We start from the raw sequence: 48,165 nt of genomic DNA, 5'->3' as shown, positions 1-48,165 counted from the left end.
TGCGCTTGGTCGACAAGTTCAATCCAAGGTCAGCTTGTTTCATGCCCGACATGCTCGCTGGCTCGACGATTCATTGCAAGCACATCCGCTAGCTATTTGTGCAGAGCATCCTTAGGGCAAACAAACGCGCTTTTTGGTTCCTTTTTGTCGCTCGGACAAAAAGGGACTCGCCGGCTACGCCGGCGAAACAGCGGCGCCCGCCAAGCACGCCAACCCAATCCTCCCCACAGCCCCCGCAATTCGGCGAACCAAAAAAAACGGCGGCCGCCCGAGCGCGCCGCCGTTTTGCTCTCCGCCAGGCAGATCAGCCAATCCGCATGCCAGGCACCGCACCACTGTGCGGCTCCAGGATATACAGCCCCGGATTGGTCTTTTCATCGGCCGCAGAAGCCGCCAGCACCATCCCTTCGGACACGCCGAACTTCATCTTGCGTGGCGCCAGGTTGGCGACCACCACGGTCAGCTTGCCCACCAGCTGTTCCGGCGTGTAGGCCGACTGGATGCCCGAGAACACATTGCGCGTGCGGCCTTCGCCAAGGTCGAGGGTGAGTTGCAGCAGCTTGCTGGAGCCTTCCACTTTCTGGCATTCGACGATCTTCGCCACACGCAGGTCGATCTTGGCAAAGTCGTCGATGGTGATGGTGTCGGCGATCGGCTCGATCGAGGCGGCCGATGCCGCTGCGGCCGGCGCCGAGGCCTGCAGCGACTCCCGGTTGGCGGCCAGCAGCGCGTCGATCTGCTTCGCATCGACGCGGGTCATCAGGTGCTGGTACGGCTGCACCGGGCTGGAAGCCGACAATTGCTTGTCGATGGCGCGCCAGTCCAGCGGCTCGACGTTGAGGAAGCGCTCGACGCCGGCAGCCATCGAGGGCACCACGGGCTTCAGGTAGACCGTCAGCAGGCGGAAGGCTTCCAGCGACACCGAGCACGCGGCGTGCAGTGCGGCGCGCTTCGCTTCGTCCTTGGCCAGTTCCCACGGCTTTTCGGTATCGACGAACGCGTTGACGGCGTCGGTCAGTTCCATCACCAGGCGCAGCGCCTTGCTGTACTCGCGCGCTTCATACAGCTGGGCGAGCTGCGGGGCGGCCTCGCGCAGCTGCTTGAGCAGCGGGTGGGCCAGCGCGGCCTCATCGACCTTGCCATCGAAGCGCTTGACCAGGAAGCCAGCCGCGCGGCTGGCGATGTTGACGTACTTGCCGATCAGGTCGCTGTTGACCCGGGCGATGAAGTCGTCCAGGTTCAGGTCCAGGTCTTCCATGCTGGCATTCAGCTTGGCCGCGAAGTAGTAGCGCAGCCATTCCGGATTCATGCCGGTGTCGATGTAGCTCTGCGCGGTGATGAAGGTGCCGCGCGACTTGCTCATCTTGGCGCCGTCCACGGTCAGGAAGCCGTGGGCGAACACGTTGGTCGGCGTGCGGTAGCCCGAGAAGCGCAGCATGGCCGGCCAGAACAGCGTGTGGAAATACAGGATGTCCTTGCCGATGAAGTGGTATTGCTCGGCTGTGGAGTGCGGGCCGACCCAGGCGTCGAAGTCGATGCCCTTCTTCGCGGCCAGGTTCCTGAAGCTCGCGTAGTAGCCGATCGGCGCGTCCAGCCACACGTAGAAATATTTGCCTGGGGCGCCCGGAATCTCGAAACCGAAGTATGGCGCGTCGCGCGAGATGTCCCAGTCGGACAGCGTCGAGGCTTCGCCTTCGCTGCCCAGCCATTCCTGCATCTTGTTGGCGGCTTCCGGCTGGGCTAGGTCGGCCACCCACTCGCGCAGGAAGGTTTCGCAGCGCGGGTCGGACAGCTTGAAGAAGAAGTGCGTGGACGACTTGCGCACCGGCGTGGCACCGGAGACCACCGAATACGGGTTCTTCAGGTCGGTCGGCACGTACGTGGTGCCGCAGACTTCACACGAGTCGCCGTACTGGTCCTTGGCGCCGCACTTCGGGCACTCGCCCTTGATGAAGCGGTCCGGCAGGAACATGTTCTTGACCGGGTCGTAGAACTGCTCGACGTCGCGCTCGGCGATCAGGTCGTCGGCCTTCAGGGCCAGGTAGATCTTCTCGCACAACTCGCGGTTTTCTTCTGCGTCGGTGCTGTAGTAGTTGTCGAACGACACCAGGAAGCTGTCGAAGTCGCGCTTGTGTTCGGTCCAGACGCGGTCGATCAGTTCCTTGGGCGTGATGCCTTCCTTTTCGGCGCGCAGCATGACCGGGGTGCCGTGCGTGTCGTCGGCGCCGACGTAGTAGACCTCGTTGCCCATCATGCGCTGGAAGCGCACCCAGATGTCGGTCTGGATGTACTCCACCAGATGGCCGATATGGATCTGGCCGTTGGCGTAAGGCAGGGCAGATGTGACGAGGATACGACGTGCGGTCATGGAAAAGAGCCGGTGGGGGATGACGGGAAAGCAGTCGGGGCGGCAGCCGCGGCGGAGCCGGGCGCTGGCTGCGAAACGGTTATTTTAGCAAGCACGACGCGGGGCGGCCGGAATTGCGCATGACGAAACTACGGCGGACGCGAAAGAGGATTAATCGGCGCATCCTGGATCGGCGCCAAAAAAAAGCGCCGGTCAATGCCGGCGCAGCTTTCCACAACGGAAAAGGAGGAGAAATCAGGCACCGCCCGGGAGGTCAGCCACCTATCGCGAGCCAGCAACGGTGGCAAGCGGTACCTGTTTCTATGACTGGCTCACCCTTGAATTGGTTTCAAAAAAATTTCGACGCGGCGATTTTGTGCCCGGCCGGCCTCGGTGGCGTTGTCCGCCACGGGCTGGGTCTGGCCCCGGCCCTCGGCCGACAGGCGGTTGCGGGCGACGCCGCGGTCACCCAGGTAGCTGGCCACGCTCTGGGCGCGGCGCTGGGAGAGCTGCATGTTGTATTGCGGGTTGCCCGTGCTGTCGGTATGGCCGACGACGTTGGCGCTCACGTCCTGGTGCTGGCCCAGCGTCTGGGCCACCTGGTCCAGCACGGTGCGGAACGACGGCTTGATGGTGGCGCTGTCGGTGTCGAAGGTGACCTGGCTAGGGATATTGACCTTGAGCGAGCCATCCGGCTGCTCGGTGATCTGGGTGCCGGTACCGGCGGTATCCTTGTTCAGCTTGCCGCGGATGGCATTCCAGTTGTAGCCGGTGGCGCCGCCGATGGCACCGCCCACCGCCGCGCCGACCAGCGTGCCGGTGGTATTGCCGCCGATCAGGTTGCCCAGGCCGGCGCCCACAGCAGCGCCCACGCCGGTCCCGACGGCCGTGTGGGTCTGTTGTTCGGTGGCGCAGCCGGCGGCCAGGAGCGTGGCCGCTGCGAGCGAGACGGTGGCGAACTTGAATTTCATGCTTTCTCCTTCTGATGTTCCCGTAGAAGTATTTTTGCTTGTTGCAGCGTGGATGGTAACGCCGATAGTAGCGCCCTGCGCACGTGCCGCACGCCTGCGCCAAGGGGAAGGCGGGCAGGGCGGGGCCTCGTGCAGCACTGGGGCACTACAATATGGATATGGCGGCGCGCGCACAAGTGCAAGCTTGTGAGATTTGTAAATGTCTGTAATCCCACAAAGCAGGCAAGGGCTTGTGCGCCGATTCACGGTTCCGATGGCCGCTGCTTCATACTTTGATACATTGGTCCGTCCCCCACTATCCACGAACAAGCGGAGTTTGTCTTGAGCCTCAGCACTGAACAGGTCACGGAAGTCCTGCGCACGGTTATCGACCCCAACACGGGCAAGGATCTGGTGTCCACCCGTTCGGCCAGGAATATCCGGGTCGACGGCGGCGACGTGTCGCTGGAGGTGGAGCTGGGCTATCCGGGCAAGAGCCAGTTCGATCCGATTCGCAAGCTGGTCGTTGCTGCGGTGCGACAACTTGCCGGCGTGAGCAATGTGAGCGTCAGCGTCAGCATGAAGATCGTCGCCCATGCGGTGCAGCGCGGCGTCAAGCTGCTGCCGGGCGTGAAGAACGTGATTGCCGTGGCCTCGGGCAAGGGCGGTGTCGGCAAGTCCACCACGGCGGTCAACCTGGCGCTGGCGCTGTCCGCGGAAGGTGCGCGCGTGGGCATGCTCGACGCCGACATCTACGGCCCCAGCCTGCCGATGATGCTGGGCATCGACGGCCGCCCCGAATCCTCCGACGGCCAGACCATGGAGCCGCTGGAAGGCCACGGCCTGCAAGCCAACTCGATCGGTTTCCTGATCGAACAGGACAACCCGATGGTATGGCGTGGCCCGATGGTCACGTCGGCCCTGGAACAGCTGCTGCGCCAGACCAACTGGCATGACCTGGATTACCTGATCGTCGACATGCCGCCCGGAACCGGCGACGTCCAGCTCACGCTGTCGCAGAAGGTGCCCGTCACTGGCGCCGTGATTGTGACCACGCCGCAGGATATCGCGCTGCTGGACGCCAAGAAGGGCCTGAAGATGTTCGAGAAAGTGGGCATTCCCATCCTGGGCATCGTCGAGAACATGGCGGTGTACTGCTGCCCGAACTGCGGCCACGTCGAGCATATCTTCGGCCATGGCGGCGGCGAGAAGATGTGCGCCGACTACGGCGTCGAACTGCTGGGCAGCCTGCCGCTGAACCTGTCCATCCGCGAGCAGGCGGATTCCGGCCGCCCCACGGTGGTGTCTGACCCGGACAGCCCGGTGGCGGACCTGTACCGCGGCATCGCGCGCAAGGTGGCCATCAAGGTGGCCGACAAGGCGCGCGACATGACCAGCAAGTTCCCCAGCATCGTCGTGCAGAACACCTGAGGCCATCGCCATGGACACGCCCGCGCCGCAAGCCCGCCCCGCCGTCACGATGGCGGTGGTCATGCGCAAGGTGGCGCTGGCGAACCGCTGGCAGCCCTGGAAATGGGAGCTCGAGGCGGTCTGGCCGGACCTGGGCGAGTTCGGCGCCGGGCCCATGTGCCTGGAACAGGACGAGCATGGCGCGCGCTGGCTCTATCCGGGCTTCGAGGTTGTGCTGTTCCATGACCAAGGCGAAGGCTACTACCTCAATCTCACGTCGACACAGCCTTGCTGGTTCGTGCACTGGCGCATGCAGGAAGACGTTCCTGCGGACGAGGCGCGGCCGGTGCCCGTCACTGTCTCGCTGTCGTACAACGAAGCGGGGCGCTGGCTCGATGCCGGCGAAACCGTGGAGAACGTGCCGCTTGCACCCGACCAGCGCGACTGGCTGCAGGCCTACGTCGACCAGAACTATCGTCCTGAACCCAAGCAGCGCCGCCGGCCCGAGTCGTTCAAGGCGCCGCAGGACCGCGCGCGTTACTGACGGCTGCCGGCCATGAGCGAATCGTCCTTCCTGTCGCGCTGGTCGCGCCGCAAGGCGGCGGTTCGGGAGGGCGTTGCCGTACCGGAAGAGCCACCCGCATCCGAACCGGGGCCGCCCGCACAGTTACCGGCAGATGCCGCGCAACAACCGGAGGCGCGGCTGGCTGCCACGGAGGTGCCAGTCGACCTTCCCACCATGGCTGACGTCGCCCTGCTGCGGCCGGGCGACGACATAGCGCGCTTCGTCGCGCGGGGCGTGGACGAAGGCGTCAAGCGTGCCGCGCTCAAGACCCTGTTTGCCGACCCGCACTTCAATGTGATGGACGGGCTCGATACCTATATCGACGACTACGGCAAGCCCGACCCGATCCCGCCGGACGTGCTGCGCCGCCTGCGGCAGTCCAGGGCGCTGGGATTGTTCGACGCCGAGGAAACGCCCGAAACGACAGCGCCGCCGGAACCAGCGGCGCAGGCCGCCGCCCTGCCGGATGACAGGCGGGACGATGTCGATGGGCCCGAACTGCCCGCGCAGGCGACGGAGCCGAGCCCGGATAAACACGCGTAGCCCGCCACATACGCGAGGCCTACAATAGGACTCCCCCACAAATCCCCGGCCTGCAGACCCTCGCAAGAAGGGCGCCCGGGCCGGTCAGCCGGATTCGCCATGCCGACGCTGATCTGCAATTGCAATGACACCATGCCGCTTGACGGGGCGGCGCTGTCGCAAGCCAGTGGTGGGCCGCTGAAGGTCCACCGCCTGCTGTGCCGAAGGGAGATCGGCGATTTCACCGCCGCGCTCGACGGCACAGACGACGTGATCGTCGCCTGCACGCAGGAGCGGCACCTGTTTGCCGAGGTGGCTGCCGAGGCCGCGCAAGGCACCGGTGGCCGCGCCGTGGTGGTCGCGCCCGTGCGCTTCGTGAATATCCGCGAGACCGGAGGCTGGTCACAGGGCGCGAAGCGCGATCCGCAGACCGCCAACGCGAAGATCGCCGCGCTGCTGGCCGTGGCAGCCCTGCCCGAGCCCGATCCTGTGCCGGTGGTGGACTACTGCTCCGAAGGCGCCGTGCTGGTGATGGGCCCCGCCGACCGCGCCTTGCCCTGGGCCGAGCGGCTCGCCGCCATGTCGCTCGAAGTCACGGTCCTGCTGGCTGCCGGCACGACACCTGGTGCTCGCGTGGGATCAGGTGTCGTTCCCGCGGAGCGGGCCTACCCCGTCCACAGCGGCACGCTGCAAGCGCTGACCGGCTGGCTGGGCGCGTTTGCGGCCACCTGGGAGACCGGCGCGGGCCGCGGCAATCCCATCGATCTCGACCTCTGCACGCGGTGCAATGCCTGCATCGAAGCCTGCCCGGAACAGGCGATCGACTTCAGCTACCAGGTCGACATGGACCGTTGCCGCGCGCACCGCGATTGCGTGCGCGCCTGCGGCGCGGCGGCGGCCATCGATTTCGACCGGCCGCCGGCGACCACCGAGGCCCGCTTCGACCTGGTCTTCGATCTCAACGACGCGCCTGCCTTTACCATGCACCAGCCGCCGCAAGGCTACCTGCACGCAGGCGGGGACCCGCTGCGCCAGCAGCAACAGGCGCTGGCCCTGACGCAGTTCATCGGCGAGTTCGAAAAGCCGAAGTTCTTTCGATACAAGGAAAGCCTCTGTGCCCACGGGCGCAACCAGACCACGGGCTGCACCGCATGTATCGACATCTGCTCGACCCAGGCAATCCACTCGCAGTGGCATGACGGCAAGGGCCGCATCGAGGTCGCGCCCAATCTCTGCATGGGCTGCGGCGCGTGTACCACGGTCTGCCCGAGCGGGGCGATCAGCTACGCGTATCCGGGCCCCGAGATGCTGGGCACGCGCTTGCGCACGCTGCTGTCTGCCTACCGGTCGGCGGGCGGGCGCGACGCCGTACTGCTGCTGCACGGGGAAGCCTCCGGCACGCCGGCCATTCTGGCTCTGGGCCGCGCCGCGCGCGCCGGGCAGGCGCAAGGCGTGCCGCCGAACGTGATGCCGGTACAGGTGTTCCACCCGGCCGCCGCCGGGCTGGAACTCTGGCTTGCGGCGCTATGCTGGGGCGCTGCGCGTGTGGCGGTACTGCTGACGGGCGACGAGGCGCCGCAGTACCGCACCGCATTGGCCGAGCAGATCGATGTGGCCAGGTCGCTGCTGGCCGGGCTCGGCTACGACGGCGAAGCGGTGTCGCTGGTCGAGGCAGGCGATGCTGCGTCGCTGGACTCGGGGCTTGCCGCGCTGCGCCCGGCCCGGCAAGCATTGCCGCCGGCGCCGTTCGGTGCCGTGGCCGCCAAGCGCGAGATGCTCGAGTTCGCGCTCGATCACCTGGCGCGGCATGCGCCTGTTCCGGCGGACATCGTGCCGCTTCCGGCCACCGCGCCGATCGGTGCGGTGGCCGTGGACACGGCACGCTGCACCCTCTGCATGGCCTGCGTGGGCGCCTGCCCGACACAGGCGCTGCGCGACAACCCGGAGCGCCCGGTGCTGGGCTTCCTGGAACGCAACTGCGTCCAGTGCGGCCTGTGCGAAAAGACCTGCCCCGAAAACGCAATCACGCTCATACCGCGCCTGCTGGCCGGCGAAGCGGCGCGGCGCACTGTCACGCTCAACGAGGCGCAGCCGTTCCATTGCGTGCGCTGCGCCAAGCCGTTCGGCACGGCGCAGATGGTGGAGTCGATGCTGGTCCGCCTGGCGGGGCATCCCGCCTTTGCCGGCGCAGCCGCCGAGCGCCTGAAGATGTGCCCCGATTGCCGCGTGATCGACATGATGGAGCGCGATCCTGGTGCGGTCAGTGGTGCCACGCTCCGGTAAGCGCTTCCGGCCAGACAATAACCATCACGACATGACAGATTTCCAGCCTATCCAGCTCACGGCCGCCGCGCCCGCCGACGATGCCGAGGACATTGCCCGCGCCGACCTGTACGGTCTTCTGGCCACGCTGTTCTACCGGGCGCCGGACGCAGCGCTGCTCCATCACATCGCGGCCAACCGTGCGCGGGACGACGATGCGGACACCGTACTGGGGCGTGCATGGAACGCGTTGTGCGATGCGGCATCGAGCACCACGGAGGCCGAGGCTCATGAGGAGTACCGCGAACTGTTTCTGGGCGTGGGACGCCAGGAAGTCTTCCTGTATGGGTCCTACTATCTCACCGGCTTCCTGAACGAGCGCCCGCTGGTGGCCCTGCGTGATGACCTGGCCCGCTACGGGCTGGTGCGGCACGACGATGTCAGCGAGACCGAGGACCACGTGGCCACGCTGTGCGAGGTGATGCGGTTCCTCGTTGCAGGCGATGACATTGCCGTTTCCAACCTGGGCGAACAACAGCGCTTCTACGCGCAGCACCTGCAGCCATGGGTCGGGAAATTGTGCGACGCACTAAGTGGCCATCCGCAAGCGCGCTTCTATCGCAGCGTTGCCGGACTGATGCAGGCCTTTGCGGACGTCGAAGCTGTGGCGCTCGAAATGCATTGACATTAAATACATTGCCCGCGCAAATAGGGATTAACCCGGAATCGGCATAGTTTTTCAGCGAGGTTGCACCTAGAATATGCATAACAACGCATAACGGCTGAATCATCGGCATTCCAGTGCCGAACCGAGGAGTGCCCACATGACAGAGAAGCAACCCAGGGTCGCGCGCCGCACGTTTCTTGCGGGCGCTGGTGTGGTCGCTGCCGCCGCCGGCGCAGCGTCGTTGACCGCGCGTGGTCCGGCCACGCCAGTCCAGAGCGCCGCCATTCCCGAGCCTACCGACGTGCCGTCGGACAACAAGGGCTACCGGGTTTCCGAACACATTCGCAAGTACTACCGCACCACGCTGGTGTGAGCACGCTGGCGGGCCGGCATGTCCGGTTCTGCCAGTCCGGCATTTGCTGCTTTCCTCTGCTGAGGTGAGACATGATCTTGACCCGCAAACGCGCGGCGCAGGGCGCATCGACCCGGCTGACTGACAGCCTCGCACAGGCGAATGCGCCAGCGGGAGCCGGCCGGCTTTCCACGCGGCTTGCCGCAGGACTGGCCGGCGCCATGCCGACCATGGACCGGCGCGGCTTCCTCAAGCGTTCCGGCATCGGTGTCGGGGTCGGGTTGGCGGCTTCCCAACTGACGCTGCTCCGCAAGGCCGATGCCGCCGACGACAAGACCGTCGCTGCCGCGCAAGGCAAGGGCGGCATCGTGGTGAAGCGCACCGTGTGCGGCCACTGCTCGGTGGGTTGCGCGGTCGATGCCGTGGTGCAGAACGGCGTGTGGGTGCGGCAGGAGCCGGTGTTCGACTCGCCCCTCAACATGGGGGCGCACTGCGCCAAGGGCGCCGCGCTGCGCGAGCACGGCCATGGCGAATATCGCCTGAAGTACCCGATGAAGCTGGTCAACGGCAAATACCAGCGCATCAGCTGGGACCAGGCGCTCGACGAGATCACCGCGAAGATGAAGGAGATCCGCCAGCAGTCCGGCCCGGATTCGATGTTCTTCATCGGCTCGTCCAAGCACAGCAACGAGCAGTCTTACCTGATGCGCAAATGGGTGTCGTTCTTCGGCACCAACAACACCGATCACCAGGCGCGTATCTGCCACTCCACCACCGTGGCGGGCGTGGCAAACACCTGGGGCTACGGGGCGATGACCAACTCGTACAACGATATGCAGAACTCCAGGGCGGCTCTGTATATCGGCTCCAACGCGGCCGAGGCGCACCCCGTGTCGATGCTGCACCTGCTGCATGCCAAGGAGAATGGCTGCAAGGTGATCGTGGTGGACCCACGCTTCACGCGCACGGCCGCGAAGGCGGACCACTATGTGCGCATCCGCTCGGGCACCGACATCGCCTTCCTGTTCGGCGTGCTGTACCACGTCTTCCAGAATGGCTGGGAAGACCAGAAGTTCCTGCACGACCGTGTCTACGGCATGGACAAGGTCAAGGAAGAAATCCTGGCCAAGTGGGCGCCGGATAAAGTCGAGGAAGTCTGCGGCGTGCCCGAGGCGCAGGTGAAGATGGTGGCCGAGATCATGGCGAAGAACCGGCCCAGCACGCTGGTCTGGTGCATGGGCCAGACCCAGCACACCATCGGCAACGCCATCGTGCGCGCGTCGTGCATCGTGCAGCTCGCGCTCGGCAATATCGGCGTCGCCGGCGGCGGCGCCAACATCTTCCGCGGCCATGACAACGTGCAGGGCGCTACCGACGTGGGGCCCAATCCGGATTCGCTGCCCGGCTACTACGGCCTGGCCGCCGGTGCCTGGAAGCACTATGCGGCGGTGTGGGGCGTCGACTACGAATGGATCAAGAAGCAGTTTGTGTCACAGGCCATGATGGAAAAGTCCGGTACGACCGTGTCGCGCTGGATCGACATCGTCATGGAGAAGAACGAACTGATCGACCAGGACAACAACGTGCGCGGCGTGTTCTTCTGGGGCCATGCGCCGAATTCGCAGACGCGCGGCCTGGAAATGAAGACGGCGATGGACAAGCTGGACCTGCTGGTCGTGGTCGACCCGTATCCGTCCGCCACTGCGGCCATGGCCAATATGCCGGCGACAGACGGCGGCAAGGTCAACCCGAACCGCGCGGTCTACCTGCTGCCGGCCTGCACGCAGTTCGAGACATCGGGGTCATGCACGGCCTCGAACCGCTCGCTGCAATGGCGCGAGAAGGTCATCGAGCCGCTGTTCGAGTCGATGCCTGACCAGACCATCATGCAGGCCTTTGCGGACAAGCTCGGGTTTGGCAAGGAGCTGTCGAAGAACTACAAAATGATCGAGGTCAAGCGCGCCGGCCGTACCTGGATGGAGCCGGAGATCGAGTCGATCCTGCGTGAGATCAACCGCAGCAACTGGACCATCGGCTACACCGGCCAGTCGCCGGAACGCCTCAAGGCCCATATGCGCAATATGCAGATGTTCGACGTGAAGACGTTGCGCTGCAAGGGCGGCAAGGATGCCGAGACGGGCTATGACCTGACCGGCGACTACTTCGGCCTGCCATGGCCGTGCTACGGCACCCCGGAGCTCAAGCACCCCGGCTCGCCGAACCTGTACGACACCAGCAAGCATGTGATGGATGGCGGCGGCAACTTCCGCGCGAACTTCGGCGTGGAGCGCGACGGCGTCAACCTGCTGGCTGAGGACGGGTCGTATTCGCTCGGCGCGGAGATCACCACGGGCTATCCCGAATTTGATCACGTGCTGCTCAAGAAGCTGGGCTGGTGGGACGACCTGACGGACGACGAGAAGAAGGCCGCCGAAGGCAAGAACTGGAAGACCGACCTCTCCGGCGGCATCCAGCGCGTCGTGCTCAAGGTGCATGGCTGCCATCCGTTCGGCAACGCCAAGGCGCGTGCCGTGGTGTGGAACTTCCCGGACCCGATTCCGCAGCACCGCGAGCCGCTGTATTCCACGCGGCCCGACATGGTTGCCAAGTACCCGACCCACGACGACAAGATGGCGTTCTGGCGCCTGCCGACGCTGTACAAGACCGTGCAGCAGCGCAACATCGAGAACAAGGTCTACGAGAAGTTCCCGATCATCCTGACATCAGGCCGGCTGGTGGAGTTCGAGGGCGGCGGCGAGGAAACCCGTTCGAATCCGTGGCTGGCCGAACTGCAGCAGGAGAACTTCGTGGAGATCAACCCGCGCGCCGCATCCCAGCGCGGCATCCGCAATGGCGACTTCTGCTGGGTCAAGACGCCGACTGGCGCCAGCCTCAAGGTGCGCGCGCTCGTGACCGAACGCGTGGGACCGGACACGGCCTTCATCCCGTTCCACTTTTCGGGCTGGTGGCAGGGCAAGGACCTGAAAGAGTACTACCCGGAGGGCGCGATGCCGGTCGTGCGCGGGGAGGCGGTCAACACGGCGACCACGTACGGCTACGACTCGGTCACGATGATGCAGGAAACAAAGACCACGATTTGCCAGATCGAACGTTTTGCATAAAGGCAGGATGACATCATGGCACGCATGAAATTTATCTGTGACGCCGAGCGCTGCATCGAGTGCAACAGCTGCGTCACTGCCTGCAAGAACGAGCACGAAGTGCCGTGGGGCGTGAACCGGCGCCGCGTGGTCACCGTCAACGACGGCGTGGTTGGCGCGGAGAAGTCGATCTCCGTGGCCTGCATGCACTGCTCGGACGCCCCATGCATGGCGGTCTGCCCGGTCGACTGCTTCTACCGCACCGAGGACGGCGTGGTGCTGCACGACAAGGACGTCTGCATCGGCTGCGGCTACTGCTCATACGCGTGCCCGTTCGGCGCGCCGCAGTTCCCGTCCACGGGCACCTTCGGCGTGCGCGGCAAGATGGACAAGTGCACCTTCTGCGCGGGCGGGCCGGAGAAGAACGGTTCGGAGGCCGAGTTCGAGAAATACGGCCGCAACCGGCTGGCCGAAGGCAAGCTGCCGCTGTGCGCGGAAATGTGCTCGACCAAGGCGCTGCTGGGCGGCGACGGCGACGTGATTGCCGACATCCTGCGCAACCGCGTGATCAAGCGCGGCACGGGTGGCGATGTGTTCGGCTGGGGCACCGCATACGGGACGAAGGGTGGCGCGCAGGCGGCACCGGCTGCGCCCGCTGCCCCCGCCGGTCCGGCACCGGCAAAGGGGAACGGAGGTCAACCATCATGACGCGCATCCCGATGATCGCCATGCTGGCCGTGGCCGGCGTGCTGCTCGCGGCCTGTGGCGAAAAGGCCCAGACCGCAACCGCCTCGCACAAGAAGTCGGATGCGCCCGCCTGGCAGGGCGCGCCGGACGATCCCTTTGTCGCCAAGGGCTGGACACCCGGTGACAAGACGACCTGGCAGAACCAGATCCACCAGCGCAATCAGCTGCAGAACGAATACAACCGCACGCCATGACTGCGCAGCAGGCAGGGCGGGGCGACCCGAAGGAGCGCATATGAGGCCCACGCAGAATATGTGCCGCTGGCGTGTCTGGCTTGCCGCAGGCGCGCTGGCCATGCTGACGTTCGCAAGCGGCGGCGCTGCCGCGCAGGCGCCGGCCTCGGCGCCGCAGGCCGCTCAGCCCTCTCAGGCCCCTCAGGCCGCGCAGGCGGCGGACGCGAACAACCCGGCCACGCATCCGGTGCAGCCATTCGCCGGCATTGCGTCGGAGAACATCTTCAACATACCGCGCCGCGACATCGCCAATCAGGCCAGGTCGCAGCAGGAACGCACAGTGACCCAGCCCGGCAACAACGCGCCGGTCTGGCGCGAGGTCAATTCCGACCAGGCCCACTACAGCAGCCTGCCCGCCAAGGAAGCCGGCGTGCTGATCCAGCGTACCGGGCAGCAATGGCGCCTGTTCCGCAACGGCGTGATCACGGTATGGGGCGGCTGGCTGCTTGTCGTTGTGCCGTTGGCGATCCTTGGCTTCTTCTTCTGGCGGGGCACCATCCCGCTGCGCGAGCCGCGCACCGGGCGCATGATCGAGCGCTTCACGCCGTTCGAGCGCATCGTCCACTGGACCATGGCGATCTCGTTCGTGCTGCTGGCGGTGTCGGGCATCGTGATGCTGTTCGGCAAGCATTTCCTGCTGCCGGTGATGGGGCATACGCTGTTCGGCTGGCTGACCTACCTGCTCAAGAACATCCATAACCTGGCAGGACCGGTATTCACGCTGTCAATCATCGTCGCCTTCGTGATCTTCGTGCGCGACAACCTGCCCAGCCGGGATGACATTCACTGGATGAGCAGCCTGGGCGGACTGGCCAGCGGCAGGCACGTGCCGAGCCGACGCTTCAATGCGGGCGAGAAGATGTGGTTCTGGGGAGGGCTGGTGATCTTCGGCCTGGTGCTGTCGGCATCTGGCTGGGTGCTGGACATGATCGTGCCGGGAATGGATTACTACCGGGCCACCATGCAGATCGCCAACGTGATCCACGGCATCGCCGCCGTGCTGATGATCGCGATGTCGCTGGGCCATATCTACATGGGCACCATCGGCATGGAAGGGGCTTACCGCGCCATGCGCGACGGCTGGGTGGACGAGGCCTGGGCCAAGGAGCATCACGAGCTCTGGTATGACGACATCAAGGCCGGCAAGATCCCGGCCCAGCGCTCGGCAACGCCGGACGCCAGCGCCGCCGCCCGGCGCAGTACCGGCGAGGCCTGAGATACGGGCATTGACGCTCTTCACGGATCCTGACCATGAAACGCTTCCTGATGCTGATCGCCCTGGCCGCCGGTACCGTCGGTACCCAGGCTGCGCTCGCCAAGCTGCCGCCGCCAACCGATGCACAGAAGGCCAAGGCCGCGGAGACGAAGGCGCGCTCGGACTGGGCCGCCAAGGTCGCCGCCTTCCAGCTGTGCAAGTCGCAGGACAAGACCGCGGCCCGCTACTACAGCGACATGAAGGCGCGCGGCAATCCAACCCGCGCGCCCATGCAGACCCCCCCTTGCGCCGATCCGGGGCCGTTCATGCCGCCCGCAGCACCCGCCGCCCCGCCGGCGTCAGCGGCAGTACAATCGCCCGCAAAGGCGCCGTAACCCAGGCCCCGTCGCTTGCCAGGCGGCGTACGGGGCAAACCTGAGCAGCCCCGACTTCGCCACTCATGCCTCTGCGTCCCGAACTTACCCACGCGGCCGTTCCCCTGATCGAAGAAGTGGAAGTCGTCGACGAGCAGGGGCGCGCCCGTCCGGTGTACCTGCCCGGCGAACGCCCGCTGACGGTCTATCTCGACAAGCGCGAGCTGGTCACGCTGATGACGCTGGGCGGCGCACCCGAGCACCTGGTGCTCGGGTACCTGCGCAACCAGCGGCTGGTGGAGTCGATCGAGGACATTGCCGCCGTGCAGGTGGACTGGGAAACCGAATCCGCGGCCGTGACCACCCGAACCGGCGTCGACCGCATCGAGGAGCGTACCGCGCGCCGCGTGGTGACTACCGGTTGCGGGCAAGGCACGGTGTTCGGTTCGCTGCTCGACGAGATCGACAATATCCGGCTGCCCGTCGGGGCCACCCTGGACCAGGACACCCTGTACGGCATCATCGACACCATCCGCCTGCAGCAGTCGGTGTACAAGCAGGCCGGCTCCGTGCACGGCTGCGCGCTGTTCCGCGGCAGCGAGCTGCTGATGTTTGTGGAGGACGTGGGCCGCCACAATGCGGTGGACGCCATCGCCGGACGCATGTGGCTGGAAGACATGCGCGGAGACGACAAGGTGTTCTACACCACTGGCCGCCTGACCTCCGAAATGGTCATCAAAGGCGCGCAGATGGGGATCCCGTTCCTGCTGTCGCGCTCGGGGGTAACGCAGATGGGGTACCAGATGGCGCAGCGGGTCAACCTGGCGCTGTTCGCCAGGTGTACGGGCAAGCACTTCCTGCTATACACGGGGAAGGAGCGCTTCCAACATCGCCTGCCCGAAGAAGTTGTTGCGTAGGCATCACTTCAATTGAGCCCGGTGCTCATGCGGATTGGTTGTACAATGCGGCGCACTCCGCCTGAGCGTTTACCCCTGACCCTATGAGCATCAAATCCGACAAGTGGATCCGCCGCATGGCGGAGCAGCACGGCATGATCGAGCCGTTCGAACCCGGCCAGGTGCGGGAGTCCGACGGGCGCAAGATCGTGTCGTACGGCACGTCGAGCTACGGCTACGACATCCGCTGTGCCGACGAATTCAAGATCTTCACCAATATCAACAGCACCATCGTCGATCCGAAAAACTTCGACGAGAAGTCTTTCGTGGACTTCAAGGGTGACGTTTGCATCATCCCGCCGAACTCGTTCGCGCTGGCGCGCACGATGGAGTACTTCCGCATCCCGCGCAGCGTGCTGACCATCTGCCTGGGCAAGAGCACCTATGCGCGCTGCGGCATCATCGTCAACGTGACGCCGTTCGAGCCCGAGTGGGAAGGCTATGTGACGCTGGAGTTCTCCAACACCACGCCGCTGCCCGCCAAGATCTACGCCGGCGAAGGCTGCGCGCAGGTGCTGTTCTTCGAGAGCGACGAAGTCTGCGAGACCTCGTACGCCGACCGGGGCGGCAAGTACCAGGGCCAGCATGGTGTCACACTGCCGAAGACCTGATGGCTATACAATGCGGGCGCCGCAGACGTTCACCGATGCCTGATATTTCCAGGCGGTTGTCGTCCCCGCGCAGGCGGGGACCCAGCGACTTTTAAAGACACTGAAAGGCACTGGATTCCCGCCTGCGCGGGAATGACGTGCCGCAATTTGATCCAGGAGCCACATGTCGCCGTCGCAGGGGAACCCCTGCCGGCCATGTGGCTCAGTCCTTTATGTCCTGCTTTCCATCAAGGATGCCCGATGAAATTCCGCTTCCCCGTCATCATCATTGACGAAGACTTTCGCTCCGAGAACATCTCCGGCTCGGGTATCCGCGCGCTGGCCGAGGCGATCGAGAAAGAGGGGATGGAGGTCATGGGCCTGACCAGCTATGGCGACCTGACCTCGTTCGCGCAGCAGTCCAGCCGCGCTTCGACCTTCATCGTGTCGATCGATGACGACGAGTTCGTGACCGCCGACGACCGGCCTGAAGCGGCCGCCATCGAGAAGCTGCGGGCGTTTGTCAACGAAGTGCGCCGCCGCAACAGCGACCTGCCGATCTTCCTGTACGGCGAGACCCGCACCTCGCGCCATATCCCGAACGATATCCTGCGCGAGCTGCACGGCTTCATCCACATGTTCGAGGACACCCCCGAATTCGTGGCGCGCCACATCATCCGCGAAGCCAAGGTCTACCTGGACAGCCTGGCGCCGCCGTTCTTCAAGGCGCTGATCGACTACGCGCAGGATTCGTCGTACTCGTGGCACTGCCCGGGACACTCGGGCGGCGTGGCGTTCCTGAAGAGCCCGGTTGGCCAGGTGTTCCACCAGTTCTTCGGCGAGAACATGCTGCGCGCCGACGTCTGCAACGCGGTGGACGAACTCGGCCAGCTGCTGGACCACACCGGCCCGGTGGCGGCGTCCGAGCGCAACGCCGCGCGCATCTTCAACTCGGACCACATGTTCTTCGTGACCAACGGCACGTCCACCTCGAACAAGATGGTGTGGCACGCCAACGTGGCGCCGGGCGACATCGTGGTGGTGGACCGCAACTGCCACAAGTCGATCCTGCACGCGATCATGATGACGGGCGCGATCCCGGTGTTCCTGATGCCGACGCGCAACCACTACGGCATCATCGGCCCGATCCCGAAGAGCGAATTCGATCCGGAGACCATCCGCAAGAAGATCGCCAACCACCCGTTCGCGAGCAAGGCCAAGAACCAGAAGCCGCGCATCCTGACGATCACGCAGGGCACCTATGACGGCGTGCTGTACAACGCCGAGCAGATCAAGGAGATGCTCGCATCGGAAATCGACACGCTGCATTTCGATGAAGCGTGGCTGCCGCACGCGGCGTTCCACGACTTCTATCGCAATATGCACGCGATCGGCAAGGGTCGCCCGCGCAGCAAGGACGCGCTGGTGTTCGCCACGCAGTCCACGCACAAGCTGCTCGCGGGCCTGTCGCAGGCCTCGCAGATCCTCGTGCAGGATTCCGAGACGCGCAAGCTGGACCGCTATCGCTTTAACGAGGCGTACCTGATGCACACCTCGACCAGCCCGCAATACTCGATCATCGCCTCGTGCGACGTGGCCGCGGCGATGATGGAAGCGCCGGGCGGCACCGCGCTGGTGGAAGAGAGCATCCAGGAAGCGCTGGATTTCCGCCGCGCCATGCGCAAGGTGGAGGGCGACTTCGAGGCTGGCAACAACGGCGACTGGTGGTTCAAGGTATGGGGTCCCGATACGCTGAATGAAGAAGGCATGCCGGACCGCGAGGAATGGATGCTCAAGGCCAACGAGCGCTGGCACGGCTTCGGCGACCTGGCCGACGGCTTCAACCTGCTCGACCCGATCAAGGCCACCATCATCACCCCGGGCCTGGACGTGGACGGCGAGTTCAGCGAGCGCGGCATCCCGGCGGCCATCGTCACCAAGTACCTGGCCGAGCACGGCATCATCATCGAGAAGACGGGCTTGTACTCGTTCTTCATCATGTTCACCATCGGCATTACCAAGGGCCGCTGGAACTCGCTGGTGACCGAGTTGCAGCAGTTCAAGGACGACTACGACCAGAACCAGCCGCTGTGGCGCGTGCTGCCCGAGTTCGTCGGCAAGCATCCGCAGTACGAGCGCATGGGCCTGCGCGACCTGTGCGATGCCGTGCACAGCGTCTACAAGGCCAACGACGTGGCGCGCGTGACCACCGAGATGTATCTCTCGGACATGGAGCCGGCGATGAAGCCCTCGGACGCATGGGCCATGATGGCGCACCGCGAGATCGAGCGTGTGCCGGTGGACGAGCTCGAAGGCCGCGTCACGGCCATCCTGCTGACGCCGTACCCGCCGGGCATTCCGCTGCTGATCCCGGGCGAGCGCTTCAACCGCACCATCGTCCAGTACCTGAAGTTCGCGCGCGAGTTCAACAAGCTCTTCCCGGGTTTCGAAACCGATGTGCACGGGCTGGTGCTGGAAGAGGTGGACGGGCAGAAGGCCTACTTCGTGGATTGCGTGAAGCAGGGTAGCTGATCGTTACGCTGATGCGCTGAGGTAGCTGACATAGCCAGCAGTGCGAGTGTTGTCTCTTCTCTCCCGCAAGCGGGAGAGGGGGGCCAGGGCGGCGTTACCCCGTCCATTCCACGCGGTAATCCTCCACGTAGTCATCCACCGCCGCACCCACAGTGGGATGGAAGGCATCCTCCCCCAGCTTGTCGAATAGCTCGAAGCGCTTGAGCTTGTCCTTGACCGGATCCTTCATCTCCGCGAAGTGCAGCTCGATTCCACGCCCATCGAGCGTCTTGTCGAGCTCGCGCAGCATGTCCGCCGAGGTCACATCAACACTGGTCACCGGCTCGGCTGCTACTACTACGCGCCGCACGGCGGTGGGCGAATCGTCAACGGCCCGCAGCACGCAGTCCTGGAACAGCTCGGCATTCGCAAAGAACAGCGGCGCATCCCAGCGAAACAGCACCAGGCCCGGCACGCGGCGCGCATCGGGGTAGCGCTCGACGTCGTGATACCCGCGCACGCCGTCGGCGCGGCCCAGCACAGCGTAATGCGGGCGCCAGCCGTCCCACAGGAACTCGATCACGGCGATCACCACGGCCAGGCAGATGCCCGGCACCGCGCCGAAGACCGCAACGCCGGCAAAGCACGCCATCGACAGCCAGAACTCCCATTGCTGGATGCGGTAGATCCGCTTGAGGTCGGCAAACTCGAACAGGCCGAGGGCCGCCGCAATGACCACGGCAGCCAGCGCGCTGTTGGGCAGGTGCCGCAACAGGTCCGGCGCGAAGAGCAGCAGGGCTGCCACCGCCAGCGCGCCGACCACGCCAGTCAGCTGCGTGCGCGCGCCCGCCGCCTCGGCCACCGGCGTGCGTGACGCGCTGCTGCTGATCGGGAAGCCCTGGAACAGCCCGGCGGCAAGGTTGGCGGTGCCCAGTCCGACCATTTCCTGGTTGGGATCGACCGGGTATTTCAGGCGCGCGGCGTAAGTGCGCGAGAGCACGCTGGTATCGGCGAACGCCACCAGCGCAACGGCACACCCGCCCAGCACGATGTGGGTCAGGTCTACGCCGGTGAGCCACGGGAAGGCGAAGGCGGGCAGCCCTTGCGGCATCTTGCCAAGCACCTTCACGCCCAGTGCATCGAGGCCGAGCACGCTCACGCTCAGTGTTGCCAGCACGACCGCAATCAGCACACCGGGCACGCGCTCGAACCGCTTCAGCAGCAGGATCAGCGCCAGGCTGGCGCCGCCCACGGCCAGGCTGTACCAGTTGGCCTTGCCGTCAGCGATGGCATTGCCCAGGTTCCACAAATCCCGCAACGGCCCGGCATCTTCGATCGAAATGCCGAACAGCTTGGGTAGCTGGCTGATCAGCACGGTGAACGCGATCCCGTTCATGTAGCCATAGCGGATCGGCTTGGACAGCAGCTCGGTGATGAAACCCAGGCGCAAGAGCCCGACGACGATGCAGACCAGCCCCGATACCACTGCCATCATGCTGGCGATGGTGATGGCCCGCGCCGGGTCGCCGGCGGAAAGCTGCACCACCACGGCCAGGATCGGCGCAGCCAGCGCGGAGTCGGGTCCCAGCACCAGGATGCGGCTGGGGCCGAACAGCGCGTAGGCGAGCAAGGGGATGATGGTGGCGTACAGGCCGTAGATGCCCGGCACGCCCGATGCCTCGGCATAGGCGATGCCTACCGGCACCAGCATGGTCGTGAGCACGAGCCCGGCCGCCAGGTCGCGCGGCAGCCAGCCGGGCTGGTACGTGCGCAGCATCTGCAGGCCCGGCAGCCAGCGCAGCCAGCCGCCCGCCGTTGCCGGCGTGACGGCCTTGGAGGCCAGCGGGCTGGCGGGTTGGTCTGGCAAGTTGCCCCCTTTCGCTCGGTCGTCCCCGCTGCAGGGCGGGGATAAGCTGAGGATAGCAAATCACCCGGCCGGCGCCAGAAATCAGGGCTGCCACCGCAGGTCAGCGGGATGTGGAATTCCCGTAATCCGGCTGCCAGGCAAGGAAAAGAAAAGGCCCCGCACCAGGCGGGGCCTTTGCTGCTCGCCCCGGGTCCGGGGATTACTTCTTCTTCTCGAACTCGAACGTCGGTGCGGCGGGTTCGCTGTCGGCCGGCGTCGTGGGCAACTCCAGCGTTGCGCCGCCCGACGGGGGCGCGCTTGCCGCCGGCCGCTCCTGCTGCAGGTCGATGGACAGGTCGCGCGTCGCGTGGCGGTCCTGTACCTTGCCCGTGCCTGTGCTGACGACGCCGGGGAAGACAATGATCAGGGCGACCATGATCAGCTGGATGAGCACAAACGGCACGGAGCCCCAGTAGATGTCGGAGGTCTTGACCTCGCGCGGGGCGACCGAGCGCAGGTAGAACAGCGAGAAGCCGAACGGCGGATGCATGAACGACGTCTGCATGTTGACGGCCAGCAGTACCCCGAACCAGATCAGGTCGATGCCTAGCTTGTCCGCCACCGGGCCGACCAGCGGCACAAGGATGAACGCAAGCTCGAAGAAATCCAGGAAGAACGCCAGCAGGAAGAACAGCAGGTTCACTGCGATCAGGAAGCCGGTCTGTCCGCCGGGCAGGGCGGTCAGCAGGTGTTCCACCCAGATATGGCCGTCCACGCCATAGAAGGTCAGGGAGAACACGCGCGCGCCGATCAGGATGAAGATCACGAACGCCGAGAGCTTCAGCGTGGATTCCATTGCCTGCTTGGTCAGGTCCAGGTTCAGGCGACGCTTGATCAGCGCCAGCACCAGGGCGCCCAGCGCGCCCATGCCGCCACCTTCAGTGGGGGTGGCCACGCCGATGAAGATCGTGCCGAGCACCAGGAAGATCAGGGCCAGCGGCGGGATCAGCACGAAGGTCACCTTCTCGGCCATCGTCGACAGCAGGCCAAGCTTGAGCGTCCGGTTGATGACCGCCACCACGAAGGCAAACGCGATGGCCGCGCCGACCGAAATCACCAGGCGTTCATCGAGCGGTGCCTCGGGCTTGTAGAACTTGTCCGCCAGCACGCCTACGGCCACGGACAGCGCGGTCAGCACCAGGACCGATGCGGCACCGCTCTTGCCGCTCGGCTCGCGGAAGACGCGGGCTTCCGGCGGCAGGGCGGGCGCGGCCGCAGGCTTGATCACGGTCAGCAGCAATACATAGCCCATGTACATGCCGGTCAGGATCAGGCCGGGCAGGAACGCACCCTTGTACATGTCGCCCACCGAGCGTCCGAGCTGGTCGGCCAGCACGATCAGCACCAGCGACGGCGGGATGATCTGGGCAAGCGTGCCGGAGGCTGCGATCACGCCCGAAGCCAGCCGCTTGTCGTACTTGTACTTCAGCATCAGCGGCAGCGAAATCAGGCCCATCGAAATGACCGACGCAGCCACTACGCCCGTGGTAGCCGCCAGCAGGGCGCCGACAAAGATCACCGCATAGGCCAGACCGCCGCGGATCGGGCCGAACAGCTGCCCGATAGTGTCGAGCAGGTCTTCAGCCATGCCCGAGCGCTCCAGTATCAGCCCCATGAACGTGAAGAACGGGATGGCCAGCAGGGTGTCGTTCTCGATGATGCCGAACAGGCGGCTTGGGAGCGCCTGCAGTAGTTCGGGAGGAAGCAGGCCAAGCTCGATGCCGACAAAGGCAAACAACAGCCCGTTTGCCGCCAGCGCGAAGGCGATCGGAAAGCCCGACAGCAGGAAGACAACGAGAGAGGCGAACATGATTGGCGCCATGTTCGCAACCAGGAATTGCGTCATTTTGCGCGCCCCTTATTGTTTTGTTGTCGGACCGGACTTGGTGGCCTGCACAATGGCCGCCACTTCTTCCTCCACGTCCTCGTGCCCGTGCTTGCGGAACGCGGAGAAGGGCAGCTCGCCCTTCAGGTAGGCAAAGCGCTTGATGAGTTCCGAGAGCCCCTGCAGGATGATCAGGAAAAAACCGGCCACGATCAGGAACTTGGCGGGCCAGCGAATCAGGCCGCCGGCATTGCCGGACATCTCATGGCCGGCGTAGGAGAGCCAGAAATACGGGACGGAGAGCCAGAGAATGACAGCGCTGATCGGCAGCAGGAAGAACAGGATGCCGAAGATGTCGATCCAGACTTGTGTGCGCTCGGAGAGCCGGCCGGCAATGACGTCGATGCGCACATGCTCGTCGCGGCGCAGCGTGTAGGGCGCGCCAAGCAGGAACACCGCGGCGAACATATACCACTGCAATTCAAGCCAGGCATTGGAACTGATGCTGAATGAGTAGCGGACGATGGCGTTGCCTGCGCAGACCAGTACGGCCAGCAGGATCAGCCATTTCGCCCACTGCCCGATGAACGCATTCACGGCGTCGATAAGCCGTGACAGCCTCATGAGGAAAGACATGTGATCGTCCTAGTTTTCGGATACAGGGGTGGCGCAATAGTCTACGGTGTTCATTCAGCACTATCGCTAGGGTAATTCCCCAGTAAGTCACATTTATCGATGCGGCAGCACCGATGTGGTGCACAAATTTCCGATCTCTGCGATTTCCGGCGGGACAAGGACAAGCAAAACGGGGAGAGCCAGTGCTCTCCCCGTTTGGGTTCTGCTGTCGCAGCGTCGGCGGTATGGGCCTGGCCCTGGCGCCAGATCAGTTGCCGAGTGCCCCGCGTGCCGCGGCAATGGCTGCGCGCACCTGATCCGGCGCAGTGCCGCCGATATGGTTGCGCGCGGCGACCGAGCCTTCGAGCGTCAGCACGCCATGCACGTCGTCGCCGATCAGTGCGGCCTTGCCGCCCAGGCCGGACACTTCGCGCAGCTCGGCCACGCTCAGGTCGGCCAGGTCGCACTGGCGGCTGTCGCAGGCGCGCACGGCGTGGGCCACGGCCTCATGTGCGTCGCGGAACGGCAGGCCCTTCTTGACGAGGTAGTCGGCCAGGTCGGTGGCGGTGGCATAGCCCTGCAGCGCGGCGGCACGCATTGCTTCCGGCTTGACGGTGATGCCCGGCACCATGTCGGCGAAGATGCGCAGCGTGTCGACCACGGTATCGACCGTATCGAACAGCGGCTCCTTGTCTTCCTGGTTGTCCTTGTTGTACGCGAGCGGCTGGCCCTTCATCAGCGTCAGCAGGCCGATCAGGTGGCCATTGACGCGGCCGGTCTTGCCACGCGCCAGTTCGGGCACGTCGGGGTTCTTCTTCTGCGGCATGATCGAGCTGCCGGTGCAGAAGCGGTCGGCGATGTCGATGAAGCCGACGCGCGGGCTCATCCACAGCACCAGCTCTTCCGAGAAGCGCGACACGTGCGTCATGACCAGCGCGGCGGCCGCGCAGAATTCGATGGCGAAGTCGCGGTCCGACACGGCGTCCAGCGAATTGCGGCAGACGCCGTCAAAGCCCAGCTGCTGCGCGACGAATTCGCGGTCGATCGGGTAGCTCGTGCCGGCCAGCGCGGCGGCGCCCAGCGGCAGGCGGTTGACGCGCTTGCGGCAATCGGCCATGCGCTCGGCATCGCGCGTGAACATTTCCACGTAGGCCAGCAGGTGGTGGCCGAAGGTCACCGGCTGCGCCACCTGCAGGTGCGTGAAGCCCGGCAGGATGGTGTCGGCGTTCTTGTCGGCCAGGTCCAGCAGCGACACGCGCAGCGCGCCGAGCAGCGCGACGATGTTGTCGATCTCGCTGCGCAGCCACAGGCGGATGTCGGTGGCTACCTGGTCATTGCGCGAACGGCCGGTGTGCAGGCGCTTGCCGGCATCGCCGACCAGCGCGGTCAGGCGCGCTTCGATGTTCAGGTGAACGTCTTCCAGGTCCAGCTTCCACTCGAAGCTGCCGGCCTCGATCTCGCCCTGGATCTGTGCCATGCCGCGCGCGATCTCGGCGCGGTCGGCCTCGGCGATGATGCCTTGCTTGGCCAGCATGGCTGCATGGGCCAGCGAACCCTGGATGTCGAACAGGGCCAGGCGCTTGTCGAAGAACACCGAGGCGGTGTAGCGCTTCACCAGGTCAGACATCGGTTCGGAGAAGCGGGCGGACCAGGCTTCGCCTTTCTTGGCAAGTTGGGAGGTCGTCATGGACGTCAGGGCTGTGGCTCGCGCGGCGTGCGGCCGGTGCATGACCATGCGGGGGCGGGCGCGAGCGGATTTCGGGGAAACAGGGATTATATCGCCCGCGCGGCCCGCGGCGGCGGTTGCCGGGCCGGGGTAAGGGCGCCTCAGAGCGGGGAGTGGATCAGCGGTCCCTTGAATACCACGGGGCCGCTCGGCCCGTCCGGGTTGGGCGATCCGCCCGGCGGTTCCACGCTGACGGCAAGGGCCGGGACGGTCGCGGGAAGCTGCGCCAGCGCCAACCGCGCCGTGCGCTCGCGGCCGATCACGCCGAGTGACTGCGGCTTCCCGCCCTCCGGCAGTGCCCACAATTGCAGCACCTGCTGGCCGGGCAGCATCATGTCGTCGATTCTTCGCACCAGCAACTGGCGCGCGCCGGCATCCCAGGACACGAGCAATGCCGGCTGGGATTGTGCATTGTTCAGCACGGCGATCACGGCGGCTTCGGCCGGCTGGCGCTGCCCCATCTGCCAGCCAACCCCCACCGCCAGCACGGCGACTACGGTCATCGCCACTGCCGCACCGCGCAAGAATGCCGGGGCCGCCCACAACCTCTGCCACCACGACAGCGCCGGCGTCTCGGCCGATGGCGCGGGCTTCCAGCCGAGCCGCTGCTCGATGCCACACCAGACCGCCTCCACCGGTTCGGCGGCCGGCTGCAGTTCGGCCATGCCGGACAGCCTTACCTGCCAGTGGCCGATTGCCGCGCGTACCGCCGGTTCCTCGCGCGCAAGCTGCTCCATCCGGCGCCGCGCGCCGCCGCGCAGCACGCCCAGCGCATACTGGGCGGCCATGCGGTCGAGCAGGCCTGGGTGCCGGGTCAGCCTCATGGTGCACCCTCCAGGCAGGTGCGCAGGCGCTCCAGGCCGCGGCGGATCCAGGATTTGACGGTCCCAAGGGGCATGCGCAGCCGCTGCGCCAGTTCTGCATGGCTGAGGTCGTGCAGGTAGGCCAGCACGATGGCTTGGCGCTGCGCCTGTTCCAGGCGCTGCAGGCAACGGTTCAGCGCGCGCGCCTGCTGGCTGGCCAGCGCGAGTTCCGCGGGGCCGGCGGCATCATCGGCCAGCCATTCGCCCAGTTCTTCATCGAGTTCCACCGTCTGGGGCAGGCGCGCGGTGGCCGCGCGGCGCAGGCAGTCCAGCGCGCGGTTGCGAACGATGGTGGCCATCCAGGTCATCGGCGCGGCCAGGTGAGGCCGGTAGTCGCCGGCGTGGTGCCAGATGCTGACAAAGCTTTCCTGCACGACATCCTCCGCCCAGTCACGCCTGCCAGTAATACGCAGCGCAAGGCCGAACAGTTTCGCCGAAGTTTGCTCGTAGAGCGTGCGCAACGCTTGACGATCGCCCAGCGCCACCGCCTGCAGCCACGCCGCCTGCCGGTCGTTGTCGGCCGACGGGGCAAAGGACGGTTCAGGGGAAGGGGGCACGCGGCGGTTCCTGGCGGGAGGCTCTGCCCGATTATAGGCAGTGCTGCTGCATCCGAATGCCCGGTGCGTGCGTAAAAGGATCAGGCGATCCGCACAACGGACGCTGTCCCTTGATTCCTCACAGGAGAACGCCATGGAACGCATGCCCACGACGCCGGCCCGCCGGCTGGTTCAACCCGCGGACGATTCCATCATCACCTTGCCCGACGAGCGCCGGCGCGGACTGCTCAAGGTGCCGGGCCTGTTCGCGCTCGGTTCGCTGGCCGTGCTGAGCCTGGGCGAGTCGATGCCGGCCTGGGCGCAGACGCAGTCAGGCAGCACGAAGGACGACATCAATATCCTCAACGTCGCACTCGGCCTGGAGTACCAGGCCATCGCGGCCTACCAGGTCGGGGCGGAAAGCGGGCTGCTGCAGAAGCCCGTGCTCGATACGGCGGTGAAGTTCCAGGGCCACCACAAGGCCCATGCGCAGGTGCTGGCCGGCACGGTATCGAAGCTGGGAGGTTCGCCGGTGATGGCGAAGAAGCCGTCGGAGTATTCGTTCCCGACCGGCCAGCTCAAGACGCAGGCGGACGTGCTGCGCTTCGCCGCGGGGCTGGAGAAGGGGGCCACTGCGGCCTACCTCGGCGTGCTGCCGAATTTCTATAACCGGGATCTGACCAAGGCGGCGGGCAGCATCCTCGGCGACGAGGCCATGCACTGGGCGGTGCTGCTGCATGCGCTGGGGGAAGATCCGGTGCCGGGGGCGTTTGTGGGCTGAGTGGCGGTGCTCGTCGCTTGCAGTGTGTTTGCTCCCCTCTCCCACTGGCGTGGGAGAGGGGAGCACGCCACCGGTGAGGTGACGCTGGCGAGAGATACTCAACCCGTATTGCGCAACCCCGCCGCCACCCCATTGATGGTCAGGTGGATACCTCGCCGAATGCGGATATCGTCCCCGTCCTTGCCCGAGCGGAAGCGCTTGAGCAGCTCCACCTGCATGTGGTTGAGCGGGTCCAGATAGGCAAAGCGGTTCTTGATCGAGCGTGCCAGCAGCGGGTTGTCGGCCAGCCGCTCCTGGTGGCCGGTGACGAGCGCCAGCATTTCGCAGGTCAGGTGCCATTCCTTGCTGATGCGCGTGAACACGCTCTTGCGCAGGGCCGCGTCTTCACACAGCTGTGCATAGCGCGACGCCACGGCCAGGTCGGTCTTGGCCATCACCATGTCCATATTGGACAGCAGCGTGGAGAAGAACGGCCAGGTCTTGACCATCTTGCGCAGCATGGCCACGGCGGCCTTGCGTGCCTTTTCGTCGGGCGCGGTGTCCAGCAGCGACTTGACCGCGCTGCCAAAGCCGTACCAGCCCGGCAGCAGCAGGCGGCACTGGCCCCATGAGAAGCCCCACGGAATCGCGCGCAGGTCTTCGATGCGGCGGTTCTTCTTGTCCATCAGCTTGCGCGAGGCCGGACGCGAACCCAGGTTCAGGTCGGCGATCTCGATGATCGGCGTGGTGGCGAAGAAGTAGTCCTTGAAGCCCGGGGTCTCGTACACCAGGTTGCGGTAGGCGCTGAACGCACGGTCCGAGAGCTGCTGCATGATGCCTTCGTACGTGCTCAGCTCCTTCGGCGCGTTCTGCTGCGGCAGCAGCGAGGCTTCCAGCGTGGCGGCGATCACCGTCTCAAGGTTGCGCCGGCCGATCTCGGCGTTGGCGAACTTGCTGTTGATGATCTCACCCTGCTCGGTCAGGCGGATCTGCCCGTTCACCGTGCCCGGCGGCTGCGACAGGATGGCCTGGTAGGTCGGGCCGCCGCCGCGGCCAACCGTGCCGCCGCGGCCGTGGAACAGGCGCAGCTTGACCTTGCGCTGCTCGAACAGCTGCACCAGCGCCAGCTCGGCCTTGTACAGCTCCCAGTTGGAGGTCAGGAAGCCGCCGTCCTTGTTGGAATCCGAGTAACCCAGCATCACCTCCTGCTCGACACCGTGATGCTCGATCACCGAATCGAAGCCGGGCAAGTCCAGCAGCGACTGCATGATGCCGGCGGCGTTCTCCAAGTCCTCGATGGTCTCGAACAGCGGAATGACCATCAGCTCCATGCGGGCCGGGTCGGTCTTGCTGCCCAGCGTGCCCTGCAGCATGCCGGATTCCTTCTGCAGCAGCATGACCTCGACCAGGTCGGACAGCGTTTCCGTGTGCGAGATGATGTAGTTGCGCGCGACGCGCTGACCGTAGCGCGCGCGCAGCTCGCGCGCGGTCGCCAGGATGGCCAGCTCGTTGCGGGTCTGTTCCGAGTATTCATGCCACGGCAGCGTCAGCAGGCGCGGCTGGCGCAGCTCGGCCAGCAGCAGTTCGAGCTTGCGCGATTCCGGCAGCGCGGCGTAGTCCTTCTCGACGCCCGCGGCGGCGAACAGCTCCGCCACCACGGCTTCGTGCACGTCGGACACTTGGCGCATGTCGACCGATGCCAGGTGGAAGCCAAACACGGCGATGGCACGCACGAGCGCATCGATGCGCGTGCTGGCCAGCGCGCGGCCGTGGTGCGCGCGCAGCGAGTCGATCACTACCTGCACGTCGGCGGCGAAGGCTTCGGCACTGCTGTACGGCTCGGCATCGGCCACCGGGTGGCGCGGCGCGGCATGGCCGGTCAGCGCCTTGCTGGTCGCGGCCAGGCGTGCGTAGATCCCGATCAGCGCGCGGCGGTAGGGCTCGTCGGCGCGGTGGGCGGAATGGTCGGGTGAGCCCTCGGCCAGCGCCAGCAGTTCGGGGCTGGCGTCGACCATCAGCGTCGACATCGACAGCTCGGCGCCGAGCGCATGCACTTCATCCAGGTACCAGCCCAGGATCATCTGCGACTGCTGGCTCGCGGCATGCGCCAGCGTTTCGGCCGTCACGTTCGGATTGCCATCGCGGTCGCCGCCGATCCACGAACCCATCTGCATGAACGGCGCGAGCGGAGCCGGCTCGGCCGCACTGCCCTTGGCCTTGCGCGAGGCCGGGAAGATCGCGGCGATATCCTCTTCCAGCTCGCTCATCAGTTGCGGGATGCCGTGCAGGAAGGTCGTGCGATAGTAGGACAGGGCGTTTTCGATCTCGTCCGCCACCGTCAGGCGCGAATCGCGCAGCATGCGGGTCTGCCACAGCGTGGTGACCTTGGCGCGCAGCTGCGCGGTGTTGTGATCGCGCTCGCGAGCGGTCATGGGCAGGTCGCGCTCGGCCAGCAGGCGGGCGATCTCGCGTTCGGCGTCCAGGATGCTCTTGCGCTGGACTTCGGTCGGGTGCGCAGTCAGCACCGGCACGATCAGTGCCTCGTCCAGGAACTTGCGCAGCTGCTTGCCGGTGACGCCGGCAGCGTCGATCTTCTCCAGCGCGTGTTGCAGGCTGCCCGCCTGCGGCGGCGACCCCGCCAGCGCGTGGATGCGGCGGCGGCGGTTGTGATGCTGGTCCTCGGCGATATTGGCCAGGTGCGAGAAATAGCTGAACGCCCGCACCACCTGGTTGGTCTGGTCGCGCGACAGGCGCTTGAGCAGGCGGTCCAGTTCGGCGCCGGCGGCGCGGTCGTTCTCGCGGCGGAAACGCACGGCGGTCTGGCGGATGGTCTCGACCACCTCGAAGGCGGCATCGCCTTCCTGCTCGCGCAGGCATTCGCCCAGCAGGCGGCCCAGGAAGCGGATGTCTTCGCGCAGCGGCAAGTCCTTGTCGGTGGAGGAGCGGCGGGCGGACCCGGTATTCACGGCGCCGTTGGTGGGCACGACCATCAGGTTTGCTTTGGAAATCCGTTTGGTGGCCGTGGCCTTGGAAGCGGTCTTGCGGGTAGGGGCGCCGTTTGCGTCACTCTGGCCTGAGGCCTGGGAGGGGACTTCTCGGGTGGACGACGTCGAGCGTCGGCCGGCGGGGCGCGCAGCATGCTGCGTCATGCAATCTCCTCTTACTCTTCTGTCCGATGGTGCGGAGCGGCTATTGGGTCGCGTGCTACCATTGACGGATGCAAGCATCCGCCATCCCGAGTTCCTCCGCCGCCTCTGCTGCCGTTATGCGCAACGTTCCGCACAAGCTTGTAATCGCCTCCCGCGAGAGCCGTCTGGCCATGTGGCAGGCGGAATTCGTGCGTGCTGCATTGCAACAATACTATCCCGCGTGCGATGTGTCCATTCTTGGCATGACCACGCGCGGAGACCAGATTCTAGACCGTACGCTGTCGAAAGTCGGCGGCAAGGGTTTGTTTGTCAAAGAACTGGAATTTGCAATGGCCGAAGGCCGAGCCGACCTGGCGGTGCACTCGCTCAAGGATGTGCCGATGGAATTGCCTGACGGCTTTACCCTGGCCGTGGTGATGGAGCGTGAAGACCCGCGCGACGCGCTGGTGTCCTCCGCCTTCGCTTCGCTGGACGAGATGCCGGCCGGGACCGTGGTGGGCACCTCCAGCCTGCGCCGCGAGGCCGCGCTGCGTGCGCGCTATCCGCACCTGGTCATCAAGCCGCTGCGCGGCAACCTCGACACCCGCCTGGGCAAGCTCGATCGCGGCGAATATGGCGCCATCATCCTCGCCGCGGCCGGACTTAAGCGCCTGGGCCTCGGCGACCGCATCCGCGCGCTGATCGCCCCGGAGGCGTCTCTGCCGGCAGCAGGGCAGGGCGCGCTGGGCATCGAGACCCTGTCCACGCGCCCGGAGGTCGCCGAATGGCTGGCGCCGCTGAACCACTCGCCGACCGCGCTCGCGGTCACGGCCGAACGGGCCGTGTCACGCATGCTGGGCGGCTCCTGCCAGGTGCCGCTGGCGGCGCATGCGCGCTGGGACGGCGGACAACTGCGGCTCGATGCCTTTGTGGCCATGCCCGACGGCAGCCGCCACGTGCGCGCCAGCGCAGCCGGGCCAGCACCTGACGCCGCGGCGGCTGACGCGCTCGGCCAGTCTGCCGCGCGCGACCTCCTCGCGCAGGGCGCTGCCGATATCCTCGCCGCGCTGGCCGAGCCTGCCGATCCCCAAGCTCCTGCCTGAGGCCGGTCCATGCCCCGCCCGACTGTCGTTGTCACACGACCCGCCGGGCAGTCCCGGCAACTGACGGAAGCCCTCCAGGCCGCGGGCCTGGACGTACTGGGATTTCCGCTGCTGGCGATTGGCCCCGCTGCCGATGACGCCCCGCTGCGCGCTGCGCTGGCGCGCCTGGCGGACTTCGCGCTGGTGGTCTTTGTCAGTCCCAACGCGATCCAGTACGCGCTCGATGCGCTGGCAGCAGTGCAGGGCAATGCCGTGGCCCAGTGGCCGCCCGGCGTGCCGGTGGCCGTGGTCGGACCGGCCAGCGTCACGGCTCTTGCCGAGCGTGGCATTGCCGCGCCCGACCACCGCGTGATTGCGCCGGCCGGTGCCGACGGCAACGGTGCGAACGGTGCGGCGGGCGAAGAACCCCGTTTCGATTCCGAAGCCCTGTGGGCGCAGCTGGAGCCAGCCGCGCTGAATGGACGCGCCGTGCTGATCGTGCGCGGTAACGGCGGACGCGACTGGCTGGGCGACCGCCTGCGGGAAGCGGGTGCCGACGTCACGGCGGTCGAGGCCTACCAACGCACCTTGCCCGAGCCCGGCATCATGCAATGGCAGGCCGTGCGCGACGGCCTGAGCCCCGGCGGTGCCCCGCAGGCCTGGCTGCTGACCAGCTCGGAGGCCGTGCGCAACCTCGAGACGCTCGCGCGGCAGAACCTGTCGCCGCAGGAACTGGCCACCCTGAAACAGGTGCAGTGCATCGCGCCGCATGCGAGAATCGCCGAACAGGCGGAGGCGCTCGGCTTTGCGCGCATCCTGCGTGCCGCGCCGGGCGACGCCGGGCTGCTTGCCGCATGCAAGCAGTGGGCGGATGCCTATGCCGGACCAGTGCCTGCAAGTGCCGCGGTTCCCGCTGCACCGCCGGCGCCACCGCCCGTGCAGCCGCCTGCCATGACAAACAGGGTCGAACGCGTGACGCAAGAAACTACGTCCTCCTCAACCACCATTCCTCCTGCGGCCACGGCTTCGGCCGCGCCGGCGCCGTCATTCGCCGCACCGCGCCGCAACGCCGCGCTGTGGGCGCTCGTGGCCGTCCTGGTGCTGGCTACCGCCGGCGGTTTCTGGTGGCTGCAGCAGCGGGTCGACCACCTCACCGAGGAACTGGCGCGGCGGCAGCAGAGCAATGACGCGCTGGTGCAGGAGACGCGCGTGCTGTCGCGCAACGCGCAGGACACCGTGAAGGAACTGCAGGCCAAGGTCGGCGCGCTCGACGGCCAGGTCGGCGAGACCCGCGACAAGCAGGCCGCGCTGGAGCAGGTCTACCAGGACCTGATGCGCAACCGCGACGACTGGGAAATCGCCGAGATCCAGCAATTGCTGACCAACGCCGGCCAGCAGCTCCAGCTCACCGGCAACGTGCAGGTCGCGCTGGCGGCGCTGCAGAGCGCCGACGCGCGCCTGGCCCGTACCGACAAGCCGCAGTACAACCTGCTGCGCCGCGCGCTGGCGCGCGATATCGCGCGCATGAAGGCGGTGCCCGATACCGACCTGACAGGCGCCGCCATCAAGCTGGATGAAGCCATCAACCAGATCGACGCGTTGCCGCTGCTGTCGAGCGAACGCATGCTAGAGCGGACCGAGGCGGAAGACCGCAAGGACGCAAACCGTGGCGCCGCGAAGGGGGCACGGGACGCGGCTGCTCCCGCAGCCGGCGGTATCGGCGCCTGGTTTGGCCGGGTGTGGGGCTTCATGCGCGAGGAAATGGCTCAGGTCATCCGCATCCGCAAGGTTGAAGACACCGAGGCCCTGCTGCTATCGGGCGACCAGGGCTGGTTCCTGCGCGAGAACGTCAAGCTGCGCCTGCTCAATGCGCGGCTGGCGCTGCTGTCGCGCAACGAGCCGGTCTTCCGCAATGACCTGTCTGCTGCGCAGGCCATGATCGGCAGGTACTTCGACACCAGGTCCCGGCGCGTGCAGACCGTGCTGACGCTGCTCAAGCAGGCACAGGCCGGTGCCGTGACGGTGCAGTTACCGACCATGGCGGAAAGCCTCGGCGCGCTGCGTGCGCTGAAGAAGGAGTAACCATGCGCCTTCTGTTCTGGGTAGCGGTCCTGTTCGGTGGCGCCGTCGGGCTGGCATTGTTCACGCAGTTCAACCACAGCAATGTGGTGCTGTTCTATCCGCCGTACCGGGTGGAGCTGTCGCTGAACCTGGCGCTGGCGCTGCTGCTGCTGGTGTTCTTCGTGGTGTGGACCATTCTCTCCACCGTGCGCCACCTTTCCGAGATGCCACGCCGGGCCGCCGCCTACCGCGAACGCAGCCGCATGAACAAGGCCCAGGCGGCACTGCGCGAATCAATCGAGAACCTGTTTGCAGGCCGCTTCGCGCGTGCCGAGCGCGCGGCACGCGAGGCCCAGGCCTGGGACGCGCAGGCGCAGACGGCGGCGCTGGTCGGCGCCCGCGCCGCGCACCGCATGCAGGAAACCGAGCGCCGCGACGCCTGGATGGCGCAGGTCACCGATCCCGAACGCGAGCAGGCCCGGCTGGTATCGATGGCGGAACTGCTGGTCGACGCGCGCGATGCCGATGGCGCGCTCGAAACCATCGCACAATTGCAGGCGCAGGGCGCACGGCAGATCCACGTGCAGCGCATTGCGCTGCGCGCGCACCAGCACCTGAAGAACTGGTCCGAAGTGCTGCGCCTGGCGCGTTCGCTGGAAAAGCGCAACGCGCTGCATCCGGTGCTGGCGCTGCGGCTCAAGCAGATGGCCTGCGAGGCCATGCTGGAAGAGCGCCGCCACGACGCCGAGGCACTGTCCGCCTTCTGGCGCACGCTATCGGCCGATGAACGGCGTGCCGCGCGTATCGCCGAGCCGGCGGCCCGCTACTTTGCCGCGCTCGGCCGACAGGGTGAAGCGCGCCGCATCATCGAGGATGCGCTCAAGGCCAACTGGGACAGCCGCCTCGTGCTGCGCTACGCCGACTGCGCCAGGACCGGCCAGGCATTGCCCCAGATCCAGCAGGCGGAAAAATGGATCAATGAGCATCCGGTGGACGCCGACCTCTACTACACGCTCGGCGTGCTTTGCCTGGGCGAACAGCTTTGGGGCAAGGCCCAGTCGAGCTTCGAGCGCGCACTGAAGTATGCGGACCGTGAGCAGCAGACCCGCCTGCGCGTGCGTACCCACCTGGCGCTGGCACGGTTGTTCGAAGAGACCGAGCGGCCTGAGGACGCGCAGCGCCATTACCGCGAAAGCGCGATGCTGGCTGCCTGAGGCCGGCAGGCGGCTAAGCGGCTGCTGCGCCCAATCCTGCATCGCTTTCATCTTGCCCTTTGGCCGATCCGGTACCGCGGACGCATCAGGGCCGATGTGTCTGCGACCTTATTCACTGACGATTCCATTTCCATGACCCTAGACCGCATCCTCCAATCCCAAGGCTTCGGCACGCGCCGCTACTGTGGCGACCTGATCGCCGCCGGGCTGGTGGAGGTCAATGGCGAGCTCTGCGACGACCCGCGCGCCCAGTTCGAGGTCGACGGCCTGCGGCTGACCGTCGATGGCGAGGCGTGGCTGGCCTGCACCAAGGCCTACGTGATGCTCAACAAGCCGGCTGGCTATGAGTGCTCGCAGCGCCCGCGCCACCATCCCAGCGTGTACAACCTGCTGCCGGTGCCGCTGCGCCAGCGCGAGGTGCAAGCCGTTGGCCGGCTGGACCACGATACCACCGGCCTGCTGTTGCTCACGGACGACGGTCAGTTCATCCACGCCCATACTTCGCCCAAGCGCAAGGTGCCCAAGGTGTACGAGGTCACCACGGCAGAGCCGGTGACGCCGGAACAGGCCGAAGCGCTGCGAACCGGCGTGCAACTCGACGACGAACCTGCCCCGATCGCCGCAGAAGCCTGCGAAATCACCGGTGAACGGAGCCTGAGGCTGACCTTGCTGCAGGGCAAGTACCATCAGGTCAAGCGCATGGTGGTGGCGGCCGGCAACCACGTGACGGCCTTGCACCGCAGCGCCCTCGGGGGGCTGAAGCTCGATCCCGCGCTGGCCGAAGGCGAGTGGCGCTGGCTGACGCCGGAGGACCTGGCCGCGTTGACCAGCAAGGACTAACGGCGGATAAGAACCGGTCGTTCCCGCGCAGGCGGGAACCCAGTGTCTTTTGCCTGTCGCCTGTCGCGCGCGGCTGAAGACGCTGGGCTCCCGCCTGCGCGGGAGCGACGGACGTTGCACTCTGAAGTCCGGGGTTGTTGCACCGCAGCGCGCCCAATTCTTTTCCGGAAGCCCACCGGCGATTTGATAAAATGCGAGGTATGGCCAAGCCCGAAGCACCCATCAATCTGACCAATCAATTCCTGATTGCCATGCCCGGCATGGCCGATCCGACTTTTTCGGGCTCCGTCGTCTACCTTTGCGAACACAACGAGCGTGGCGCGCTCGGGCTGGTGATCAACCGCCCGATCGACATCGACATGGCCACGCTCTTCGATAAGATCGACCTCAAGCTGGAAATCCAGCCGGTGGCCCATCAGCCAGTCTACTTCGGCGGCCCTGTCCAGACCGAGCGCGGTTTCGTGCTGCATGACCCGGTGGGCATCTATGTGTCGTCGCTGGCGGTGCCCGGCGGGCTGGAGATGACCACCTCCAAGGACGTGCTGGAAGCCGTGGCCAATGGCAGCGGCCCGCACCGCTTCCTGCTGACGCTGGGCTACTCCGGCTGGGGCGCTGGCCAGCTCGAAGAGGAGCTTTCCCGCAATGGCTGGCTGACCGTCCAGGCCGATCCTGAAATCATCTTCAGCGTGCCGCCCGAAGAGCGCTTTGCGTCGGCTATCCGCCTGCTGGGCATCGACATCACCATGCTTTCCGGCGAGGCCGGGCATGCCTGACGGCGTGGGGCGTGAACTGCCCCGCGACGGCACGGTTCTGGCATTCGACTACGGCGAGAAAAAGATCGGCGTTGCCCTGGGCAATTTCATCACGCGCCAGGCGACCGCACTGACCATCCTTCCGAACCTGTCCGTTGAAGGCCGCTTCCAGGCTGTGGGCGACCTGATCCGCGAATGGACGCCCGTGCAGCTTGTGGTCGGCATGCCGGTCAACCCGGAAGGCGGCGAACAGCCTTCCATGCGGCTTGCGCGCCGCTTCGGCAACCAGCTCAACGGCCGCTTCGGCCTGCCCGTGGAGTGGGTGGACGAGCGCTATTCCTCGCGCATGGCCGCCATGGCCGGCGCGCGCCGCGGCGAACTCGATGCCGAGGCCGCACGCATCATCCTGCAACAGTATTTCGACCAGCTTCCGCTATGACCCGACATACCAATCCCGACGCCGAGGCGCTTTACCGTGCCTTGCTCGACCAGGCCCAGGCGCTGATCCCGCAAGCCGAGCGCGCGCAGTGGTCCGTGGCCGGCATCCACTCCGGCGGTGCCTGGATTGCGCATCGGCTGGCGGCGGACCTGGGGCTGCCCGACCACGGCGTCATCAACGTGGCTTTCCATCGCGATGACTACGCCAAGAAGGGCCTGCACAGCCAGGCCCAGCCGAGCACGCTGCCGTTCGAGGTGCAGGACCGCAAGATCCTGCTGATCGACGATGTGCTGGCCACCGGCCGCACCATCCGCGCGGCGGTCAATGAACTGTTCGACTATGGCCGTCCGGCGCGTGTGGCGCTGGGCGTGCTGGTGGACCGCGGCGGCCGCGAGCTGCCGATTGCGGCGGACCTCGTCGCACTGCAGACCGAGCTCCCGCGCGAGGCCACGCTCGTGCTTGCGCGCCAGGGCGAGGGCGCCAAGGCGACCTTTGCCTTCACCACCGAATCCTCGGCCGGTTGATCCGGCCAATTTTTCGTCCACCGGCCCCGAGACCAGACTACCCCCCGATTTTTGCCCGCGCCTGACCACCCATGACCAAGACGTTCCGCAACCCGCAGCTGACCAAGAACGGCGAACTGAAGCACCTGCTGTCGATCGAGGGCTTGTCGCGTGACATGATCACGCACATCCTCGATACCGCCAGCCAGTTCGTGTCGCTGTCCGACTCCGACCGCGATGTGAAGAAGGTGCCGCTGCTGCGCGGCAAGAGCGTGTTCAACCTGTTCTTCGAGAACTCCACGCGCACGCGCACCACCTTCGAGATCGCCGCCAAGCGCTTGTCGGCGGACGTGCTGAACCTGAACATCAACGCCTCGTCGACCAGCAAGGGCGAGTCGCTGCTCGATACGATCAACAACCTGTCCGCCATGTCGGCGGACATGTTCGTGGTGCGCCACGCCAGTTCGGGCGCGCCGTACCTGATCGCCGAACACGTCGCACCGCACGTGCACGTGATCAATGCGGGCGACGGCCGCCACGCGCATCCGACGCAGGGCCTGCTGGATATGTACACGATTCGGCACTTTAAGAAGGACTTCACCCAGCTCCGCGTGGCCATCGTCGGCGACATCCTGCACTCGCGCGTGGCGCGTTCCGACATCCACGCGCTGACCACGCTGGGCGTGCCCGAAGTGCGCGCCATCGGCCCGCGCACGCTGCTGCCGTCGGGGCTGGAGCAGATGGGCGTGCGCGTCTTCCACAACATGGAAGAAGGCCTCAAGGGCGTGGATGTGGTCATCATGCTGCGTCTGCAGAATGAGCGCATGAGCGGCGCGCTGCTGCCGTCGGCGCAGGAATACTTCAAGGCCTTCGGCCTCACGCCCGAGCGCCTGGCGCTGGCCGCACCCAACGCCATCGTGATGCACCCGGGGCCGATGAACCGCGGCGTGGAGATCGATTCCGCCGTGGCGGACGGCCCGCAATCGGTGATCCTGAACCAGGTGACGTTCGGCATCGCCGTGCGCATGGCGGTGATGGGGATCGTGGCAGGAAACAGTGACTGACCGCCATTGATGCCGACTTCCAGCCAGAACACTCCGAACAAGCCAAGCGACACGACAAGCCAAGCTATGAAGATTCACATCCAGGGCGGCCGCCTGATCGACCCGGCCGCGAAGACCGACGCCCAGCAAGACATCTATATCGCCGCCGGCAAGATCGTCGGCGTTGGCAGCGCGCCGGCGGATTTCACCGCCAACAAGACTATCGATGCCCGTGGCCTGATCGTGTGCCCGGGGCTGGTTGACCTGTCGGCCCGGCTGCGCGAGCCCGGCTACGAATACAAGGCCACGCTCGAATCCGAAGTGGCCGCCGCGGCCGCTGGTGGCGTGACCAGCCTGGTCTGCCCGCCCGACACTGACCCGGTGCTGGACGAGCCCGGCCTGGTCGAGATGCTCAAGTTCCGCGCCCGCACGCTCAACCAGACCCACGTCTATCCGCTGGGTGCGCTGACGCAGGGCCTGAAGGGCGAAGTGCTGACCGAAATGAACCAGCTGACCGAAGCCGGCTGCGTCGGTTTCAGCCAGGCCGAGGCGCCAGTGCGCAACACCCAGGTGTTGCTGCGTGCACTGCAGTACGCGCAGACGTTCGGCTTCACTGTGTGGCTGCGGCCGGAAGACCCGTTCCTGGGCGGTGGCGTGGCAGCCAGCGGCGCGGTGGCGTCGCGCCTGGGGCTGTCGGGCGTGTCGGTGATTGCCGAGACGGTGCGCCTGCATACCATCTTCGAGCTGATGCGGTCCACGGGCGCTCGCGTGCATATTTGCCGCCTGTCTTCGGCCGCGGGGCTGGAACTGGTGCGCCAGGCCAAGCGCGAAGGCTTGCCGGTGAGTTGCGACGTCAACATCCACCATGTGTCGCTGACCGATGTGGATATCGGCTACTTCAACTCGCAGATGCGCTTCTCGCCGCCGCTGCGCAGCACGCGTGACCGCGATGCCATCGTCGCCGCGCTGTCCGACGGCACCATCGACGCGCTGTGCTCCGACCACACGCCGGTGGACGACGACGAGAAGCTGCTGCCCTTTGCCGAAGCCACCCCGGGCGCCATCGGCCTGGAACTGCTGCTGCCGCTGACGCTGCGCTGGGCCGCCGAGCACAAGGTGCCGCTGCAGACGGCGCTGGCCCGCATCACCTCCGAGCCCGCGCGCGTGGCTGGCCTGAAGGCCGGTACGCTGGCAACGGGCGCTGTTGCCGACATCTGTGTGTTCGATCCGAAGGAAGTCTGGAAGGTCGAACGCCAGTCCATCAAGAGCCAGGGCAAGAATTCGCCGTGGCTCGGCTATGAGATGGAAGGCAGGGTGCGCATGACGCTGGTCGGCGGCCAGATCGTCCACGGCAACCACAACCACCACTGACGCGCATGGTCTGGCTGCGCAAGATGGCGCTGGTGCTGCACCTGCTGCGCGGGATGCTGACCTGCGCCGTGCTGTTCCCATGGCTCGGCGTGCGCTCGCGCGAATGGCACATCCGGCGCTGGTCGCGCCGGATGCTGCGGATTTGCGGGATCGAGCTGGAAATCGTCGGTGAACTGCCAGCGCATGGTGGCCCGCAGGGCGCGCTGGTGGTCTCCAACCACATCTCGTGGCTGGATATTTATGTCATCCACAGCTGGCGGCCGGTGCGCTTTGTTGCCAAGTCGGAGATCCGCAGTTGGCCCGTAGTCGGCTGGCTGTGCGAGAAAACCGGCACGCTGTTCATCGAGCGCGCGCGCAAGCGAGACGCGCATCGCGTGCTGCACGACATCACCGATGTGATGTTGCAGGGCGACCTAGTTGGTGTGTTTCCCGAAGGCACGACCACGGACGGCAGCGACGTGCTGCCGTTCCACGCAAACCTGATGCAGGCGCCGATTTCGGGCGGACTGCCGGTGCTGCCGCTGGGCCTTAGCTATGTGGATGCCGCCACCGGCAAGCCCACGCTGGCCCCGGCTTACATTGACGACCTGAGCCTGCTCGCGTGCCTGAATGCCGTCCTGCGTGCGCCGCGCATCAAGGCGCGGCTGGCGATCGGGCCCGCACTGCACGCCAGTACGGCCAGCCGCAGGGAACTGGCGGAGTCAGCACGGGAGGTGGTGGTGCACCTTTGCCAGGGAGCACATGAGCAGGCGGCCGTACTGGCCGCACGGGCGAACGAAGCGGGTGCCGAAGAAGCCGGCGAGATGCAGGCGCTGGCGGACGCTGCGCGCCGCTGACGCCGCGGACCATCGATGTTCCCGCGGAACAGGGAACGTTCTCTATCAAGTTTGCCCTAATTCACGACCACATTAAAACGACCACCGTCATTCCCGCGAAGGCGGGAATCCAGCGTCTTTCACGTCCCCCGAAGGGGGACAAAAAGCCACTGGGTCCCCGCCTTCGCGGGGACGACGAAAATTTGGCGTTGTCGTGAATTTCGGAGACATCAATACATTCTGTCTAGAACGGTATTTCGTCGAAGTCGTCGAAGCTGGGCCTTGTTGGTCGCGCCTTGATCGTCTTCAGCCAGGCCTTCACCTGCTTGATGTCCTTGAACAGCACCAGGTCACTCTCCAACTGATCGACCGCCAGCTTGAGCTCCGCGATGTCGTCGTCGAGATCACGCATCACCGTATTCGGCGACAGCGCGACGAACGACAGGATGTCGTAGCTGTCCGCGAACCTCGCTTCCACGAACAGGATTTCCTGGTCCAGCTCGGCGAGCTGTTCCTTCAGGATCTTGTTGTAGTGCTTGAGCCGGTCTTCACTGATGCTGTTGATGGAGTGCTGGTCGATATGCTCGAGCTCCAGCTGCAACTCCAGCAATTCCAGCAGGTTCCGCCTGGCGTAGGCCTGGTTGACCCGCTGCATCAGCGCGGTCTTCCGCTCACGTTCAAGCGGATCGGTTTCGCGGTCCGGGTGCAGGGCGCTGGCCAGCTTGCGGTAGACCTCGCGGATGGAGAGGCTGATCTGCTCCTCTTCCTCCTGCGCACGTGCCTCGGCAGCAACCTGCCGGGCCGACTTGCGGCGCCGGGCACGCCGGTCCTGCTGTGCCTGGTCTTCAGCTTCCGCATCTGCCACCAGTTGCTCCAGATGCGCCTGAGTGCGCTGCATCAGGTCATCCGGCGAGAACATGTCCAGATCGTCCCCCAGGTTGACCTCGAGAATCTCCTCCAGCATTGCCTTCATTTCCCGGGTTTCGGCGGCAACCTCGCCGTCGTAGTCGGATTGACTATGCCGGTTGTAGATGGCCTTCATCTCCGCATCTTCGTCTTCCCCGACCAGCTCACCGGCCAGTTCGGCAATGATGCGGTCCAGCTTGCGGCGCTCGGTCTTGGTGATGGCTTTTTCGGCATAGGTGCGGTCAAGCAGTTGCACCATCCGCGTACGCAGTGACTTGCAAGTCTCCTCCAGCGGAAGGAGCTTGCTGACGTACTTCTGGTGATATTCATGGGTAACGGCTTCCCAGGCGCTTAGCCGCGCACGCCGTTCTTCGATCTGCTTGATGAGCCGGTTGAATGTCTTCTGCCCTTTTGACAAGGTGGGCTTGTTGTGGCCGGGGGCGATGATGACTGGCGTGGGGTTTGGTCTGGCCATGAAGGGGAATCTGTTGATCGTTTGCTTGCGGGTCAGGTTATACCATCGTGGGTGTCAACTGCCCCGGGTGCCACAACCAGAACCATGCTGTCGCCCCCGCCAACGCAGGGACGACACGCTCACGCGAGCGGATCACAATATTGCGGGCACTCCACCTGGATGACCGTTCGCGCAGCAGGATCTGGCGCAAGCCGTGCAGCCGTCAGCTTGCCGCCCCAGACACAGCCGGTGTCGAGCGCCATCAGGTTCGGGCGCATCACCAGGCCGAGCGTCGACCAGTGCCCGCACACCACGGTGACATTCTCGGTACGGCGTCCTGGCACGTCGAACCATGGCATGAAGCCGGCCGGGGCATTGCCCAGCCCTTCCTTGGTCTTGAAGTCCATCACGCCATCGGCCGTGCAATAGCGCAGCCGGGTCAGGGCGTTGATGACTACCCGGTGACGCTCGATGCCTCGCAGGCCGTCATGCCAGCGGTCGGCGGCGTTGCCGAAAATGTCGGCCAGGAAGCCTTGCCAGTTTGGGCCTTGGAGTTGTTCTTCGACTTCACGGGCGAGGTCGATGACCTGCTCGGCGGTCCATTGGGGGAGGACGCCGGCGTGGACCAGGAGGAAGTTGTTCTCCAGGAGAGCGAGGGGGCGGTGGCGTAGCCAGGTTAGCAAGTCCTCACGGTCGGAGGCGGTCAGGATGTCCTGCAGAGTGTCGGACTTGCCGTTCTTGCGGACGCCGGCTGCTGCGGCGAGGGCATGGATGTCGTGGTTGCCTAGGACGGTCTCGGCACGCGCGCCCAGTGCGCGGACGGTGCGAAGGGTCTGGAGGGAGGAGGGGCCGCGGTTCACGAGGTCGCCGACAAAGCGCAGCGTAGGATTCGTCCCCAGTTTCGAGAGCAGCGCAGACAGGGACGAGGCACAGCCTTGAAGGTCGCCGACGGCATAAGGTGATGGATTGAGTGCTTTTTGAGTTGTCATCGGGAAAAGCTGTGTGCGCACTGCCCTGGCATCCGCAATTTGAGGCTACCAAACCAGCAGTGTCGAACATAGGATGGGTTTGTCGGCAGATAGAATACCGTCACTTTCGGGCGCAATGGATGTCCCATCCATTTGTCTCGCATTGGCAATCGTTCTGCACGAGCAGGTTGGCGAAGCATTTCTTTGGCAGGAGCAAGCCTTGTCGAATATTTTGGTTACAGGTGGTGCCGGATTCATTGGTGCCAACTTCGTTCTCGACTGGCTGCGTCAGGCAGGTGCCGATGGGATTGTCAACGTCGACAAGCTGACGTACGCGGGAAACCGCGAAAGTCTCGCCGAGGTCGAAGGGGACGTCCGCCATGTTTTCTCGCAGATTGATATTTGCGACACCGCCGCGGTGAGCTGTTTGCTGAAAGTTCACCGGCCACGGGCCGTTCTGCATTTTGCCGCGGAAAGCCACGTCGACCGCTCCATCCTGGCGCCCGGACAATTTGTGCAGACCAATATTGTCGGCACATTCAGTCTGCTGGAAGCCGTTCTCGCGTATTGGCAAGGCCTTGACATGTCCGCCCGCGAGGCGTTCCGCTTCCTGCATGTCTCGACAGACGAGGTATTTGGGTCGTTGGGGCCCGCCGAACCTCCGTTCTCGGAAACCTCGCGATATCAGCCCAACAGTCCGTACTCTGCCTCGAAGGCGGCATCGGACCATATGGTGCGGGCCTACCATCACACGTACGGGTTGCCGGTGCTGATCACTAACTGTTCCAACAATTACGGGCCTTTCCAGTTCCCCGAGAAGTTGATTCCGCTGACGATCACTAACGCGCTTGCAGGCAAATCGTTGCCTGTTTATGGCGATGGTCTCAACGTGCGCGACTGGCTATATGTCGGCGATCATTGCACAGCCATTCGCGAGATTCTGGCCCGTGGCCGCGCCGGTGAAACATACAACGTCGGTGGCTGGAACGAAAAGACCAATATCGAGGTAGTGCATACGCTGTGTGACCTGCTTGACGAACTGAAGCCGAAAGCGGCTGGCTCATATCGCGACCAGATTGCTTTCGTCAGGGACCGCCCTGGGCATGACCGGCGCTATGCGATCAACGCCAGCAAGCTTGCGCAAGAGCTTGGGTGGACGCCTGCGGAAACCTTTGAGTCAGGGCTGCGCAAGACTGTCCAGTGGTACCTACATAACGAAGCGTGGGTCCAGGATGTGCTATCGGGTGAGTATCGAAACTGGATGTCCAAGCAATATGCGGCATAGTCCGGAAATCCCCATCCTGCTCCTCACCGGCTGTAATGGCCAAGTCGGTTTTGAACTCCGCCGCAGCCTGGCGCCGTTGGGGCGAGTCGTGGCTCTGGACCGTTTCGCATGTGATCTCGCAGATCTGGACCAAGTGTGCAACGTGGTGCGCGAACACAGGCCCGACGTAATCGTCAACGCAGCGGCCTACACCGATGTCGACAAGGCCGAAACCGATGTTGACATGGCTTTTGCCGTCAATGCGAGGGCGGTAGGTGTGCTTGCCGACGAGGCGCACTCCCTGGGCACGCTGCTCGTTCACTATTCCACCGACCATGTCTTTGACGGCTGCAAGGACAGTCCGTACGTCGAAACCGATGCTGTCAATCCGCGCACTGTGTACGGAAAGAGCAAGGTAGCTGGCGAGGAGGCCATTGCCGCAGCAGGCGCGCCCTCGCTGATCCTGCGCACTTCCTGGGTAGCGGGGGCGCATGGAGGCAATTTCGCCAAGACCATACTGCGTCTTGCACGGGAGCGCGATAGCCTGAGGGTGGTGGCCGACCAGCATGGTGCTCCGACATCGGCGGCGCTGATTGCCGATGCCACGGCCCAGATCGTTGCGCGCCACTGGCTATCCGGCAACCGGGCTGACTTTGCGGCGGGCATCTACCATCTGGCCGCTGCCGGCGAAACCACGTGGCATGTCTATGCGAAGGAAGTCTTGCGCCACGCGGCGGCGAGCGGTGTCGCCTTGAAGGCCGGACCTGACGATATCGAAGGTGTTGCTTCAGTCGAATATTCCGCCGCGGCGCCACGGCCGGCAAACTCTCGGCTGAATACGGCAAAGTTGCGCCAGGCTTTCGGCATCCACCTTCCGCCATGGGAAGAGGGGGTGCGCTACCTGTTGGACCAGATCCTTACTGACCGAGACATTCATGCGTAAAGGCATTATCCTCGCCGGGGGCGCCGGCAGCCGGCTCTACCCGATTACGCGGTCGATATCGAAGCAGTTGCTGCCGGTGTATGACAAGCCGATGGTCTACTATCCGCTGTCCACCCTGATGCTGGCCGGCATCCGCGACATCCTGGTCATCTCCACGCCGCAGGACACACGGCGCTTCGCCGAGATGTTAGGCGACGGCAGCGCCTGGGGCATCAACCTCCAGTATGCAGTGCAGCCATCGCCCGACGGGCTGGCGCAGGCTTTTATCATCGGCAAGGATTTCATTGGCAACCATCCATCGACGCTGATCCTTGGCGACAATATCTTCTACGGCCACGACCTGGTGGCCCAACTCAGGCGCTCCGCCAGTCAGACCGATGGCGCCACGATATTTGCCTACCACGTACAGGATCCCGAGCGCTATGGCGTGGTGGAATTCGACAAGGACTTCCGCGCCGTGTCTCTGGAAGAGAAGCCGCGCCAGCCACGCTCTAACTATGCGGTGACCGGCCTCTATTTCTATGACAACCAGGTATGCGACATCGCCGCCGGGATCCAGCCATCGGCGCGCGGCGAGCTGGAGATCAGCGACGTGAACAATCATTATCTGCAGGTTGGCCAACTCGATGTCGAGATCATGGGCCGCGGCTATGCCTGGCTCGATACCGGCACGCATGAATCTCTGCTGGAAGCGGCCAGCTTCATCGCCACGCTTCAGAACCGTCAAGGCCTGATGGTGGCTTGCCCAGAAGAAATCGCCTATCGCAACCGGTGGATCACCGCCGACAGGGTAGCTGAACTTGCCAGATCGTTGGACAACAATGGCTATGGGAAGTACCTGAGGCAAATCATTGCCGATCCGGTCAAATGAAACTCACCGTCACGCCCACTGCACTGCCGGACGTGCTAGTCATCGAGCCGCAGGTGTTCTGCGATTCGCGCGGCTTCTTCATGGAAAGCTTCAACGCGCGAGCATTCGAGCAGGCGACCGGTGTCCGGCGCACCTTTGTCCAGGACAACCATTCCAGCTCCGTGCGCAATGTCCTGCGCGGCCTGCATTACCAAGTCCGGCACCCACAAGGTAAACTGCTGAGGGTAATCGCGGGAGAAGTGTTCGACGTCGCGGTGGATGTTCGCACCGAGTCACCCACCTTCGGCCAATGGATTGGTGTGACGATTTCGGCGGCGAACAAGAAACAACTTTGGATACCGGAAGGCTTCGCGCACGGATTCCTAGTCTTATCCGAGCAGGCGGAAGTCCTCTATAAAGCGACTGACTACTGGTACCCCGAGCACGAGCGTACGCTGTTGTGGAGCGATCCATCTGTCGGAGTGCGCTGGCCTTTGCAGGGCATCCCGATCCTTGCAGCGAAGGATGCGGCAGGCACATTGTTGGCGGAAGCGGAAGCTTTCGGGGCGATACAACCCCCCTAGCTTGCCCCCTTCCAGATGATCACCGACGCGTGGGCGATAGGAATGACTATTGCTCTGTTCTTTCGACCGAGTGGGCATTCTGTAAGTGGGTGTATCGGGCGGCCTCATCTTTTTGTGATCTAATAGGCGCAATTTTGGCGCTGAGAGGCGCATTTGGTATTTCTTGTCGTGGCGGCGCAGTCGCTACGCTATCGATTTCCCTCCGTATCCGGCCGCTAGCAACATAGAGCGCTCGTGGCAAGAGGCGAGGGGCTATTTGCCGTGAACGTTACAGATGGCAAGACAAAATTACACGGCTATTACAGGGTAGGTAGGGCGCTCCGTTACAATTCGCGCCTAAGCCAAGAAAAGCGGTCAATCATGCAAATCATTCCAGTCATTATCTCCGGTGGGGCAGGAACCAGGCTGTGGCCGGTTTCCCGTGAGGCGTTCCCCAAGCCGCTGTTGAAGCTTGCAGATGGGGAAAGTCTTCTGCAGAAGACTTTCAAGCGTGCCACTTTGTTTGAGGACGTGCCAGAGGTCGTGATCGTCACAAACCGGGAGACCTTTTTCCTGACTCGGGATGAGTGCCAGGAGGTGAACGAGGATCGCATTCCGCTTGGGTTTGTGCTTGAGCCGTTTGGTCGGAACACGGCAGGGGCAGTGGCATCCGCGGCATGCTGGATCAAGCAGCATCACGGCGAGGAGGCGGTGATGCTGGTGTTGCCCGCGGATCATCTGATTGAAGACCTCGAGCAGTTCCAGTCGGCAGTGAATGCTGCGGCTGCGGCTGCGACCGAAGGGCGCATCGTGACGTTCGGTATTCGCCCGACCTCTCCCGAGACTGGCTATGGCTATATCGAGTTCGATACGGAACGGGGATTGGACGGTGTTCATCCTGTGGTCCGGTTCGTCGAAAAGCCGAAACTGGAAGTTGCCGAGGCGCTCGTGGCGGGTGGCTCCCATCTTTGGAATTCTGGGATGTTCTGCTTCAGCGTGAAGGCCATCCTCAAGGAATTCAATCACTTTACTCCGGACCTGCTTCGGGCTTGCGAAAGCAGCTTTGTTGCTGGTGCCATTTCGATGGCCGATTGCTGCCGCGCTCTGGAACTCGAGGCGACACACTTCAAGCGTGTCACGGACATCTCCATCGATTATGCGATCATGGAAAAATCGGATCGCGTTTCGGTTGTGCCGAGCAACATGGGATGGAGTGATATCGGCTCTTGGCATTCCATTAGCGAACTAACGCCACCGGATTCACAGGGCAATCGTATCTATGGCGATGCGCTGTTGCATGGTGTCAGCAACTGCTATATCAAGAGCGATGATCGAGTGGTCGGTGCCGTGGGTGTAGACAACCTGATTATTGTCGATACTCCTGACGCGCTGCTGGTGGCAAACCGCGACTGCACGCAAGATGTGAAGCATATCGTCGGTCAGCTCAAGCAGAACGGGCATGATAGCTACAAGATCCACAAAACTGCGCATCGGCCATGGGGGACCTACACGGTGCTCGAAGAAGGCGACCGCTTTAAGATCAAGCGCATCGTTGTCAAGCCGGGTGCTCAGTTGTCGCTGCAAATGCATCACCATCGCAGCGAACACTGGATCGTGGTGAGCGGTAGTGCCGATGTGGTGAATGGTGAGCAGACCATTTCGCTGCAGCCGAACCAATCCACCTATATTCCCGCAGGCCACAGACACCGGTTGATTAATCCAGGGGTGCTTGATCTCGTTCTGATCGAGGTGCAGTGCGGTGAATATCTCGGTGAAGACGATATTGTCCGTTTGGAGGATTCGTACGGACGGGTGGCGTAATGGCGATTGGGCTAGTCAGGTCGGCCTGGAATTATCGTGGCTTCATCATTGGAAGCGTCAAGCGCGAATTTCAGTCGCGTTACCGGAATTCGATGCTGGGGGCGGCATGGATGATTATCAATCCGCTTGCGATGA

General features: G+C 64.9%; 42 protein-coding genes (1 of these 42 cut by a window edge). 31 read left to right on the top strand and 11 right to left on the bottom strand.

Going from position 1 to position 48,165, the window contains the following annotated elements; all coding sequences use genetic code 11:
* Nucleotides 1–304: 304 nt before the first annotated feature.
* Both metG and LDO29_RS15225 read right to left on the bottom strand, forming a co-directional pair.
* Nucleotides 305–2,368, bottom strand: coding sequence for a methionine--tRNA ligase (gene metG, locus LDO29_RS15230; RefSeq protein ID WP_224080617.1), 2,064 nt, complete (start codon nucleotides 2,366–2,368; stop codon nucleotides 305–307).
* Between the two features lie 311 nt (nucleotides 2,369–2,679).
* Nucleotides 2,680–3,318, bottom strand: a complete 639-nt coding sequence (locus tag LDO29_RS15225; RefSeq protein ID WP_224080616.1) for an OmpA family protein — start codon at nucleotides 3,316–3,318, stop codon at nucleotides 2,680–2,682.
* A 321-nt stretch (nucleotides 3,319–3,639) separates the two neighbouring features.
* Between LDO29_RS15225 and apbC the strand changes: the two genes are divergently transcribed.
* From apbC to LDO29_RS15155, 14 genes are all read left to right on the top strand, one after another.
* On the top strand, nucleotides 3,640–4,728 hold the full coding sequence (gene apbC / locus LDO29_RS15220) for an iron-sulfur cluster carrier protein ApbC (protein ID WP_224080615.1): 1,089 nt from the start codon (nucleotides 3,640–3,642) through the stop codon (nucleotides 4,726–4,728).
* Nucleotides 4,729–4,738: 10 nt separating this feature from the next.
* A complete protein-coding gene (locus LDO29_RS15215; RefSeq protein WP_224080614.1) occupies nucleotides 4,739–5,251 on the top strand; it encodes a DUF3305 domain-containing protein in 513 nt (170 codons plus the stop codon).
* Nucleotides 5,252–5,263: 12 nt separating this feature from the next.
* A complete protein-coding gene (locus tag LDO29_RS15210) occupies nucleotides 5,264–5,815 on the top strand; it encodes a DUF3306 domain-containing protein (RefSeq protein ID WP_224080613.1) in 552 nt (183 codons plus the stop codon).
* 99 nt (nucleotides 5,816–5,914) lie between these two features.
* Entirely contained in the window at nucleotides 5,915–8,077 is a 2,163-nt protein-coding gene (locus LDO29_RS15205) for a 4Fe-4S binding protein (protein ID WP_224080612.1), read from the top strand.
* A gap of 31 nt (nucleotides 8,078–8,108) precedes the next feature.
* Nucleotides 8,109–8,741, top strand: a complete 633-nt coding sequence (locus LDO29_RS15200) for a TorD/DmsD family molecular chaperone (RefSeq protein WP_224080611.1) — start codon at nucleotides 8,109–8,111, stop codon at nucleotides 8,739–8,741.
* A 139-nt stretch (nucleotides 8,742–8,880) separates the two neighbouring features.
* The gene (locus LDO29_RS15195) at nucleotides 8,881–9,096 is read left to right on the top strand and encodes a formate dehydrogenase (protein WP_224080610.1); all 216 of its coding nucleotides are present in this window, start codon (nucleotides 8,881–8,883) and stop codon (nucleotides 9,094–9,096) included.
* A gap of 71 nt (nucleotides 9,097–9,167) precedes the next feature.
* Nucleotides 9,168–12,197 (top strand): molybdopterin-dependent oxidoreductase, encoded by a 3,030-nt coding sequence (locus LDO29_RS15190; protein ID WP_224080609.1) that lies wholly within the window; start codon nucleotides 9,168–9,170, stop codon nucleotides 12,195–12,197.
* A gap of 15 nt (nucleotides 12,198–12,212) precedes the next feature.
* A complete protein-coding gene (gene fdh3B, locus LDO29_RS15185; RefSeq protein ID WP_224080608.1) occupies nucleotides 12,213–12,884 on the top strand; it encodes a formate dehydrogenase FDH3 subunit beta in 672 nt (223 codons plus the stop codon).
* The gene (locus tag LDO29_RS15180) at nucleotides 12,881–13,117 is read left to right on the top strand and encodes a hypothetical protein (protein WP_224080607.1); all 237 of its coding nucleotides are present in this window, start codon (nucleotides 12,881–12,883) and stop codon (nucleotides 13,115–13,117) included. The genes fdh3B and LDO29_RS15180 overlap by 4 nt, the downstream gene beginning before the upstream one ends.
* Before the next feature lie 40 nt (nucleotides 13,118–13,157).
* Nucleotides 13,158–14,372: a formate dehydrogenase subunit gamma gene (locus LDO29_RS15175; protein WP_224080606.1), complete on the top strand. Its 1,215-nt coding sequence runs from the start codon at nucleotides 13,158–13,160 to the stop codon at nucleotides 14,370–14,372.
* Nucleotides 14,373–14,407: 35 nt separating this feature from the next.
* Nucleotides 14,408–14,746: a hypothetical protein gene (locus LDO29_RS15170; protein WP_224080605.1), complete on the top strand. Its 339-nt coding sequence runs from the start codon at nucleotides 14,408–14,410 to the stop codon at nucleotides 14,744–14,746.
* Between the two features lie 65 nt (nucleotides 14,747–14,811).
* Nucleotides 14,812–15,642, top strand: a complete 831-nt coding sequence (locus LDO29_RS15165) for a formate dehydrogenase accessory sulfurtransferase FdhD (RefSeq protein WP_224080604.1) — start codon at nucleotides 14,812–14,814, stop codon at nucleotides 15,640–15,642.
* 83 nt (nucleotides 15,643–15,725) lie between these two features.
* Nucleotides 15,726–16,292: a dCTP deaminase gene (dcd, locus tag LDO29_RS15160; protein ID WP_066731905.1), complete on the top strand. Its 567-nt coding sequence runs from the start codon at nucleotides 15,726–15,728 to the stop codon at nucleotides 16,290–16,292.
* Nucleotides 16,293–16,532: 240 nt separating this feature from the next.
* Nucleotides 16,533–18,803, top strand: a complete 2,271-nt coding sequence (locus tag LDO29_RS15155; protein WP_224080603.1) for an arginine/lysine/ornithine decarboxylase — start codon at nucleotides 16,533–16,535, stop codon at nucleotides 18,801–18,803.
* Nucleotides 18,804–18,897: 94 nt separating this feature from the next.
* On the opposite strand, the gene LDO29_RS15150 is transcribed toward LDO29_RS15155, so the two are convergent.
* The 6 genes from LDO29_RS15150 to LDO29_RS15125 form a co-directional block, all read right to left on the bottom strand.
* Nucleotides 18,898–20,559, bottom strand: a complete 1,662-nt coding sequence (locus LDO29_RS15150; protein WP_224080630.1) for a SulP family inorganic anion transporter — start codon at nucleotides 20,557–20,559, stop codon at nucleotides 18,898–18,900.
* Between the two features lie 289 nt (nucleotides 20,560–20,848).
* Nucleotides 20,849–22,534 (bottom strand): TRAP transporter large permease, encoded by a 1,686-nt coding sequence (locus LDO29_RS15145; RefSeq protein ID WP_224080602.1) that lies wholly within the window; start codon nucleotides 22,532–22,534, stop codon nucleotides 20,849–20,851.
* Nucleotides 22,535–22,546: 12 nt separating this feature from the next.
* Nucleotides 22,547–23,149: a TRAP transporter small permease subunit gene (locus LDO29_RS15140; RefSeq protein ID WP_224080601.1), complete on the bottom strand. Its 603-nt coding sequence runs from the start codon at nucleotides 23,147–23,149 to the stop codon at nucleotides 22,547–22,549.
* Between the two features lie 247 nt (nucleotides 23,150–23,396).
* The gene (argH, locus tag LDO29_RS15135) at nucleotides 23,397–24,815 is read right to left on the bottom strand and encodes an argininosuccinate lyase (RefSeq protein ID WP_224080600.1); all 1,419 of its coding nucleotides are present in this window, start codon (nucleotides 24,813–24,815) and stop codon (nucleotides 23,397–23,399) included.
* A gap of 140 nt (nucleotides 24,816–24,955) precedes the next feature.
* Nucleotides 24,956–25,678 carry an anti-sigma factor gene (locus LDO29_RS15130; RefSeq protein WP_224080599.1) on the bottom strand — a complete coding sequence of 241 codons (723 nt, stop codon included), beginning with the start codon at nucleotides 25,676–25,678 and terminating at the stop codon, nucleotides 24,956–24,958.
* The gene (locus LDO29_RS15125) at nucleotides 25,675–26,274 is read right to left on the bottom strand and encodes a sigma-70 family RNA polymerase sigma factor (RefSeq protein WP_224080598.1); all 600 of its coding nucleotides are present in this window, start codon (nucleotides 26,272–26,274) and stop codon (nucleotides 25,675–25,677) included. The genes LDO29_RS15130 and LDO29_RS15125 overlap by 4 nt, the downstream gene beginning before the upstream one ends.
* A 133-nt stretch (nucleotides 26,275–26,407) precedes the next feature.
* Between LDO29_RS15125 and LDO29_RS15120 the strand changes: the two genes are divergently transcribed.
* Nucleotides 26,408–27,034, top strand: coding sequence for a ferritin-like domain-containing protein (locus LDO29_RS15120; protein ID WP_224080597.1), 627 nt, complete (start codon nucleotides 26,408–26,410; stop codon nucleotides 27,032–27,034).
* A 98-nt stretch (nucleotides 27,035–27,132) separates the two neighbouring features.
* On the opposite strand, the gene ppc is transcribed toward LDO29_RS15120, so the two are convergent.
* On the bottom strand, nucleotides 27,133–30,162 hold the full coding sequence (gene ppc, locus LDO29_RS15115; protein ID WP_224080596.1) for a phosphoenolpyruvate carboxylase: 3,030 nt from the start codon (nucleotides 30,160–30,162) through the stop codon (nucleotides 27,133–27,135).
* Between the two features lie 68 nt (nucleotides 30,163–30,230).
* Between ppc and hemC the strand changes: the two genes are divergently transcribed.
* The 10 genes from hemC (at nucleotide 30,231) to LDO29_RS15065 (ending at nucleotide 40,282) form a co-directional block, all read left to right on the top strand.
* Entirely contained in the window at nucleotides 30,231–31,244 is a 1,014-nt protein-coding gene (gene hemC, locus LDO29_RS15110) for a hydroxymethylbilane synthase (RefSeq protein ID WP_224080595.1), read from the top strand.
* Nucleotides 31,245–31,253: 9 nt separating this feature from the next.
* The gene (gene hemDX, locus LDO29_RS15105; RefSeq protein ID WP_224080594.1) at nucleotides 31,254–33,305 is read left to right on the top strand and encodes a fused uroporphyrinogen-III synthase HemD/membrane protein HemX; all 2,052 of its coding nucleotides are present in this window, start codon (nucleotides 31,254–31,256) and stop codon (nucleotides 33,303–33,305) included.
* A gap of 2 nt (nucleotides 33,306–33,307) precedes the next feature.
* Nucleotides 33,308–34,498 (top strand): heme biosynthesis protein HemY, encoded by a 1,191-nt coding sequence (locus LDO29_RS15100; protein WP_224080593.1) that lies wholly within the window; start codon nucleotides 33,308–33,310, stop codon nucleotides 34,496–34,498.
* Nucleotides 34,499–34,630: 132 nt separating this feature from the next.
* A complete protein-coding gene (locus tag LDO29_RS15095; protein ID WP_224080592.1) occupies nucleotides 34,631–35,338 on the top strand; it encodes a pseudouridine synthase in 708 nt (235 codons plus the stop codon).
* Between the two features lie 200 nt (nucleotides 35,339–35,538).
* On the top strand, nucleotides 35,539–36,111 hold the full coding sequence (locus tag LDO29_RS15090) for a YqgE/AlgH family protein (protein ID WP_224080591.1): 573 nt from the start codon (nucleotides 35,539–35,541) through the stop codon (nucleotides 36,109–36,111).
* Nucleotides 36,104–36,529, top strand: coding sequence for a Holliday junction resolvase RuvX (gene ruvX / locus LDO29_RS15085; protein WP_224080590.1), 426 nt, complete (start codon nucleotides 36,104–36,106; stop codon nucleotides 36,527–36,529). The genes LDO29_RS15090 and ruvX overlap by 8 nt, the downstream gene beginning before the upstream one ends.
* Nucleotides 36,526–37,053 carry a bifunctional pyr operon transcriptional regulator/uracil phosphoribosyltransferase PyrR gene (pyrR, locus tag LDO29_RS15080; RefSeq protein ID WP_224080589.1) on the top strand — a complete coding sequence of 176 codons (528 nt, stop codon included), beginning with the start codon at nucleotides 36,526–36,528 and terminating at the stop codon, nucleotides 37,051–37,053. Before ruvX ends, pyrR begins: the two co-directional genes overlap by 4 nt.
* 71 nt (nucleotides 37,054–37,124) lie before the next feature.
* Nucleotides 37,125–38,096 carry an aspartate carbamoyltransferase catalytic subunit gene (locus LDO29_RS15075; RefSeq protein ID WP_211957027.1) on the top strand — a complete coding sequence of 324 codons (972 nt, stop codon included), beginning with the start codon at nucleotides 37,125–37,127 and terminating at the stop codon, nucleotides 38,094–38,096.
* Between the two features lie 66 nt (nucleotides 38,097–38,162).
* Entirely contained in the window at nucleotides 38,163–39,446 is a 1,284-nt protein-coding gene (locus LDO29_RS15070; RefSeq protein ID WP_224080588.1) for a dihydroorotase, read from the top strand.
* Between the two features lie 5 nt (nucleotides 39,447–39,451).
* Nucleotides 39,452–40,282 (top strand): lysophospholipid acyltransferase family protein, encoded by an 831-nt coding sequence (locus LDO29_RS15065; protein ID WP_224080587.1) that lies wholly within the window; start codon nucleotides 39,452–39,454, stop codon nucleotides 40,280–40,282.
* A gap of 223 nt (nucleotides 40,283–40,505) precedes the next feature.
* On the opposite strand, the gene LDO29_RS15060 is transcribed toward LDO29_RS15065, so the two are convergent.
* Nucleotides 40,506–41,642, bottom strand: a complete 1,137-nt coding sequence (locus LDO29_RS15060) for a J domain-containing protein (protein ID WP_224080586.1) — start codon at nucleotides 41,640–41,642, stop codon at nucleotides 40,506–40,508.
* Between the two features lie 119 nt (nucleotides 41,643–41,761).
* On the bottom strand, nucleotides 41,762–42,610 hold the full coding sequence (locus tag LDO29_RS15055) for a symmetrical bis(5'-nucleosyl)-tetraphosphatase (RefSeq protein WP_224080585.1): 849 nt from the start codon (nucleotides 42,608–42,610) through the stop codon (nucleotides 41,762–41,764).
* A 199-nt stretch (nucleotides 42,611–42,809) separates the two neighbouring features.
* On the opposite strand from LDO29_RS15055, the gene rfbB reads away from it, so the two are divergent.
* From rfbB to LDO29_RS15025, 6 genes are all read left to right on the top strand, one after another.
* Nucleotides 42,810–43,874 (top strand): dTDP-glucose 4,6-dehydratase, encoded by a 1,065-nt coding sequence (gene rfbB, locus LDO29_RS15050; protein ID WP_224080584.1) that lies wholly within the window; start codon nucleotides 42,810–42,812, stop codon nucleotides 43,872–43,874.
* Nucleotides 43,864–44,796, top strand: a complete 933-nt coding sequence (gene rfbD / locus LDO29_RS15045; RefSeq protein ID WP_224080583.1) for a dTDP-4-dehydrorhamnose reductase — start codon at nucleotides 43,864–43,866, stop codon at nucleotides 44,794–44,796. Before rfbB ends, rfbD begins: the two co-directional genes overlap by 11 nt.
* Nucleotides 44,789–45,667 (top strand): glucose-1-phosphate thymidylyltransferase RfbA, encoded by an 879-nt coding sequence (gene rfbA / locus LDO29_RS15040; protein ID WP_224080582.1) that lies wholly within the window; start codon nucleotides 44,789–44,791, stop codon nucleotides 45,665–45,667. The genes rfbD and rfbA overlap by 8 nt, the downstream gene beginning before the upstream one ends.
* Nucleotides 45,664–46,230: a dTDP-4-dehydrorhamnose 3,5-epimerase gene (gene rfbC, locus LDO29_RS15035; RefSeq protein WP_224080581.1), complete on the top strand. Its 567-nt coding sequence runs from the start codon at nucleotides 45,664–45,666 to the stop codon at nucleotides 46,228–46,230. The genes rfbA and rfbC overlap by 4 nt, the downstream gene beginning before the upstream one ends.
* 360 nt (nucleotides 46,231–46,590) lie before the next feature.
* Nucleotides 46,591–48,030 carry a mannose-1-phosphate guanylyltransferase/mannose-6-phosphate isomerase gene (locus LDO29_RS15030; protein ID WP_224080580.1) on the top strand — a complete coding sequence of 480 codons (1,440 nt, stop codon included), beginning with the start codon at nucleotides 46,591–46,593 and terminating at the stop codon, nucleotides 48,028–48,030.
* Nucleotides 48,030–48,165, top strand: the start of a protein-coding gene (locus LDO29_RS15025; RefSeq protein ID WP_224080579.1) for an ABC transporter permease. It continues 662 nt past the right edge of the window; only the first 136 of its 798 coding nucleotides appear in the window; its start codon is at nucleotides 48,030–48,032; its stop codon lies beyond the right edge, outside the window. Before LDO29_RS15030 ends, LDO29_RS15025 begins: the two co-directional genes overlap by 1 nt.

Source organism: Cupriavidus laharis (assembly GCF_914271435.1).
GTDB lineage: Bacteria > Pseudomonadota > Gammaproteobacteria > Burkholderiales > Burkholderiaceae > Cupriavidus > Cupriavidus laharis.
This window is presented reverse-complemented; position numbering and strand designations above follow the sequence as displayed.

Excerpts from the sequence above, each read along its gene's own strand:
- metG (WP_224080617.1), bottom strand. The coding sequence starts at position 2,368 with ATGACCGCACGTCGTATCCTCGTCACATCTGCCCTGCCTTACGCCAAC.
- LDO29_RS15225 (WP_224080616.1), bottom strand. The coding sequence starts at position 3,318 with ATGAAATTCAAGTTCGCCACCGTCTCGCTCGCAGCGGCCACGCTCCTG.
- LDO29_RS15215 (WP_224080614.1), top strand. The coding sequence starts at position 4,739 with ATGGACACGCCCGCGCCGCAAGCCCGCCCCGCCGTCACGATGGCGGTG.
- LDO29_RS15210 (WP_224080613.1), top strand. The coding sequence starts at position 5,264 with ATGAGCGAATCGTCCTTCCTGTCGCGCTGGTCGCGCCGCAAGGCGGCG.
- LDO29_RS15205 (WP_224080612.1), top strand. The coding sequence starts at position 5,915 with ATGCCGACGCTGATCTGCAATTGCAATGACACCATGCCGCTTGACGGG.
- LDO29_RS15200 (WP_224080611.1), top strand. The coding sequence starts at position 8,109 with ATGACAGATTTCCAGCCTATCCAGCTCACGGCCGCCGCGCCCGCCGAC.
- LDO29_RS15195 (WP_224080610.1), top strand. The coding sequence starts at position 8,881 with ATGACAGAGAAGCAACCCAGGGTCGCGCGCCGCACGTTTCTTGCGGGC.
- LDO29_RS15190 (WP_224080609.1), top strand. The coding sequence starts at position 9,168 with ATGATCTTGACCCGCAAACGCGCGGCGCAGGGCGCATCGACCCGGCTG.
- fdh3B (WP_224080608.1), top strand. The coding sequence starts at position 12,213 with ATGGCACGCATGAAATTTATCTGTGACGCCGAGCGCTGCATCGAGTGC.
- LDO29_RS15180 (WP_224080607.1), top strand. The coding sequence starts at position 12,881 with ATGACGCGCATCCCGATGATCGCCATGCTGGCCGTGGCCGGCGTGCTG.
- LDO29_RS15175 (WP_224080606.1), top strand. The coding sequence starts at position 13,158 with ATGAGGCCCACGCAGAATATGTGCCGCTGGCGTGTCTGGCTTGCCGCA.
- LDO29_RS15170 (WP_224080605.1), top strand. The coding sequence starts at position 14,408 with ATGAAACGCTTCCTGATGCTGATCGCCCTGGCCGCCGGTACCGTCGGT.
- LDO29_RS15165 (WP_224080604.1), top strand. The coding sequence starts at position 14,812 with ATGCCTCTGCGTCCCGAACTTACCCACGCGGCCGTTCCCCTGATCGAA.
- dcd (WP_066731905.1), top strand. The coding sequence starts at position 15,726 with ATGAGCATCAAATCCGACAAGTGGATCCGCCGCATGGCGGAGCAGCAC.
- LDO29_RS15155 (WP_224080603.1), top strand. The coding sequence starts at position 16,533 with ATGAAATTCCGCTTCCCCGTCATCATCATTGACGAAGACTTTCGCTCC.
- LDO29_RS15150 (WP_224080630.1), bottom strand. The coding sequence starts at position 20,559 with ATGCTGCGCACGTACCAGCCCGGCTGGCTGCCGCGCGACCTGGCGGCC.
- LDO29_RS15145 (WP_224080602.1), bottom strand. The coding sequence starts at position 22,534 with ATGACGCAATTCCTGGTTGCGAACATGGCGCCAATCATGTTCGCCTCT.
- LDO29_RS15140 (WP_224080601.1), bottom strand. The coding sequence starts at position 23,149 with ATGTCTTTCCTCATGAGGCTGTCACGGCTTATCGACGCCGTGAATGCG.
- argH (WP_224080600.1), bottom strand. The coding sequence starts at position 24,815 with ATGACGACCTCCCAACTTGCCAAGAAAGGCGAAGCCTGGTCCGCCCGC.
- LDO29_RS15130 (WP_224080599.1), bottom strand. The coding sequence starts at position 25,678 with ATGAGGCTGACCCGGCACCCAGGCCTGCTCGACCGCATGGCCGCCCAG.
- LDO29_RS15120 (WP_224080597.1), top strand. The coding sequence starts at position 26,408 with ATGGAACGCATGCCCACGACGCCGGCCCGCCGGCTGGTTCAACCCGCG.
- ppc (WP_224080596.1), bottom strand. The coding sequence starts at position 30,162 with ATGACGCAGCATGCTGCGCGCCCCGCCGGCCGACGCTCGACGTCGTCC.
- hemC (WP_224080595.1), top strand. The coding sequence starts at position 30,231 with ATGCAAGCATCCGCCATCCCGAGTTCCTCCGCCGCCTCTGCTGCCGTT.
- hemDX (WP_224080594.1), top strand. The coding sequence starts at position 31,254 with ATGCCCCGCCCGACTGTCGTTGTCACACGACCCGCCGGGCAGTCCCGG.
- LDO29_RS15100 (WP_224080593.1), top strand. The coding sequence starts at position 33,308 with ATGCGCCTTCTGTTCTGGGTAGCGGTCCTGTTCGGTGGCGCCGTCGGG.
- LDO29_RS15095 (WP_224080592.1), top strand. The coding sequence starts at position 34,631 with ATGACCCTAGACCGCATCCTCCAATCCCAAGGCTTCGGCACGCGCCGC.
- LDO29_RS15090 (WP_224080591.1), top strand. The coding sequence starts at position 35,539 with ATGGCCAAGCCCGAAGCACCCATCAATCTGACCAATCAATTCCTGATT.
- ruvX (WP_224080590.1), top strand. The coding sequence starts at position 36,104 with ATGCCTGACGGCGTGGGGCGTGAACTGCCCCGCGACGGCACGGTTCTG.
- pyrR (WP_224080589.1), top strand. The coding sequence starts at position 36,526 with ATGACCCGACATACCAATCCCGACGCCGAGGCGCTTTACCGTGCCTTG.
- LDO29_RS15075 (WP_211957027.1), top strand. The coding sequence starts at position 37,125 with ATGACCAAGACGTTCCGCAACCCGCAGCTGACCAAGAACGGCGAACTG.
- LDO29_RS15070 (WP_224080588.1), top strand. The coding sequence starts at position 38,163 with ATGAAGATTCACATCCAGGGCGGCCGCCTGATCGACCCGGCCGCGAAG.
- LDO29_RS15065 (WP_224080587.1), top strand. The coding sequence starts at position 39,452 with ATGGTCTGGCTGCGCAAGATGGCGCTGGTGCTGCACCTGCTGCGCGGG.
- LDO29_RS15060 (WP_224080586.1), bottom strand. The coding sequence starts at position 41,642 with ATGGCCAGACCAAACCCCACGCCAGTCATCATCGCCCCCGGCCACAAC.
- LDO29_RS15055 (WP_224080585.1), bottom strand. The coding sequence starts at position 42,610 with ATGACAACTCAAAAAGCACTCAATCCATCACCTTATGCCGTCGGCGAC.
- rfbD (WP_224080583.1), top strand. The coding sequence starts at position 43,864 with ATGCGGCATAGTCCGGAAATCCCCATCCTGCTCCTCACCGGCTGTAAT.
- rfbA (WP_224080582.1), top strand. The coding sequence starts at position 44,789 with ATGCGTAAAGGCATTATCCTCGCCGGGGGCGCCGGCAGCCGGCTCTAC.
- rfbC (WP_224080581.1), top strand. The coding sequence starts at position 45,664 with ATGAAACTCACCGTCACGCCCACTGCACTGCCGGACGTGCTAGTCATC.
- LDO29_RS15030 (WP_224080580.1), top strand. The coding sequence starts at position 46,591 with ATGCAAATCATTCCAGTCATTATCTCCGGTGGGGCAGGAACCAGGCTG.